This window comes from Clostridium sp. (assembly GCF_051650885.1).
GTDB lineage: Bacteria > Bacillota > Clostridia > Clostridiales > Clostridiaceae > Clostridium.
On record NZ_JBOFRG010000159.1, the window covers coordinates 1 to 41,413 of the forward strand.

Genomic DNA, 41,413 nt, shown 5'->3' on the forward strand with positions numbered 1-41,413 from the left:
ACATCTCCTGTTTGAAGTTCACCCTTGTTAAATATTAGTGCTATAAAAAATCCTGCAACTAATGGAACTACAACTCCTAAAATTGCAACTACAACAGATACTTTTCCTGTTTTTTTAAGTTCTGTTATATCTGTTTCAAGTCCCGCCGTAAACATTAAAACTATTACTCCAAGTTCTGACATTTGTCCTATAAAGTCAGTTTCGTGTAATAAATTTAAACAAGCTGGCCCAAGAACTATACCTGCAAGTAATGCTCCAACTACCTGTGGCATTTGGAATTTTTTAGTTACTAATCCTAAAAGCTTTGTACTTAATAATATCATTGCAATATCAAATAAAAATTCATATGATAACATCCATAATCTCCCCTTCCTCTAAACCCTATGGATAATTATAGTTTTTTTAATATTTTTATTCAAATGAATTTTCTTTAATATTCACTCTTATTTCTTTATTTATATGATAATTTATCCTTTTCTCGAATATAAATACTGTTACTTTCTTTTTTCTTTAAAATACTCTTATATTTTCCTATTTACTTTTTTGCTTTTTTATTTGTTCATTTTTTATTAAATTAAAATACATAATTTCATTTTAGTAAACGTTTGTTTCTGAAAGTAAATTTTCTACTCCATAATCGCTAATGTCAAAATTAATCTTATCTTCTAATAATAATCCTATCAATTCCTCCTTTTCCTCATCTAAAAGTTCTGACCTTTGTACATTTTCTACAAGACTTTGTATACTATATACCTTTCCTTCTCCTTCTTCCGCACCAATTATGTACGATAAATCTTCCCTTGATTTTTCTTCAAACATATCATATACACTATAAATTTCTTCATCTTTTTTTATATTTATTCTTCCTTCATGGTACATATTAAGTGCTGCCTTTGCTCCTTCAAGTTCTAAAAAACCTATTGCTCTTCCATTTGGTAATACTAATAAATAATCCATAAAAAAACACCTCCATAATATAATAAGGATTGTCTTATTATAAAAAGACAATCCTTACTACTATTATTTATTTAATTTTATAAATTTATTCTTTAAGTCTATTAATACTTACATTTCTTTTTTAAATCCATTGCCAAACAGAAATATCTTACAGATTCTTTTATATTCCCAATTTTATGATATAAGTTTCCTAAATCAACATATCTTTCATAGAAATCTTTTTTAGTTCCAAATTTAGTTAAAGCATCTAATGCTAAATTAAAATTCATTTCTGCTTCTATATATCTACCATCTTCTTCAAGCATAGTTCCTTTTAGGTAGTAAGCATATTCAATTAAACTTATCTTGTTTGTTATTATTGCAACATTTAGTGCATTTTCTAAAACTTTTTCTATATACTCTCTTTGATTAAATTGCTTTAATATTTTAAGTATTTTTAAAAACTCTTCTGCACATTCATCTGTTTGCTCTATTGGCATAACTTCTATAATTTCATCAATAGTTTGTTGTGCTTCTTTTATATTAAATGATTTAAAATAACATTTAACATAATTCACCTTCATATCTACAATCTTATAGATTCTATCTTTTGCATGATCTAATGCTTTTTTTCTATTATCTTTTGAATATTGCTTCATTAATATATTTTTTACAGTTACGATATGGTAAAATTCACAGCTTAATTCATCACTATTAAATGCTCCTATTCCATCTTCTATACTGCTTAAAATTTCTTCAGCCTCTTTAAAATTTCCAACCTTTAAGTTACATTTTGCAAGTTCTATACACGCTTTTGAATAAAAAATATCCTCAGTTAAAGAATTTTTAGCCATACACTCTTTTATTCTATTAAAATAAACTCCTGCTTCATTAAATTCTCCATTTAAAAATAAATATTCCCCTAAGTTAAATAAATATATTAATTGATTAAAAATATTTGAACTTTTGCTATATAAATCATAATAGCTTGGAATTATTTCAGAAATTTTATCCCAATTTCTCTTTTTCTTATATACATTAAATAATTTATCTAATAAATTCATAGCTTGGTCAATGTGCTTATATTCAACTGCATATTCTAAATTAAATTTAAGCTCATCTTCATAGTTGTATAAATTTATATTTTCCTCTACTAATTTAATGTTATCTTCTATTTGACTATATACATCTTTAGCTAGATATTCATAATCTACCTTTAACTTTTTTGCTATATACTTTAAAATATCTTCATCTGCTTCTATCTTTCCATTTTCTATACAACTCATTTTAGATATAGAAATTTCTTTTCCGCAAAGTTCTTTTAAAGTTATTCCATTGTAGACTCTTATACGTTTTATTTTTTCTCCAGTTGAAAGTATTTCCATTTCTATCCCCTATTCCCCTAATTTTTTAATATTCCAATCTCTCTAAATATGCTAACCCCTTCATCTAAATATTTCTTAGCCATATCTTCTTTTTTATAATCAATATAGAATTTCCCTAATATTATTGAAATCTCTGCAAGCTTGTCCTGAACTTTATTAACTGATGCATAGTTGTATGCCTTTAAAAGTGTTCTTTCTGACTCTTCTATATTTTCTTCTATTTGATTTACTCTATATTCAATAATCAAACACTCTATTTTTTCTTCAACATCTTTCTCTAAAAGTTTTGCATATATATCATTTAAACTTTCCTTACATTTCTTAAGCTCTTTTATCTTTAAATAATTTTTACAAATATTAATTAATATACTTATTGTTTCTTCATTTTCTATATTATCTTTTATATCCTTAGAAATTTTAAAATGCTTTGCGGCTTCATTAATATTTTCAAAATTATAAAATAACTCTCCAATATTATTCTCCATATTTCCTATGCTTACATATTCATTTATTGCATTATATACATCTAATGCTTTTGTAGAATATTTTATTGCATTTTTTAAATCTTTATTTTCTCCATACTCTTCTGATATATTTAATAATGCTTTTGCATATTCTTTTTTATTGTTTATTCTCTCTAGCTTTTCCTTAGTTAAATCTAAGTATTTTATAGCTTGTTCTATGTTTTCTATTTCAAAATAAGTTGTTGCTAAGTTATAGTAAACTTCACCTATTAATATTTCATCTATTATGTCATTATCTACATATACCTTTTCAGCTTGCTTTAAATAACTGTTTGCTGAATGATACGCTTTTAATTTTAATGTTATTTTTGCTAAGTCTAAGAAAGTTCTCACTACTTCCTCATACTTTTTTATTTTTATAAAAATTCCATTTGCATAAAGAATTTTTTGTTGTGCTTCTTTAAACTTTTCTTTTTCTAAATATATTTTTCCTGATAAATATAGAATGTTTCCTTTTCTATAATCAAGCTCATACTTTTCTGCATACTCTAATGCTTTCTTTATATTTTCTTCTGCCTTTGCATATTCCTTTTGATTTATGTACGCTTCTACTAATTGTTCGTAGTATAAACTTATATTTTCTGCTTGGCTTTCTTCCGATTCCATTAAGTATTCTACGTTTACATCTAATGTATCTGCTAAGTATTCTAATAAATCCATAGATGGATTAGATCTTCTTGATTCAACTAAACTAATTTGCCCTGGAGTTATCCTGTCCTTCGCTAAATCTTTTAATGTCATACCCAATTCTTTTCTTCTTCTTTTAATTTTTTCCCCTAAAGATAGAATTTCCATACACTCCCACCCCTTATTTTTATATTATTCACGTTTTTTTAAATTTATTTATAATTTATTCAAATTTATTTATAATTATAGCACGATTTTGGGAATATATATAGTTTTTTTATCTATTTTCTCTCTTTTTTTTATTTTTTATTTAATTTATATTTATTTTATTTTGGAAATTTAGTTTTCTTGTTCATTATTATCTTTTTATTCTACAAAAAAATGATAGAGATTTTAAAACCTCTATCATTTCTATAATTTCTCTTATTTAAGTGCTGATAATGAATCATATGCATCTTCCGCAGCATCTCTTAATCTTCTTCCCGCTCTTTTTACAGTTCTTTGTGTTCTTCTATCTAAGTTTGGAAGAATCACAGCACATGCCGCCATTCCAATGACTGCACCTGCTACTCCTGTTATTATTTTACCCATAATTATCACCTTCTTTATCTTTATGATAATTATAGCTTTTGTAAATTTAAAAATTTTATTCTACTCTATTTTATATATCTCTTAATATAATTATTTACACGGACTATATCCTCTTCTGATAATTTTTCAATTCTCTCTAATAATTCTTTTTTTATAGCAGAACTTTCTATTATAATATCTTTTTCTATATTAATAGTAGTTTCTTTCTTTTCTTCTTCTCCTACTACAACAATATTTCCACTAGCATTTCTTGCAAGCTTTAATATTCTTTCTTTAAGTTCCTTTGTTTCAACAAGTAGCTTATTAGTTTTAAGCCATCTTTCAACTATCTTTTCTGAGGTAATATTCAGTTCTTCTTTACAAATTTCATCTGCTAATTCATTAAATAAATCACCTGTATGACTATCTACCTTTACAAAAGTTACTTCTATTCCTTTTTCAAATAAACTATTCATCTTGTTATAGTAATTAGTTGAAGATTCATCTTTTCTATCCCAACTTCCTGTTGCATGGTGGAAAATGCCTTCATAATCATGGAATAAAACAACTTTCTTCATTCCTTTGCTTAAGGCATATTCTATCCCCTTTATAGCACCATCAAGCTCTCCTGCAATCTGTCTTATGCTAGAAACACTATCCTCTGCTCCACTTTCCATATACTTAACAATATCATCTTCAACAACTACTACACCATAAGCATATCTCTTTGTACTTATATTATAGCTTCCATCTACATATATATGTGCACAATCTATTGGATACTCATCTCTGCCCTTCTTTAATAAGGTATTTGTATCACTTAAATATGCATTTGCTTCCTCAAGGCTTTGAAAGCTTTTATACTTTGCTCCCTTAACACCTTTTACATAAGAAAGACATTCTGCCCATGTACAGACAATTTTATTTTTTATTAAAACACCATTTTTACTATCAAAGCCTTCTTTGATTGCATAAACCTTTTTAGCCATCTCTTCTCTCCTTAGACTAATATTTTATAACGTCTTTAATTCTTCTACTACATCTACTATTTTTTCTAAGTTTTTAGCTCCAGTAAAGTTGCTTACATACTCTAATCCATTTCTTAATACAAATATAAGTTCATTTTTCCCAGACCAATTTTCAACAAGAACATCTAATGGTACATCTTTTGCTATCCTATTTAATGCAAAGAATAATACTGCTAAATCATCTATCTTTCCTATGAAAGGTATCTTGCTTGGAATTAAATCACTTGGGAATAAAAGATATGCAACGCTTCCTGATATAGTTAACTTTGTCTTATTTGGAACTCTATCATCTTTTAATAATCTACCTACTAAAGCTACTAAATCTGGTAATATAAATATATAATCTGAAAATCCTTTAGCTTTTTCAGGTAATTTATTATCTATTTTTTCCTTTGCTACTATTCTTCCCTTTTTGTAATAATCATCTGTTTTTTCTTCAATGTCTAAAGCTTCGATTTCTTCTTCTGTCATATGACCTTCTAAGAATCCTTTTTCTTCAACCTCTTCAACATTTTCCGCTTCAACTTCCTCTACTTCTTCATTATTGCCAATTAAACCTAAATTTAAATCTATATTTCCTACATTTGCACATACAGTTTCACCATGTATATATAAATCTAAAACATTAAGCTTCACTATTTTTATTTTTGATAATATTTTATCTACATCTATTATTAGCCTATCCTTAGTTCCATCAATCCCTAAGTCTCCAATAAACTTTAATGCTATCTTTACTCCAAGACTTCTAAAGATTCTAAATAACCCTAGCTTGTACACTTTGAATGAAGAGAATCTACAATGAACCTTTCCATCTTCAACAGATAAATCAGAAATCGTTCCTTTAAAGTTAATTTTTATTCCTTTCTTGAAACTTCCTTCTATGTTTATTCCATTGTCTATTACTACACTTTTTAAATCTAGACCTTCTACTTTTACAAAATCATTTATTATACTTAATATATCGCTACCTGTTAAATTAACAGAAACATTTGATATTTTCATTCTTACCCCTCCATTTTACTAGTTTCCTTTCTATTTTACCTTTTTCCATATAAGTTGTAAAATAAAAAGCCACAAAACATTTCTGCTTTGTGACATTTTACGATTATATATTAGGTCCAGCTGTACCTTTTTTATTATAACCAAATTTTAGATTTTTATTTAAAATACTGGAATTACATTTCCTTCATATTTTTTATTTATAAATTCTTTTACTTTATCTGAAGTTAATGCTTCAGTTAAATCTTTTATTTTTTGGCTATCTTTATTTTCTTTTTTAACTGCAATTACATTCCCATAAGGTTTTGACGCTTCTGAATCTTTATTTTCCTTTATTAATGCATCTTTATTTACTTTGAATCCTGCATCAATTGCATAGTTACCATTTATTATAGCTAAATCAACATCTTCTAATGCTTTTGGAATAGCTGCTGCTTCAAGCTCACTAAACTTTAAGTTTTTCTTATTTTCAGTTATATCCTTTGGAGTAATAAGCTCTCCTTCTTTAACCTTTATTATTCCATTTTCAGCTAAAAGATTTAACGCTCTTGCTTCATTTGATGGATCATTTGGAATTGCAATTGTTGCTCCATCTTTTAATTCTTTAATATCTTTTATTTTCTTTGAATATGCTCCAAGTGGCTCTAAATGTACTTGTGCTGTATAATCTAAATTTAATCCTCTAGTAGCGTTTTGATCGTTTAAATATGGTATGTGTTGGAAGAAGTTAGCATCTAAGCTTCCTTCTGATAAAGCTGTATTTGGAGTTACATAGTCAGTAAATTCTTTTATCTCTACCTTATACCCTTTAGCTTCTAAATCTGGCTTTATTTCTTCTACTATTTCTTTATGAGGTACTGGTGACACCCCAATTGTTATTGTTTTATCATCGCTAGCCGTATCTGCTGCCCCACCGCATCCTACTAAAGCAAATGTTAAAACCCCTACTAATACTGTTCCTAATAAATTCTTCTTTTTCATTATTAAAATCCCCCTTTTTATTTCTATATTTTTTTATATATATAATTCCCCAAGCTTTGAATAACTTGTACCATTATTATTAAAATTATTATTGTGATTATTAGTGTTTCTGTATCATTTCTATGGTATCCATATCTTATAGCTACATCTCCAAGACCACCTGCTCCTATAGCTCCAGCCATAGCTGAATATCCAATTACACTTATAATTGTTAAAGTAAGTCCTGATACTATTGATGGAATTGCTTCTTTTAATAAAACTTTAAATATTATTTGAGTATCTGTTGCTCCAAAAGACCTTGCAGCTTCAATTACCCCTTTATCAACTTCTCTTAAAGCATTTTCTATAATCCGTGCAACAAATGGTGCTGTTCCTATTGTAAGAGGTATTATTGCAGCCTCCACACCAATAGATGTTCCTATTATTAATCTTGATAATGGGAATAATGCCACCATTAATATAATGAAAGGAAAACTTCTAAATATATTAATTATAAAATCTAATGTTCCATAAACTGCTTTGTTTGGTCTTAATCCATCCTTTGCTGTTACTGTTAATATTATTGCAGGAATAAACCCCAAGATTCCTGCAAATGTTGTTGATAATAATACCATTATCAAAGTGTCCTTTATTGCATTTACTATCTCTGCATTCATCTTATATTACCTCCAACTTTACATTTTTCTCTTCTAAATATCTAACTATCTTTTCTTTATCTTTTTCATAAACATTTATCACTAAGCTTCCTAAAACATCATCTCTAAACTTTTCAAGCTTTCCAAATACTATTGAAAAATCTACATCAAGTTCTCTTGCAAGCTTTGTTATTATTGCATTTTCTGAGAAATCACTTGGGAAGAATATTCTTATATTTATTCCCTCAGTTGGAAGAACTCCTTCTTCCTCCTCTTCTCCTAAAAACTTTTTAAGATGACTTTCTGGTTTTAAGAATAAGTCTTTGGCTTGTCCTTGAGCTTTTACATATCCACCATCTAAAAGTGTAACTCTTTCACAAACTTCTTTAACAACCTCCATTTGATGTGTAACTATTACAATTGTTATTTTTAATCTTTTATTTATTTCTAATAAAAGTTCTAATATATCCTTCGTAGTTTTAGGATCTAAGGCTGATGTTGCTTCATCACAAAGAAGTATTTTAGGTTCTAATGCAAGTGCTCTTGCAATAGCAACTCTTTGTTTTTGCCCTCCTGATAACTCTTTTGGCTTTGCATCTTTCTTTTCTTCAAGTCCTACAAGCTTTAAAAGTTCCATTACTCTTTCGTTCCTTTTGGCTTTATCATATTTCCATACTTCTAAAGGTAAATCTATATTTTCATAAACTGATTTTCTTTCTAAAAGATTAAAGTTTTGAAATATCATTCCTAAATCTTTTCTAAGCTCTCTTATCCCTCTATTATCTAAACTCTTTATTTCTTTTCCCATTACCTGAACTGAACCACCATTATAACCTTCTAAACCATTTATACATCTTAAAAGTGTACTTTTTCCAGCTCCACTATGTCCTATAATCCCATATATCTCTCCCTCATTTATTTCTAAGGAAACATCTTTTAATACATCATTATTACCAAATTTCTTTTCTACATTTGTTATCTTAATCATTATTTTTTCCCCTTTCCCTTACTTTAAAACTCTATAACTTATAGCCTCTTTTCATTTTCATACAATAAAAAAGCACTAGAGAAAAAATCTCCAGTGCATAAAAATACCCTATTAACTCTTTTCTCATCTCCCAACACATTTTGTTGCAGGATTTAGCACCACGTAAAATAGATAGAACAATTTTCTATAAATAATACAGGTTGCCGGGTTTCATAGGGCCAGTCCCTCCACCACTCTTGATAAGTTCTTATTAAGTTTTCCATTTCTTGTATTTAATATATTTTATTTTCATTTCTTTGTCAATACTTTTTTAACAGTTTAGACATTTTTATTTTATAATTTTTTCTCTATTTCTTTAAACTCTTCCCTTAATTCTATAAATATATCTACTAATTCTGGATCAAAAGCCTTCCCTCGTTCAGCTTGAATAAATTCTATTGCTACAGCAGTACTTAACGAATCTTTATATACTCTCTTACTTACTATTGCATCAAATACATCTACTATACTCATAATTCTTGCTACAATAGGTATTTCATTTCCTTTCAATCCACAAGGATATCCTTTTCCATCCCATCTTTCGTGATGATAGTAGGCTATCTCTTCTGCGCAATGAAGCATTTTATTTTTTTTATTTACTAATTTCTCCTCAGCCATTTTAAGTATTTTATATCCAAAATCTGAATGTGTTTTCATAATATCAAATTCTTCAATTGTAAGTCTATCTGGCTTTAAGAGTATTTTATCTGGAATACCTATTTTCCCAATATCATGAAGTGGAACAGCTTTTATGATTATCTCTCTATCTTCTTTTTTTATTTCATCTGCAAATTTATTATATTTGAAAATATAATCAAGCATAACTGTTGCATACGCTTTACATCTATCTATGTGCTTTCCTAAATCTGCATCCCTTGTCTCCGCAATATATGCTAATGTTTCTATAAATGAATTATTAAATTGTTCTACTTCCTCTACCTTTTCTCTGACTCTCTCTTCTAATTCTGTACTATAAGTCTTAAGTTTTATATGATTTTCAATTCTTGCTCTAACAAGTTTTGGATTAACTGGCTTTCTTATGTAATCTATAGCTCCAAGACTTATCCCCTTATATTCCTCTTTTTCATCACCTAATGCAGTTAAAAATATTATAGGAATATCCTTAGCCTCATCATCATTTTTCAAAATCCTACAGACTTCATATCCATCTATTTCAGGCATCATAATATCTAATAAAATTAAGTCTGGTTTCCAAACTTTAGCCAGTTCAATTCCTTTTTTACCACTTAATGCTACGTTTATTTTGTAATCATCTTTTAATATTTCTATTAAAACTTTTATATTTTCTGCTAAATCATCAATTATTAATATCTTATTTTCTTTTCTTTTTTTCATTATATCATCCTATTTTAAAAATATTGTCTTTAAATCCTCTACTTCTTTTAATGCTTTATCTATTTCAAATTCTTCTAAATATTTATGTATATTAGATAAATTTGTCTTTGCCTTTGTATTTTTTATTTTTTCTTCAATTATTTCTAATTTATCAAAGGCCTCTCCTATATCATTTTCTAAGTATTCTATAAACTCTTCTATATCTTCTACTACATCTTCTACTACAGCTTCTTCTACTAATTCAAATTCAATATTTTTATCTTTTCCTTCTATTTTCACACCCTTTTCTGATTCACACAGTCTCTCTCCACCATAAATATACTCAGTAATACCTATTTCAACGTAGAACTTGCTTCCTTCGCCCTTTATGCTTTCTACAGTAATCTCGCCCCCTAACCCTGTTACTATATATTTACATATAGCTAAACCAAGACCTGTTCCTCCATACATTCTATTTATGGATTCATCCTCTTGAGCAAATGCTTCAAATATTTCTCCTATTTTCTCTTCTGATATTCCAATCCCTGTATCTTCTATAGCCACAATTAAATTCCATCTAAAGTCTTTTATATGTTTTGAGCTAACATTTATCTTTATATATCCTCTTTCAGTAAATTTTATTGCATTTCCAATTAGATTTATAATTACTTGCTGTAACCTAAATTCATCACTTATTATGTAGCTTGGAATATTTTTCTCTATTTCAACCTTTAGTTCTAACCCCTTTTTTTCTATTTCATCTTCCTTTACTAAAACTATGTTATCAATAAAATCTCTTAAGTTTATTATATCTTCTTTAAAAATCATTTTTGTATTTTCACTTCTAGATACATCTAAAATATCTTCTATCATCTTAATTAACATATTAGAAGCTTTTTCTATTTTCTTTGTATAACGCTTTTGCTTTTTATCTAGATTTGTTTCTTTTAAAAGATAATTTATTCCAACAATAGTATTCATAGGAGTCTTAAGTTCATGACTTACTCTAGCTAATAAGGATGTTTTTGCTTTATTTGCTTCTTCTGCATTTTCTTTTGCTACTTTTAGCTTTTCTTGTACTAGCTTCATTTTTGTAATATCTAATCCAACTCCAGATATAAAATGTTTTTTTTCAAATTCAGAAATAAAAACCTCAAACATGATTATTCTTTCATTAACTATAACTTCCTTTCTTAACTTCCCACTTCCCAATTCTTGCATAAAATCTTTAAAATACACTATATCCCACATATTCTTTTTTTTTGTTATTTTATCAAAAGCTTTATTAGTGTAAATTATTTTTCCACCTTCATCCGCTATAAAAGATATATTTTCCATTGAATCTATAAGCAAATTCACTTTTCTAAACATTTGCTTATTTTCATCTATTTCTCTTTCTAACCTCTGATTTTTTTGACTTATTTCATCAACTAATTTTTTATTTTGTGCTTTTGAAATAATTATAAAAAATGCTATAGTCATTACAATGGTATAAAATAATTGCATATCCAGTATTATGTACTCTTTTATTGCATTTCCAACACTCTCTATAAATGTTCTTATCATAGAATATGTAATTATAAAATCCTCAACTATTAAAATAATAAATTCCTCTGCTGACAGTAAAATGCATGCTAAAAATAAAATAAAAATCGAAATATATTCCAGATGAGATTTTTCCATATTTAAAATATTAAGTAGTCCAACCTTTTCTGTATCAAATAAAAATATTGCTATAAAGAAAATAAAAAATATTGAACTCATTTCTAGTTCATGTAATTTTTTAGTCTTAACTATATAAACAATTGTAAATACAAAAATATATCCTAAAAAATCAGGTAAAATAAAATTATATCCCCTGTATACGCTATTTAGACCTAAAACTACTTTTAATAGAAACTCCTCTCCCTCTCCAAATATAATTACTACAGATAAAATCTTTAAAAATATTATCTTTATATTCTCTTTTAAATCTAATTCCTCTAAACATTTTTGCCCTAGAATCTTATATATAATATAACAACTTACTCCATTCCAAATATTTATGGCTAAAATGGCTGCTACTCTATAAAAAGTTAGATTATGTCCCATAAAGAAACAATTATGTATAATCAATATAGCCACACTTAGGGTAAGTGCTATGTTTCTATATTTCCTTTCTTTTGTAATTAATAAATATAATGTTAATATCGCATTATTAAATAATATTATGTAAATTGATAAACCATCTACAATTACATATACCGGTAGCATATTCACTATAATAAATGCTATAAGAAATAGTACTAATTTTTTTGCTTCATTCATTTTTATGTACTCACTTTATTTTTTCTATTTTTAGTATATATCAATCATTTTTACTTTCTTTTTATTTTTCTTATTTTTAATTTAAAATTTACAATTATAAGAGTAACTTTTAAGCTACTGCCTATAATTGTATTTTTTTATCTTACTTTATATTTTTCATATGGCGATTTCTTTAAAGCTTTCACAAATAATTGTGGATAATTTCCCCTTAAAAATTTCATATATATTATCCAATTTATAGCTAACCTTTTATATAATCTATTTATATCTAACTCTAGGTGACTTAGTTCATCTTCTTTAATATTATTTATGTCTTCTAAATCATTTATTTCATCCCTTAAATGAATAACATCAAATAATATTTCAGATAATTCTCCACCATTTTGAATAACTTGAGTAAATAAAATATCTAAAATAAATGATTCACTGTCTTTAATTATTTTAGCTATTTTTTTTATATCAATCCGTTCCCCTTCAACACTATACTCATATTGTTCAAAAGTTTCTCTTAGCACTTCATAATTTTTTTCTGTCCAATCATTGTTAATTTTAGCTTTTCTCACTAAGCAAACTACACATAAATCTGCTGCTATAAACTCATATAAAAGTTCATTTCCAAAATCCCCATAAAATACTCCAAGTAAAGTATTCATTCTATTTTCTGCTCTTCTCTTTTCTCTTCTTCTTAAAATATAATCTAAAAATACTCCAGTAAAAAGCATTGTTACTATTGTCCCTATTAAATTCTCTAAAATCGAATTTACAAGTCCATCAAAATTTTTATCTATAATGTAGTATATAGTAAGCAGTACTATACAACTAAAAACTAAAAATGTCCATTGTTTTAAACTTATTTTCTCCTCCATTCAAATCACCTTCTTTATAGTAATAATATATTACCTTCTACTAAATTTTGCCCCTCTCAATTTATAAACTATTTGTTAATTTTGTTAAAAAAATGTATAATATTTTATAAATAAATATATGAGGTGATTCTATGCACTTAGATAAAATCAAACTTGCTTATGAAAATATAAAAGATACTGTTATTAAAACACCTCTTTTATATAGTAATGTCTTTTCTAAAGCATCTAATAATAATATCTACATGAAATGTGAAAATCTACAATTAACTGGAGCCTACAAACTTCGTGGTGCACTAAATAAAATAAAATCCCTATCTGATGAAGAAAAAAATAAGGGTGTTGTTTGTTCGTCTGCTGGAAATCATGCACAAGGAGTTGCATATGCTTCAAGTCTTATAAACATCAAATCAACAATAGTTATGCCAAAGACTACTCCTTATTTAAAAGTACAATCAACTAGAGAACTTGGTGGAAATGTAATCTTAAGTGGTCAATGCTATGATGATGCATATAAAACTGCAAAGAAAATTGAATTAGAAGAAGAAATGACTTTTATTCATCCCTTTAATGACTTAGATGTTCTATATGGTCAAGGAACTATAATGCTTGAGTTAATTCAAGATTTAAAAGATATTGATATAATTCTTTGTCCAATTGGTGGTGGTGGACTTATTAGTGGAATAGCTCTTGCAGCTAAAGAAATAAATCCAGATATCAAAGTAATAGGTGTCCAAGCTTCTGGGGCAAATGCCATGAAACAAAGCTTTTATAAAAAGAAAATTGTTAACCTAGAAGGAGTAAATACCATTGCAGATGGTATTGCAGTTAAATCTCCTGGTGATTTAACATATTCATTTATAAAAGATTATGTAGATGATATAGTTGAAGTATCAGACTCTGAAATTGTTGATGCATTCTTAGTTCTTAGCGAAAAACATAAACTTATTGCTGAAGCATCAGGTGCTGCATCACTTGCTGCAATAAGTAAGCTTGATGTTATAGGAAAAAATATTGTTTCAATCATTAGTGGTGGAAATATAGATATGCTAACTATTACATCTTTAATAAATAGTGGACTTGTTAAGAGAAACAGACTATTCTGCTTTACCCTTGAACTTCCAAACACACCAGGTCAACTAACTAAAATTTCAAAAATTTTAAGTGACCTTCATGCAAATGTAGTAAAACTTGAGCATAATCAGTTCAAAGCTGCAAACAAACTCAAAAATGTTCAACTTGAAGTTACAATAGAAACAAATGGATTTGAACATATAGATAGAATAAAAACATGCCTTATGGACAATGGCTACATGATAACACAAATGTATTAGTTTAATTTAGAATTTATAATTAAAAATGTAGAATTATAGTTTTAAAAAACTGGATTGGCAAAGCCAACCCAGTTTTTCTCATTTTCAAAATTCGCCAAGCGAATTTTTCCTTAATTTTTAATTCTTAATTCTTCATTCTTAACTCGTATCTTATATACCTCAAATTTATCTTCAAAGCTTCTTCTATCAAATGGATTCTTAAGCATGGCACGAACAAAAAGTTCTGGATACTCCACCTTTAAGTGTTGCATATATAGCACCCATCCATATACCATATAATTATATGATATATTTATTTGCTTTGCTATATGCTCCTTATCACATACTCCACATTCACATTCCATTTTAAAGTATCTATCTTGTAATTCATCTCTTAAATAAAATAATGAGTTTGCAAGTTCTGAAAATTCTTCATGCTCCATAAGTGTGGGATTTGTTATTAAAGAAATAATAAAATCTTTATTATCATCTAATATCTTTGATATTTTCTCTATGTTTATTTTGCTTGGATTAACCTTAAAATCATATCCTTCTAATACTTCTTTAAGGTGAGTAAATTCAACCTTCCCCCAATTCTTATCAATTTGTGCTACACCTTCTATTTTTTGTATATCATCATCACATTTTATAAACTCTTCTAAAAGTTCTGTTCCAAACTCTGAAAAAAATACTCCTTTTATAATAATAAGCTTTTCAAATTTATGTGCTCTTTCTCTTTTATCAAGAAGTTTTTCTATTACAAATGCTGTAAAAAATACATCCATTGGTATAAATGCTATATCTGCTACAAGGAAGATTAATGTGTGATGCAAATCGTTAAATATCTTATAGTGTAGAAAATGTAAAAATAATGATAATCCTATTAATAGTATTCCTATTATAATCGTTTCTCTTGTATGTTTCTTAAATTGCTTCATCTTGTCCTCTTTTCTTATGTATTAAATATTTCTTCCATTTACTTAATTATACTATTTAATAATAATACATTATTATTTTTTTGCATTATTCATCATTTATTCATTTTTTTGTGCATATTTATCTAATTTAACAACCTTTATGATATTATAAATATATATAATAATCTAAAGGGGTGCTTTTATGAACAAAATATTTTTTAACGGAAAAATTTTAACTATGGAAAATGAAACTATCTATGAAGCAATACTTATAAAAGATGGTCTTATAGATTCTATTGGAACAAATTCTGAAATTTTAAATTTAAAAACAGATGAAACTTCACTAATTGACCTTGAGGGAAAAACATTAATGCCAGCTTTTATTGATCCCCATAGTCATTTAACTGCTGTTGCTAACACACTTGTTTTAGCAGATCTTTCTAAAGCATCAAGCTTTGATGAGATAATTTCTGTTCTTTCTGATTTTAAAGAAAAAAATAACATTCCTAAAGATAAATGGATTATGGGATTTGGTTATGATCATAACTCTTTAGCAGAAAAAGAACATCCAACTAAGGATATCTTAGATAAAATTTCTTTAGACAACCCCATACTTATAGCTCACGCATCTGGACATATGGGTGTTGTTAACACTAAGGCTTTAGAGATTTTCAAAATTGATGAAACTTCTAAAAATCCTACTGGTGGATTAATTGGTAGAGTTAAAGACTCTAATATTCCAAATGGATACCTTGAAGAAAATGCTTTTATGACTTTAACAAAGCTTGTTGAAAAGCCTTCTTTAGAAGACATGCAAAACTTTATAAATAAAGCTGAAGATTTATATGCAAGCTTTGGAATTACAACTGTTCAAGATGGAATGACTTCAAATAGTGAATTTTATCTATTAAATAGTATGAGTAATTTAAATAGACTTAAGCTTGATGTTATTTCTTATATTGATATAAAAAATTCTAAAGATATTTTAATTAATAATAAAAATCTTGTTAAAGACTATATTAATAATTATAAAATTGGTGGCTTTAAAATGTTCCAAGATGGTTCACCACAAGGAAGAACAGCTTGGCTTACTAAACCTTATGAAGGAGAAGATAAAGATTATGTTGGTTACCCAATATACTCTAATAAAGAAATTGAAGACTTTATAAAGACTTCTTTAGACTGTAATGTACAGCTTCTTTCTCACTGTAATGGTGATGCTGCGGCTGATCAATTTATAAGTTCTTATGAGAAAGTTTTAAAAGAAAATAATTATAATAATGACATAAGACCTGTTATGGTTCATGCTCAAACTGTACGTCATGACCAATTAGATAAAATGAAAAATCTAAATATGATTCCTTCATTCTTTATAGCTCATATAAATAAATGGGGAGATGTTCACATAAAAAACCTAGGAATGGACAGAGCATCTAAAATAAGTCCTGCAGGATATGCTTTAAAATTAGGCATTCCTTATAACTTCCACCAAGACACACCTGTTATTCCTCCTAATATGCTTCACACAGTATGGACAGCAGTAAATAGAATTACAGAAAGTGGAGTGACTTTAGGTGAAGATGAAAAAATCTCTGTATTTGATGCATTAAAAGGAATTACAATAAATGCAGCTTATGAATACTTTGAGGAAGATAAAAAAGGAACTTTAACTAAAGGCAAGCTAGCAGACTTAGTTATCCTAGACAAAAACCCATTAGAAGTTCCAAGTATGGAAATTAAAGATATTAAAGTATTAGAAACTATTAAAAACGGAAACACTGTTTTTAATTTATAATTAAAAATGAAAAATTAAGAATGTTTTAAATAGTTTAAAACAAATAAAAAAAAGCACTGTATTCTGAATAAGAATAGCTGTGCTTTTTTATAAGAAAAATAAACCTTATTCTTTAGTTCTTCTTTTTATATCTTCTGCAATTAACAAATAAATTTTAGTAAAACTTTGTAAGTCTAGTGTACCCTTAGTAATTTCATCAATTTTATATTTATTGGCATAGTATGTTGATTTTGCTTTGCTTGTATTTTCTCTAAGCATTTTTAACTCCTTTTACTAAAGCTATACTCACAATCTATGTTGTTTCTTGTCAATTTGTGAAGTTTATTGTACTTTAATTGCTCCTGTTGGACATTTCTTTGTACATAGTTTACATCCAACACATTTATCATACACAACTCTAGCTAATGAGTCTTTTATTTCTATTGCATCTTTTGGGCATGCTTTTTGACATAACGTACATCCTATACATCCAACTTTGCAATTTTCTCTTACATCTTTTCCTTTATCTTTTGAGTTACAAGAAACTCTTACTTTTTTCTCTAATTCTACATCTTCTATTAATCCTTTAGGACATATTTTTTGGCATGCTCCGCAGTTAGTGCATTTTTCTTCATTTACTTTTGCTATTCCGTCTATTATCTCTAATGCATCAAATTCACAAACTCTTACACAGCTTCCAAGTCCTAAACATCCATAGGTGCAACTCTTGCTTCCTTTTGTACTTAAATTGTGTGCTTCATTGCAATCTTTTATTCCATCATAAATAAAGTTTTCTTTTGCATTTTCACAATTCCCATTACATTTTACAAATGCAACTTTCTTTTCACTCATTTCTTCTTTTGTTCCTAGTATATTGGAAATCTCTTTTAAGACTTTTTCTCCACCTACTGTACAAAGATTGCCTTTTGCATTTTCTAAAACTAATGCATTTGCATAGGCATTACACCCTGGATATCCACATCCACCACAGTTTGCACCTGGCAGTGCTTCTCTAAGCTTTGGTACTTTAGGATCTACTTTAACAGTAAATTTCTTTGATGCAAAGCCTAGTAATATTCCAAAGATTAATCCTAAAGCTCCTAGGCTAAGTCCTGCATATAAAATATTCATAAAGTCTTCCCCCTAATGTATTAATCCTTGAAATCCTAAGAATGCAATTGACATTAATCCTGCTGTGAATAATGTTATTGGAAGTCCTCTTAAAACCTCTGGTATATTTTCATTGTTATCTATTCTTTCTCTAATAAATGATAGTAAAACTATTGATAACATAAACCCTGCTGCTGCTCCAAGTCCATTTACTAAAGACTCTATAAGTGTATAACCTTCTTGTATATTTAAAACTGTCATTCCAAGTACTGCACAGTTTGTTGTTATTAGTGGAAGATATATTCCAAGTGCTTTGTGAAGTCCTGGACTTATCTTTTTCATTGCCATTTCAACAAATTGAACAAGTGCTGCTATAACTAAAACATTTGCAATTGTTTTTAAATATTGTAAATTTAATGGTTCAAGTATTCCATCATATACTAAAAACGACATTACTGATGCAAGTACCATTACAAAGGTTACAGCGAGTCCCATCCCTATTGCAGCATCTTTCTTTTTAGATACTCCTAGAAATGAACATATTCCTAAAAATTTTGATAATACAAAGTTATTTACAAGCATTGCACTTACAAATATAAGTAGTAATTCCATATCCTCTTCCCCCTATTTCTTCGTGCTACATGCAGAACCACAATTACTGCAACCACCACCACATTTATCTTCTAGTGGCTTTTTATTTTTCTTTAAATTTATCCAATTTAAAAGAGTCATTAAAAGTCCAACTGTGAAAAATGCTCCTGGTGCTAATATCATTATTGATGCTGGATTATAACTTTCTGGCATTACATTTATCCCTAAAATACTTCCACTTCCTAATAATTCTCTAAAAGAACCTATTAAGAATAATGCTACTGTAAATCCAAGCCCCATTCCTATTGCATCAAAAATAGATGGTAACACTTTATTTTTTGACGCATAGCTTTCTGCTCTTCCTAAGATTACACAGTTAACTACTATTAATGGGATAAATATACCAAGTGATTTATAAAGGGCTGGTACATATCCTTGCATTAACATTTCAAGCATTGTAACAAATGAAGCTATTATAACGATATATGAAGGTATTCTTATTTTATCTGGTACAAATTTTCTAAGTGCTGAAATTATCATATTAGAAAATATTAATACTACTGTTGAAGCTATTCCCATTCCAATTGCATTTTCTGCACTTGTTGTAACAGCTAGTGTTGGACACATTGCTAATACTTGAACAAATATTGGGTTCTCTGTAATAATTCCATTTTTTAATCTTTCTATTAAAGTACTCATCTTACCAATCCCCCTCACTTGCTCCAGTTGTAACATCTATAGATTCCTCTACTTCCTCACCTTTTACATTTTCTTTATAAAAATTAATCGTTTCATTAACAGCTGTTCCTACCGCTTTAGATGAAACTGTTGCACCTGAAATTCCATCAATTTCATTTTCTTTTATTGGTGTAGCTTTAACTATCTCTAATGAATTTTCCATAGAGTTATCTTTAAACTTTTCCCTAAAGCTGTCTTCTTCAATTCTTGCTCCAAGACCTGGTGTTTCATTATGAGATGAAACCTTTATTCCTGAAACTTTATCATCTTTTATTCCTACAAACAAATCTACTGGTCCATGGAAACCTTTTGTAGTTACTTTAAATACATAACCTATTTCCTCATCACCTGTCTTTGCTTTATATACTTCTTTTACAGAATCCTCTTCCTTTAATTCAAAGTCAGTATCCTCTATTCCATCAGCTTCTACCATAATAACTTTTAAGTCATCTTTATTTATTTTAGAGTTTTCTAAAATAGCGTCCTTAGTTAAACTATTTACCATTCCTAAAAGAAGTCCTGCAATAGTTGTTATTACTAAAAGTATTCCACCAAGCTTTAAGTTTTCTTTCATTATTTAACACACTCCTTTTTATAAGTTTTAGTTGTTAAATATTCAATACATGGACTAGCTAAATTCATTATAATTATTGCATAGTATGGACCTTCTGGATTATACCCTTGTACTGCTATAACTCCTGCTAAAAGTCCTGCTAATCCTCCAAATATAACTTGTCCCCATTTGGTCATAGGCGTAGTTGCATAATCTGTTGCTAAAAATACTGCTGCAAAGTAAAATGCTCCTGGAAGTAGCATTGGCTTTCCAAAGTACATACAGAATCCTGTTGCCATAACTATAAATGCAAGTGGTGCTCTTAAATTTATTCTTCCTCTTAATAAAAGATAAATTCCACCAATAGCTATTGCAAGTATTGAAACTTCCCCTATATTTCCTGAAGGTTGCCCTATAAACTTGTCCATAAGAGTTATAGTTTCTACTACTTCAGATGCTCCTGCATTTGCATCTACTACAGGCTTTGCCATAACTGCTGCCCATGAAGCTATTAAAAACGCCTTTGTAGCTGAGGCTGGTTCCATAAAGTTTTGACCATATCCTCCAAAGAATTGTTTTACAACTATACTTCCAAAAGCACTACCTATTACAATTATCCATACTGGTAAATATGTCGGCAAAATTAGTGCTAATATAAGACCATTTAAAATTGGACTAAAATTATCCAAAAACTTTTTCTTTTTTACTAATACATTCCATAAACCTTCTACTAGAATACTAGAGCCTACTGCTACTAATATTACTTTAATTGCATCTTCACCATAAAAATATATCCCTGCAAGTGCAGCTGGTATTAATGCAATTATAAAATCTAATATTATAGTGTTTATCCCAGTTCCCTTTCTTATATAAGGTGCTGGTGATACTTTAAATAACCCTTTTTCCAAAGAATACTCACTCCTTAAATTCTCTATTTAAAAATATTTTTCCCTGTCTTTATTTTATGACTAAGCTCTATATTAGAAGGGCATACATATGTGCATAATCCACATTCAGTGCATTTATTCCCACCAAATTTTACGAACTCATCTTTTTCAGCCTTTTTGTAAATGTCTACAAGTTTAATTGGATTAAGCCCTTCTTTACATACTCTTAGGCATTTTGCACATCTAATACAAGCTTCTTCTCTTCCTCTATTTTCTTCTTTTTCTGTAAGGAAGATTAATTCTTTTTCAGTTCCTATAATTTTTTCATCTAAAGAACTTCTTTGAACTCCATCTAAAACTCCATCTTGAATTATTTTGCTTAGGCTTTCTTTATCACCTTCAACCTTCTCAAAAATTTCTAATATAGTTGTTCCCTTTGAAACCTTTATTATCCCTTTTGTTTTGATAGCTTTTCCACTAACTTTTAAAGAGATTTTTTCTTCATTAGAATCTCCCAATTCTCCTAGCTTTTCTTTAAACTCTAAGGTTTCCTTTAAAATATTATTTTTAAATATTCTAAACATTGTATTCCCCCTATTTAATTTACATTTTATTCACATAGTTTAAGTATAATTCATTTATATGCTTTTCTTCAACACTTTTCTGTCTAATACAGTCTATTTTTGGATTTAATTAAATAAAAGCGTCTAAATTTGTGATTTAAATCACACTTTAAACGCTTTTACTCTACAATTTTCTATTCTTTAAAATATTATTCTCTAGTTCATCTATATTTTTATAATCACTTTTTACATCTTTAATTAAAAGATTATCTTCTTTGAAATTTATAATTTCTATATCATATATTTTAGGAGTGAATCCATTGATTTTTAACTCCTTATCTATCTTATCCACTTTTTTAGTTATACTTCTCATATTCATTTTTTCATCATACATAAACACTTTTATATTCATATCAAGCTTCTTATCTATATTACGTGTGTACTGCATATTTACTTCTAAATCTTTATCATCTATAACTGTTACTTCTATATCCTTTACCTCACCGTATTTATATAAAACAGTTTTCATGTCATTTGCGTAAGCTTCACTTATTCTATCTTTTGTTATGACCTTTTCTTCCATAGTATTTTTATAATTATTATTTATCCTTAAAAATGTACCTTCTGTATAAATATTAAACTTTATATCTGGATTTTCTTTTTCATTCTTTGCATATACATCTGCTATATAAAATCCATTGTTTAACCCAAACCCACTACTTTCTGGGTCATCATATCTAAAGTTTGTAACTTCTAAATCATATTCTGCAAAGTTTTCATTTATATATTTATTAAATCTATACTTTGTAAATTTTGATGTTAAATTTGTTCCAAGTAATAATGTTATAACTACACCTACAACTATTCCTATTACCACTTTTCTTTTATTTTTTCTTTTAACTTTTAAAAACACCTTTTCTTCATCTATGTCCTCAGGCTTTTTAATATCAAATTCTTCATCACTTAAAATATAGTAAGCACTTTTACATTCCTCACAAACTTTTAAATGTTCATCAATGTAATTCATTACCTCTTTATCACAAACCCCATCAACATATAATGGCATTAACTCTCTTATTAACTTACACTCTTTTCTCATTTTTCTCTAACCTCTCTTTTAACTTTACCCTTGTTCTATGATATACCACCCTACCAAAGCTTTCACTTTTCCCATAAAGATTTGAAATATTTTTAAGAGATATTCCATCTATTAAATGCAACTTTAAAACACTACGTCCTGGCTCTTCTAATTCATCTATAGCTTTATATAACTCATAACTTTCTTCATCCTCACTGACTATAGATTCTGGTGTATTAAACTCCCTTATCTCTTCTAAAATATCATTATTTAAATCTATATTTTTTCTTTCTTTTAAGTAATCATAATATATATTTCTGCCTATACCACAAAGCCATGAATACATACTGCTATTCCCCTTAAATTTTTCTATATTTTTTATCCCCCTATAAAAAACTTCTTGAGTAAATTCTTCTGCAAGTGCTTTTTCTTTAGTTAATACTAAAAGATATCTAAACACATCCTTTGCATAATTCTCATAAATCTCCTCAAATTCTCTCACCCTATTCCCCCCTACCTCTATAAGTAATAGATTTACCCTAAACGTTACACTATTTTAAAAATTTTCGCAAAAATTTTTTTCTTTTTTACTGAAATAGAAAGGTAGGAAGAAAATATCTTTCCTCCTACCTTAACTTCTTATACTTCTAAAAAGCTTTTATCTTTTCTTTTAGTTAAATATGCTGCAAGCATTATTAATGCTATACTTAATAAAAGTACCATAATAATATATCTCCATTGCCCTACAAAACTTTGTCCATTTTGAATATTTGTTATCATATCCATTATCCATCTTGTTGGTAAGAATTTTGATATTGTATCCATTACTTTGGGGAATATGCTAACTGGTATAAAGCATCCTCCAACCATAACTAAAGCTAAGATTATAATATTACTTAATATCCCAGCCTCTTGTGCATCCTTTGTAAGTGACACACATACTGTTCCTACTGAAACTGCTATAAGCCCTGCAAGTATTAAAATTATACTTATAACAGGAATACTCATTCCAAAGTTTAAGTTTACCATATATTTTACTACTAAAACTGCCACTACTACTTGTATACTTACTCCAATTAAACTTGCAATGATATTTGCTCCGTAATATTGCCAAGGTTTTATATTTGATATAAATACTCTTGTAAATACTTTTTCTTCTTTATCTTCATTTATTCTTTCAGCTCCTGACATAGCTCTAAAGAAAATAAACATTATTAAGAATCCTATAAATATTGATGCTTTTCCATAATCTAATCCTAAATTTGCTACATCTTTTCTATTTACAGTTACATTTCCTTTTTCATAGGTATTAAGTAAACTATTAAACTTTTGGATATCTCCCTTTGAAATACTTCCAAGCTTTATCATATTATCTAAGTTTGAATTTACTATTCCCTCTACTATTTTATAGGTACTGTCACCATCTTTTCCTATAAGTTTTATATCATTAATTTTTCCATTAGCTAAGCTTTGCTCAAAACCTTTATTTATGATAAGGGCTGCTTGAATAGTATTATCACTAAATCCTTCATTTAAACTTTCCTGTGATTTTTCATTTATTACTGACACACCTTCATTATTTTCAAGTAAGCTTACAATATAGTTTCCAGCTTTACTATTATCAGAATTTATAACTCCAACCTTTAAGCCTGATGGACTTCCAAGAAGAATTTTTGATGCTAATATAACTGCTATTATTGGTATTATTATTGTAAAGATAAAGCCAACTTTCTTTTTTACTATCATAAATTTTAAGTTATGCTTTATCATCATTACTAAGCCCTTCATATTCTCACCTCATCCTTCTTTGTAAATAATAATACTAATCCCATTAGAACTATTATTGCTATTACAAAACCTATCATCGTTCCAAAAAGCAATTCATTTTTCCCATTATATATGCTTAAGAATATTCCCTTATTTATCCATCTTAAGGGTGAAATATATGTTAAATATCCAAAGAAATCTGTATTTCCTGTGTAAGGTAATTGTATATATGCACCGCCTAGGAAGGATAAGATAGGCAAGATTGCTCCCTGTATTATTGTCATTATTTTTTCTTTATCTTCTATTAAAGTTATAATAAGTGTTCCAACTAATATGCTTACAAAGGCTAGAAGCTGAATCCCTATATAATAAATAAGCTTATGACTTCCCCAGTTACTTTTTAAAACTATATTAGTAAATAAAAATCCTGGTGCTGTTATGAAAAATGAAAGAATAAAATATCCTAGTGTGCTTCCTATAATATATTTTCTATTATTTATTCCTGAAAGGGCTATTCTTTCTTTTATTCTTTTCTTTTTATCATAGAAATAACCTGCTATTGGGAAGGTTATTACATAAAGGCACATCATTGTCATTTCAACTACTGAATAATAATCAAAACCTGTTGGTGCTTCTGTCTTCTTCATTAAGCTTACTGGTATTTCACCTTTTTCTTTCATTATATTTTCTGCATTCATATAATCATTTTTATAAACTTCATTTCCTACAATTATTCCTTTATCTATACCTTCAAGCATTGATTTTAAATAGATATAACTATTATTATCACTTGCTATCGTATATATTTCTACATTATTTTTATCAATCTTTAAATATACATCTCCATTTAGCTTTACATCCTTTAAAGCTGTATTTTCATCATTACTATTAATAAAGTCGAACTTTACATCTCCATTATTTATATTCTTCTTCATAATATCAAAAACTTCTTTTGAATTTTTTGAAGCATTTGCAATATTGTAATACACTGTAGTAGTCTTAATTCCATTACTTCCAGTTGTACTATAATTTCCAAGAAGCCCTCCTATTATTAAAATTAAAAAGATAGGAAATACTGCACTAAATATTAAATACTTAGGACTTCTAAAGTTTCTTAAAATTACATTTTTAATAACGCTAATCATTATTTCCCTCCTCCTTAATCTCTAAGTTTTCTTCCTGTTAAAGCTAAAAATACTGTTTCAAGTGTTACTTCCTTTTGCTCTATATTTATTATCTCTGTATTTTTATGCCCTATATATTCTATAATCTTATTTAAATTATTTACTTCTTTTGAGGAACTTATTTCTAACTTATTATCCTCTATACTAGCTTTAACTACTCCATTTATGCTTTCTAATTGGTCTATTTTAATTTCACTTACATCACTTAATGTTAATGATAGATTTTTTGTGTCGCTAATGGTATTTTTAAGCTCCTCTTTTGTTCCTTCTGCAATTACTCTTCCCTTATCTATTATTGCTATTTTGTTACAGATAGCTTCAATTTCTTCCATATAATGAGTTGTATAAACTATCGTCACACCTTTCTCATTTAGCTTTCTTACAGAATCTAAAATATGATTTCTTGATTGTGGATCTATTCCAACTGTAGGCTCATCCATTATTACTATTTTAGGAGAATGTACAAGAGCACAACCAATATTTAATCTTCTTTTCATTCCTCCTGAAAATTCATTAGCCTTTTTATTTTTAACATCAGTAAGCCCTATAAACTCTAGTACTTCATTTATTTTTTCTATTAACTTTTTCCCTCTTAATCCATAAAGTTCACCAAAAAACTTTAAATTTTCATACGCTGTTAAGTCACCATATAAAGCAATTTCTTGTGGAACTAATCCTATTTCTTTATTCATGTTTTTCATATTCTTAGTTACATCAGTATCTAATATTGATATTTTACCTTTGCTTGGTTTTAAAAGACCACATATTATCCCTATTGTTGTACTTTTCCCTGCACCATTTGGTCCTAAAAGTCCATAAATTTCTCCTTCTTTAATATCAATAGTTATACTGTCCACAGCCACAAAATCTCCAAAACTTTTTCCTAAACCCTCTATTTTTATAGCATCCATAAATTTTTCCTCCTACTCTAATCTTTAATATAAGTATACCCACTTTTTCTTTTCCTGCCTTCTGAATAAAGTAATAAAGCTTACATGACTAAAGTCATATAAGCTAAATTTTATTTAAATATTTAATTGCTATTTGAGTTCTGTGTTCTAAATTTGTCTTTTGCAAAATTGATGTTATATAATTTTTTACAGTTCCCTCTGATATAAAAAGACTTTTGCTTATTTCTTTATTACTAAGTCCTTCTGTTATTTTTTCTATTATTTGAATTTCTCTTCCGGTAAACTCAGACATATCTTCCTTTTCTTCTTTATTAAATCCAAGCTTTATTTTTTCTAAAACCTCAGCTTGAATAACTGAATTTCCACCATTCACAACTCTTATAGTTTCTATGATTTTGCTTGGCTCCGTATTTTTTAATAAATATCCCTTAGCTCCATTTTTTATAGCTTTTTCAATATACTCATCTTCATCAAAGGTGGTTAGGATTATAGCTTTTGTATCATTTTCAATCTTTTCTATGACCTCTACTCCATTTAACATTGGCATTCTTACATCTAATAATGCTATATCCACTTTATTATTATTGATATAATTTACTGCATCTAATCCATTTGAAAAAGTTTCTAAAACCTCTATATCTTCATTTATCCCTATAATTATCTTTAAGCTTTCCCTTATTAAACTGTCATCATCTGCAATTACTAGCTTTATCAAAAAATCACCTCTCTTCTTTCAATATAATTATAACTTCAAACCCACCTACTGTGTTTATAGTTATTGTTCCATTATTTTTAATTACCATTTCTTCAATCTTGTTTAATCCAAAGCCTTTATTTAATTTATATGCACCTACACCATCATCCTTAAAGCTAAGCCTTGTTATCTTATTTAAGGCTTGGATTTCTACATAAATATTTTTACACTTAGCATATTTTAAAGTATTAGTTGAAAGTTCCATTACTATTTTCTCAAACATAATCCATTCACTAAACTTTATTTTATCAATATTTCCTAAAGCATTAAAATTAATTTTAATATTACTATTTAAAAGCTTTTCCTCAAGCTCTCTTTTTATTTTATTTATCCCCATCTCATCAGCTTGTGGAGTTATTTTGTGGATAATATGCCTTATATCATCCATACCTGTTCTTAAATTAGAGATAGCTTCATCCATCATCTCTAATCCCTTTTCCTTATCCTTATCTAAAACTATTTTTGATGCTTCAAGCCTCATAATTGAGCCTGCTAGAACATGACCTATTTTATCATGCATTTCACTACCAATTCTATTTCTCTCCTCAAGCTTTGCAAGAACTAGATTTTGCTCACTTAAACTTTTATACTCCTTTTGCCCCTCTATATTCTTATAAAACTTTTCCTTTAAATATTCTAACTCTTCTTTTTCCTTCTTTATTAAAATATTCTTCTTTCTAAATACACTTGTAAAATATATATCAATTCCAGTAATAATCAAATATATAACATTATCTTCAAACTCCAATCTTCCCATAACAAATACGAATATTACACTAAAAAAAATTGCACTTCCACACTTTATTCTAATTACTATCTCCGTAATTAAACATATGACTCCAACAAAGCCAATCTGAAAATTCACATTCATAAAAAGAACACTAACTACTAATGCAATAGTGTATAAGATAAGCTTTCCCTTTTTGTTCTCTAGAAGTTCTTGCCCTAAAGTTAAAATAAAAATACTAAGTAAATATACTACAACAAGAAAAATATTCGCCTTCTCATTTATATTTAACACCAAAACTAATCCTAATAAAAGAAATCTAATACAAACATTCTCTACTCCAATATTAAATAATTCTAACCTCAAACCCTCACCTCATCTTTAACTTTTTAATCTTTTCACTTTTATTTCTTTTACATTTAATTTTCCATCTATTTTCATTTTATCATAACCATTCTTTCTCTCTCTTGCAAGTCCCCTACTTCTCGACTTTAATTTTAAATTCTAAATTAAAAAAGAACCCATTATAAAAATGAGTTCTCTTATACTAATCTTAATTAGTTTGTTTTTGCATCTCTAGGTGCTTTTATAAATACCATTATTAAGAATGCTATTATTCCAAGCGCTAATACTAAATAGAATGTTGGCTGTAGACCACCCATTATATTAGCAACTACTCCACCTAATAATCCACCAATTCCAAATCCTTGATAGATTATTCCATAGTTTTTACTACTATTAGCTAATCCAAAATATTCTCCAATTACTGATGGGAATATAGTAAGGTTTCCTCCAAATGAGAAAGCTATTCCACCAACTGATAATAAGAATAATCCGTAGTTTAATGGCACGAATAATATTATTATTGATGAAATTATTATTATTGCAAAAGCAATTGCTGCAACCTTTGTTCTTTGAATTTTGTCTGAAAGACTTCCAAGAACAAATCTACCTACAGTATTGAATATTGCAATTATTGCAACTGCATTTCCTGCATCTGCTGGTGTTAAGTGAGCTAAACTTGTTCCTACGTTTTTAGCTGCTCCTATAACATATAGTCCTCCTAAACATGAAGCAAGGAATGCTATAAATAAAAGATATGCTTGAGGCGATTTAAATAATTCTCCTCTAGTGTATTCTCTTCCTCCATACATAGCTGCATTGTTTGCTGAATGTTTTACAACAGCATCTTTTAATAACATTGCTCCTATGAAGATTAATATGAATGCACATATTCCCCAGTATGTAAATGCTTTTACAACACCAAAGTCTTTTAAGAACCATGAGTTAACATATTTAAATACTAAACTTCCAAGTCCATAGCATCCAATTGATAATCCTGATATAAGTCCTTTTTTCTCTGGGAACCATTTGATACAGTTAGTAAGTGTCATCATATATGCAATACCATCTGCTGCTCCAACTACTACTCCTGCAAAAATGTATAATAACGTTAATGAATCCATTCTTGGTGCAATTATAAGTCCTAATCCAAGTATAATAGCACATGCTGCTACTACCTTTTTACTTCCAAATACTTCTTGTAATTTTCCTGAGAATAATGTTCCTACTGCTAATGAAAAACTTGTTATTGAAAAGCTTAATACAACTTGCTCTACTGACCAACCGTGAAGTTCTCCAAGTGGTCTGTTAAAAAGACTCCAAGTATAAAGAGTTCCAAGCCCAAGTTGAGCTATCATTGTTCCAATAAGTATTATTATTCTTTTTTCTTTTGAACTACTCATTCTTTTTCTCCTTTGTTTTTTTATTTTATTATGTACTTAGTATATCCACCTTTTATCTATTTATTTATAGAAAGAATACTCATTTAGAGGAAGTTTAAAATTCTTCTAAATTTTTAATCTAATTTACTTGATAGATATAATATCCTAATTTTGATACCTATTCATTTTACTGTAAAGGGTATCTCTCTGTCAGTACTCTTCACTATTTATTAATACATTATTAAATTAAAACAAAATTTATCTACAAAAAAAAGACCACCTATTGTTATAGATAGCCTTTATTTTCCTCTTAAGTCTAGAATATTTCATAAATTTTACCAACTCAAATTTACTTGTATTCTTCTCTAATATTTTTAATAAACTATTTCTTTAATATAATTTTATTTATATCTGGTACACAAGCCCCACAACAAGATCCTGCTCCTGTCATTTCTTCAACAGCTTCAACTGAATCTGCTCCATTATTTACTGCATCTCTTATTGCATCCTCATCTACACCTAAACATGTACAAATCATTTTACTCATCTTAATTAATCCTCCATTTGCTATAATATAGTTTTAATTCTTACTATATTAGTATGATTTTTTCTATATCATATCATAATACTATGAATTAATCAATAATTTTTATTAAATGATTATTATTCTTTTTCTTTTGTTAGCCAATTATACATCTTAAATAATTTAGGGTGCTTAATTTCTTCATCTCTTTTTATTTTTAATTCCTCTAAAAGCATTATTGGTTTTAAAAGCTCCATTGTATCTTTATATCCTTCATCAATTCTTATTTTTTTTGATTCCATATCAAGATTTAATGTGCCTTTTATAGTGCTTTCATTTAATTTTCTTGGTGCAAGTTCAATTATATTTGTATTAGGGTAAAGCTCTCTGTCAACAAATGAATCCTTTGAAAGCATTACTACAATTATAATATCGCACCCTTCACCATAAACGGGTTGAATTGGTGTATTATCTGCAACTCCTCCATCTATATATTTATTTCCTAAAACCTCAGTACAATCATATATTCTAGGAAGTGTTGCTGATGCTACTACAATTTCTTTTGCTGTTTCATCATCATAATCATTTAATCTAAAATACTTTGGTGTGAAATCAGGAAGCTGTGTACATGCTGCATAACAGATTCTATCATTTTTTCTTACTTTATCTATATGTAGATACTTATCTATAATTTCCTTAGCTCCATCCTTTGGTGCTATTCCAACTTCCATCATTTTTGCCATTCTTTTTTTTATAAGTTCAATATGTCTTCCTCCAAGTACTAACTCAAAGCCTTTTTTCAAAAGCTGTGCCTTACTAATAGGAGCTAATTTTTCCATTGTAACCTCATCCCAAAGGGCCTCTGCTTCTTCTAAATCATTTTGAGCAAATAAAACTGCATTAAATGCTCCTATTGATGTTCCTGAAAAGACTTTTATATATTTTTCTAAATCTAACTCAATTAAAGCTTTCCAAACACCAAGCTCATATGCACCTTTTCCTCCACCGCCTGACAAGACTAATCCGATTTTCATAACATCCCCCTTTTTATTGACCTCTAAGTTATTTTTTATTAATTTAATAAATTTATTTTAAATTATATCCTACAACTTAGTTTTCTATTCCATTTAATTCTTCCTCTAATGCCTTAACCACCTCTATTTCAACACCTAATAATTCTGATATTAAATTTAAAGGTAATCCCTTCTTTAACATATTCCTAACTGGTATTCTTGCTCCTTCCATTTTAAATTCCATTTCATCTTCACTATCTTTTTTCATTCTATCTATAAATCCCATTTTTCTTTCCTCCTTAATTTTTCTATAAGTATAATTTATATATTTTTTAATTATTAAACAAGTCCAAATTTAGTATTTTATATTAATATTTTCTTTCTTTGTTTAAAATTTATTTTTCTTTATGCTATAATATTTATAAAATATAGTAACTAACTCGGAAATATAAAGGGGGTTTTATATGACAAACTTTTTATTAGGTAGAAAAATTTTATCTGACAAATTATTGAATTTTTCTAATAAAAAAATTTCCCTTCAACGTGGTGAAATCTTATTTTTAGATCACTTTTCAGATCAAAAAATTGCTATTGTTATTGATGGAATTGTTAATTACAATAACTCTCTTCAACCTTCAAAAGAGCTTTCGCTTGGTTGTTACAGTTCAGGCGCTATTTTGTTTTTAGGAAATGTCTTCAAAGAATGCATAAGCAGTGCACGAGAAATTTCTTCTTTTAACATTAGTGCCTCACACAACGCTACAATAGCTTTTATTTCATTAGATACTTTTGATAATGTTATTTCAAAGGATCCTTCATTAATGTATGAAGTTACAAAATATTATTCCCTATTTCATGAAAAGAATTTTTATCAATTGAGAGACATACAACTTTTTAATACTGAAGATGCATTACTTTCAATGCTTGTTCGTGCATACAACACTTATGGAAAAAAGATTGATCAACATTATATTATAGATAAGAAAATTTTTAATACAAACCTAGCTAAATGCTTAGATGTTACTGAAGAAACTGTTTCTAGAACTATCACCGTTTTAAAAAAACAAAAAATTCTAGATAAAAAAAATGGATTATTTATATTACATGACTTACCTGCTATAAAAAATAGACTAGGTTGTACTTATTGTAACGAAGGCTTATGCTACCTATAATTTCATAATTATTTTTATGTAAAACAAAAAAATAGGACTATACAGTCCTATTTTTTGTTCGTAAAGGTTTTTTAAATTAGTTTCTTCTAAAAACTTATGCTTAATTATTATTAAATAATATATTATGCTTTTTATGTCACTATATAAATCATTAAAGATTTATATTCAGGATTTGTTAGAGCGTACTAACTTTAACTAACAAATCTATGTCTTAGTACAATAATATAATAACATTTTAATAAAAGAAAAACCTTGATTTAAATCAAGATTTTTAGACTTTTTTAAACTTCTTTATACAAATTTCTTAAAAGTTCGATTTCTTTTTTATATCCATCAAGTTCATTTGGTGTTTCTAAGAAGAAAGGAATCCCTTTTAATCTCTCATTATTAATGATTTTTTCTATTGCTTCTAGTCCAATCTCGCCTTCACCAATCTTTTCATGTCTATCTTTATGACTATTTACAATATTTTTACTATCATTTAAGTGAATAGCTTTTAATCTATCTAAACCGATTATTTTGTCGAATTGGTCTAAAACACCATCTAAATCATTTACTATATCATATCCACCATCATGTATGTGACACGTATCAAGACAAACACCCATTTTTTCTTTTAATTCTACTCTACTAATTATTTCAGCAATCTCTTCAAAGTTTCTTCCTATTTCTGTTCCTTTACCTGCCATAGTTTCAAGTAAAACTGTTGTATTTTGGTCTTCCTTTATTACTTCATTTAACATATTTACAATATAGTTAATTCCAACTTCCACCCCTTGCTTAACATGGCTTCCTGGATGGAAATTATAAAGATTCCCTGGTAAGTACTCCATTCTCTCTAAATCATCTCTCATAGTTTGAATTGCAAACTCTCTTGTACTTTCAGTTCCTGAACATGCATTTAAAGTATATGGCGCATGAGCTAGAATTTTACTAAAATTATTTTCTTTCATTATTTTTAAAAGTCCATCTACATCCTTTTGGTCAATAGCCTTAGCTTTTCCTCCTCTTGGATTACGTGTAAAGAATTGAAAAGTATTTGCTCCAATGCTTACTGCTTCTTTTCCCATATGCTCAAATCCATTTGTTGTAGATAAATGACATCCTATATTTAACATAAAAACTCTCCTAACTAATATCTATTATTTTTTAATAATATTATAACATAAACTCTTATTCTTTCTCTACTTAAAATACCTCCTAAGTAGATTTTGTTTATTTACCATGTCTACTTAGGAGGTATCATATCATTTTTAATCGATTCTTTTAATTCTATATTTATCTTATGTTCTTCTATTTAAGCCCTGTTGGCATAACTATTATTCCTTTTGCTTTATTTAATATTTCCTTCGCTAAGTTAGGTTTTGTAGTTTCTACACAAACTAAAGTATCTTCTATGTTTGCATTTATATTTGCATAGTACGTTAAATCAAAAATATTTTCATAAGGTATCTCATTATCTTCTAGTGATTTTGTTACTTTCTCAATTGAAAATTCTTTTCCTTTTACTATAGCTACTATTGTACTTCTAAGCATATCAATTCCACCTTTTTTTATTTATACCATTTATATACATTATAAAACATTTTTTAGCATTTTTATATATTTTTATGCAAAAAAAATATCCTAGAAGTTATTTGTCTTCTAGGATAGAATTTTATTTAAATTACGTCGCTTATAAGCCATTTACCATCAGCTTTTTTAAGTTCAACTTCGCCTTCTTCTTCATCGAATTCAGTTCCGCTTTTAAGTTGATTTAAATAAATGTCCATGGCTTTAACCATAACATCTTTTAAGCCTGCATCTAATTCTACTTTTCCATCAATTATATCTTTTTGAATTTTGTCAGCAATTTTCTTCATTTCTTCTTCTGCCTTATCTTCATCAATCTTTGGCATTGAAACTTTATATTTTACAACTGCTGTCTCCCCTTCGTCTTTAACATCAAGCCTTTCTATTTTTATAGCTTTTCTCATAGCATCTACAAGGTCATTCATTTTCCCGTCTATTCCCATTTCTTTCATTTCTTCTATTTCACTACGTGTGAATAAGTTATTTGCAAGTCCTGTTATACTATACTCATCTAATATATCGTTCTTATCTTCATCAGTGTAGCTTGAGTGCATTAAGTCCTTTATTTCTTTACGACTTTCCTCAGTTGATAAATTTTCCTTGAACATTCCATTCATAAATTTGTCTGCAACGTCACCTGGATTTGCACTACTTCCTCCACATGCTGCGAAGATTAATGTTCCCATAATAACTGTCATTATTAACCCTAATTTTTTAATTTTTCTCATTTTAAATCCCCCTTATTTTTTATACCATTATTATAATACCATATTTTTCCTTATTTGTAATGGCAAAAGCTAAGAATACTGACATTCTTAGCTTTTTTCTTTATATTTTATGCTTTATCTTCAGAGCCACATACTCTTATTTTTTCTTTTACAAAATTTTTTACCTTGTCCATCCCTAACTTATTATATTTTTTAGGGTCAATTACTCCCTCATTTCCCTTTAAACATTCATTTACCCCTTCTGTAAATGCTATTCTAACCTCTGTTGCATAATTCACCTTACAAATACCTCTACATATAGCTTCTTTAACACTTTCGTCTGGTACACCTGAGCCTCCATGTAAAACCAATGGTATATCTATGATTCTTCTTATTTCTGTTAACCTTTCTAAATCAAGCCTCGGCTCTCCTTTATAAAGTCCATGGGCTGTCCCTATTGCTATAGCTAGTGAATCTACCCCTGTCTTTTCTACAAATTCTTTAGCTTCTAAAGGTTCTGTATAAGGATTTCCTTCTCCTCCATCTAAATCATCTTCCTTTCCTCCAACTTTCCCAAGCTCTGCTTCTACTGAAACTTCAGAGGCTTTACACATTCTAACTACTGATTTAGTTAATTTTATATTCTCTTCAAATTCTAAATGTGATCCATCTATCATTATTGATGTATACCCTGCTCTAAATGCCTTTGCTGCTAATTCAAAGCTTGAACCATGGTCTAAATGCATAACTACAGGTATCTTTGCTTTACTTGCTGCAACCCTTGCATTTGCTAAAAAATATTCTACATCTGCATATTTTACTGTTGATGGCGTTGTTTGAAGAATAACTGGTGCATTCATTTCTTCTGCTGCACTTATAACTGCCATTACCATTTCCATATTTTCAACATTAAATGCCCCTATTGCATAATTACCTTCTTGTGCTTTTTTTAAAAGTTCCTTGCTTTTTACTAATTCCATCCTTTCTTCCCCCTTATAACATTTTCTTTCCTAAACAATATGTTTGCTCTACTGAATAATCCTCATTTAATATTACTAAGTCACTATCGTATCCTACACCAATTCGGCCTTTAAATTTATCTATCCCAAGACATCTTGCTGGATTTATAGTGCATGAATTTATTGCATAATTAAAAGGTACCATTGCCTCTTCCACTAAAAGCTTTAATCCTTCATTCATTTTTAAAGTTGAACCTGCAAGACCTTTTGTATCTGTTAAATGAGCACTTCCATCTTCATATATTTCTATCTCATTTCCACCAAATATAAATTTATCTCCCTTTTTAAATCCTTTTGCCATTAATGCATCTGTTATCATAATTCCATAATCTGCACCCTTAGCTTTAAAGAAATTATATAATGCAACTGGTGTTGAATGATTTCCATCACATATAATTTCACCATACATTCCTCTTACCCTATAAGAAATTCCAACTAATCCATTTTCCCTATGATTAAAAGGAGTCATTCCATTATACACATGAGTTTCTGACCTTGCTCCATTTGCAAATGCTAAAATTGCCTCTTCATAAGTTGCAGCTGAATGACCTATACTAACTACTATTCCATTTTCATTTAAATATTTAGTAAGCTCAAAATCTCTATCTAACTCTGTAGCTAATGTAACATATTTTATTAATCCCTTTGCAGCTTTTTGATAAGCTATAAACTCTCTTACACTTGGAATAGCTATATATTCCTTTGGTTGTGCTCCTTTATACTTCATATCAAGATATGGCCCTTCAAAGTGAATCCCTAGAATTTCTGCTCCTACATAGCCATCTTCTACAACCTTTGCTACATTTCCTAATGCCTTCATTAAAACTTCCTTACTTTGGGTTATAGTTGTTGGAAGCAGAGCTGTTACACCTTCGCTGGCTATTTTTTTCACCCACTGTCTTAATCCCTCTTCATCTGCATCATTAGTATCAAATCCATATGCTCCATGACAGTGGATATCTATAAACCCTGGAACTATTCTCTTATTCCCATAATCAATAACATCTTCTTTTTCATTATATTTATAAATATTTACAATCTTATTATCATCCACTTCTATTTGAGCTTTTATAAACTGATCTCCAATCCATACCCTTTTACTTTGTATTATCATCATTATTTCCTCCTTTTTCAGAATTTCTAACTTAATTATAGCTAAGAATATTTTTATAATATTTACACTTTTTAACACTCATCTTATATCTTTTAGCAATTCCATTGTATTTAAAAATCTCTTTACTATAATTTAAAGTAATAAGACTTTTAGAAATTTTTGGAGGGGTATTAATATGACTATTTTTAATTATTCAAAGGAAGAAATGATAAACTCTTCTTCTATTTTTACTTTAAATGAAATTTATCAACAACCAAAAACTTGGCTTAAAACTTTAGAACAAATTAAGAATATAAAGGATGCTTTAAGCTCTTTTATAGCTAATGTTACTTCTGAAGATGATTTTGATATTATCCTAACTGGAGCTGGAACAAGTGAGTTTATAGGAAATTCTTTATACTCACATTTAAATACTAAGTTTAATCATAAGGTAAAATCTTATGGAACTACTGATATAGTAAGCACTCCTGAAAATTATCTTTCAAGAGAAAAAAAGACCTTGTTAATAAGCTTTGGACGTTCTGGTAATTCCCCAGAATCAATTGGATGTGTTAATGTGGCATCTTCAGTATGTAAGAATCTTTATAACCTTTTTATTACCTGTAATAAAGATGGTGCACTTTCTAAAATGGCGAATGATTTAGATAACTCATATGCAATAAATCTTACTGATGAAACTCATGATAAATCTTTTGCTATGACATCAAGTTTTTCAAATATGTACTTAGCTGCATATCTTACATTTAACCTTAATTCCCTTGAGGAAAAAGAAATTCTTATAAAAGAGGTTTCTAAAAAAACTGAAAACTTCTTAAACAATGATTTTAATCTTCCTAAAACTATTCTTGAAGATTTTGACTTTAATAGAATTGTTTATTTAGGTAGCAACACACTTAAAGGAATTTCTCAAGAATCAGCCTTAAAAATGCTTGAACTTACAGCAGGTGATGTTAACACTATGTTTGACACTCCTCTTGGATTTAGACATGGTCCTAAATCTATAATTAACGATAAAACTTTAACTGTAATATATACAAGCTCTGACTCTTATACCTATAAATATGATTTAGACTTAATTAAGGAGCTTAGCTTAGAAAGAAAGAAAAATAAGCTTCTTGTTATTTCTAATACTCCTTCAAGAGAACTAGAGTCTTTAGCAGACTACACTTATTTTTATAAAATAAATAACTCACCTAATAACGTGGAGCTTGGACTTGCTTATATAACCTTTGCACAGCTTCTAGCTTCCTTTAAATCATTATCAATGGGAATTACTCCTGATAATCCTTGTCCTTCTGGTGAAGTTAATCGTGTTGTTAAAGGAGTTACATTATACGAATATCTTTAGATTTTTGTAATATAAATTTTTATATGTAATATATTTCTTGTATGACTATTTTTAAAAGAAAGGATTTGATATTTATGATAGGATTATTAATTAGTGGTCATGGTCATTTTGCAACTGGATTGGAATCTTCATTAAAATTAATCTCTGGAGAAACTACAAATACTAAATTTATTGATTTTGAAGAAACTGATTCAACAGAAGCTTTAAGAGAAAAATATATCTCTGCATTAGAGGATTTAGAGTCATGTACAGCTATATTAGCTTTAACTGACTTAGCTGGTGGCTCACCTTTTAAAACTTTAGTAGAGCTTTCAGCTGAAATAGAAAAACCTCTTGAGGTTATAGGTGGAAGTAACCTTCCTATGGCTCTTGAGCTTTCTATGAGTAAAGATATTTTTGACGATTTAGATGTACTTTCTAATAATGCTTTAAATACAGGAAAAACTAGCGTTATAAAATTTGAGCTAGTAGAACATGTTGACATTGAAGATAAGGACGGTATTTAATTATGAACTGGGAAGTTATTAGTTGGACCTGTATTACAGTTGCTGTATTATTTTTGATTGGTGGATTAATCTTAATGTTTATTTCTGCTAAAAATCTTAAAAAAAGTGCTTCTTCTATAAAAACCCTTCAAACTGATTTGAAAATAGGAACTGAAGTTATATTTTGTGGTGGAATTTATGGAAAAATTGTAAAGGTATCTGAAGAAACTGTCCTTGTAGAAGTTAGTAAAAATGTAATTGTAAAAGTATCAAGGTTTGCTCTTCAAACTGTTTAAAAATATATAGTTTTTTGATTTTAAGCTTGTATTTAACAAACTTTTAAAAAGACTTTAATTTTAAATAATACCTCTAGTAGAATTTTCTACTAGGGGTATTTAAAAGTTCTTTTTTATTTATATATTTTTTGTGCATAGTCACTAGGACTTATTTCAAAATGCTGTGTAAAAGCTCTAGAAAAATAATGTATTGAGCTAAATCCAACCATAAAGGCTATTTCACTTATAGTAAATTTATTTTCCTTTATAAGCCTTTTGCTTTTTTCTAATTTCAAGTTATTTATATATTTTTTAGGTGTTATTCCTAAATTGTTTTTAAATAATGTTTGAAGGGAAGACCTTGATAAAGCAAACTTATCACAAAGCTCTTCTACTGTTATTGGCTCACATATCATATCATCTACATATACAATAATCCTACCTAAAAGCTCATCTTGAAAATGTTCGTGAGATTCTAATATTGGCTTTACCTCGTCTCTTTCTACATAATCATATTGAAAAAGTCTTATTATTATTTCATGAAAATTACTTAATATTAAATTTTCTGAATATGGAATATGAAGTGAAATATTTTTTGCAAAAGTTCTTATTGCCTTATACAATTCCTTTTCTGTATGAAATACTCTATTACAAATTAAGCTATCATCATCACATTCCATCTTAAACATAACAGTTAAATATGAGCAAGATGTATCACTTTTAACCTCCTGTGTATGAAATTTATTTTTCCCATATATAAGCACATCATATGAATTTAAAATAAACTCTTCCCCTTCTACACAGGTGTTTAAAGTTCCATTATCAACAAAGGTTAACTCATATATGTTGTGTTCTTCACCTTTAAACTTATATTTAGGGCTTTTTATTGTATAATAATATGCCATTATTTCTGGAACATTTATTGTTTGTAAGATTCTATTGTAAACATAAGGTGGATTTAAAAATTCTAACTTTAAATTATAATTAGATGGAATTATTAGATTATAGGTAGTTTCCTCTGTCATTGATATTATATTAAAAAACATATTTTTCTTTATTTCTAAATTTCGATGTATTGCAAAAAGTTTTAAATCTGTATTTCTAAATTCTCCTATAAGGATATATGCCATCCCTTCCTTTACTTCTACATAAACAGTTTCTGAAAAATTATAAAGACTTGAAATAGTTTTATCTCTTGTTATTATCTCTCTTTTTATAAATTCTTCCTTATTTATTTCATTATTTTCATCATATACCTGTCCATATTTTAAAAATAAAGAGCTTGTTGTCTTATCATACATTCTTATCCCCCCATCTTTCCTAATTTCCACTTATATTTTCATGAAAATTTTTAAATAGTTTATACCTATCCTTATGTAACTTTTCATCCCTTTATGAATTTGCAATTTTTATCCTTATTAAAAATTGTAAATTCATTGTTGAAAAAGCTAAATATAATTTCAGTTTTTAAAAATATAATATGAGTATAAGGTTAATAACTTATTAAAAATTTTTATGGGAGGTGAGTTTCATGCCAAATATAATTTTAACAAGAATAGACAACAGGTTAATACATGGACAAGTTGCTACTCAATGGTGTGGATCAATAGGTGCTAACTTAATTTTAGTTGCAAACGATGCAGTCTCAAAGGATAGTCTTAGACAAGGTTTAATGGATATGGCTGCCCCTGCATACGCTTCAACAAGATACTGGACACTTGAAAAAACTATTTCTACTATTCATAAGGCTAATGCTAGACAATTGATTTTTCTAGTTTGTGAAACACCAAGTGATGTATTAAAACTTGTAGAAGGTGGTGTTCCAATTAAGAAGGTTAACATTGGAAATATGCATATGGCAGAAGGTAAAAAACAAGTAGCAGGTTCTGTTGCTGTAGATGATAATGATGTGGCTGCATTCAAAAAGCTACGTGATTTAGGAGTAGAACTTGAAATAAGAAGAGTTCCTACTGAAGGTACAGAGAATATCGAGAAATTATTTAAATAATAAAATTTAATAAGTTTAGGAGGTATAAAAGGATGGATTTTAATGTAGTACAAATTCTATTAGTTGCAGCCTTTGCTTTCATTGCAGCTATAGATCAATATAGTTTCTTAGAATCTTTATATCAACCAATTGTATCTGGTGCTATTATTGGAGCAATTTTAGGTGATTTACAAACAGGACTTATAGTTGGAGGAACTTATCAATTAATGACAATTGGTAATATGCCAGTAGGTGGAGCTCAACCTCCAAATGCAGTTATAGGTGGAATTATGGCAGTTATTTTTGCTATTTCCACTAAGCTTGATGCAACTGCTGCTGTTGGACTTGCTATTCCATTTGCTTTAATTGGACAATACTGTGTAACTTTAT

At 28.2% G+C, this 41,413-nt stretch carries 46 protein-coding genes and 1 riboswitch; of the genes, 8 read left to right on the forward strand and 38 right to left on the reverse strand.

Features of this window, described 5'->3' with window-relative positions; all coding sequences use genetic code 11:
* The 13 genes from ACRC28_RS07745 to ACRC28_RS07805 all read right to left on the reverse strand — a co-directional run.
* A partial coding sequence (locus tag ACRC28_RS07745) for a cation:proton antiporter (protein WP_438542880.1) occupies nt 1–356 on the reverse strand: 356 nt, incomplete at its 3' end.
* Between the two features lie 238 nt (nt 357–594).
* On the reverse strand, nt 595–957 hold the full coding sequence (locus ACRC28_RS07750) for a hypothetical protein (protein ID WP_438542881.1): 363 nt from the start codon (nt 955–957) through the stop codon (nt 595–597).
* Nucleotides 958–1,058: 101 nt separating this feature from the next.
* Entirely contained in the window at nt 1,059–2,321 is a 1,263-nt protein-coding gene (locus ACRC28_RS07755; protein ID WP_438542882.1) for a transcriptional regulator, read from the reverse strand.
* A 17-nt stretch (nt 2,322–2,338) separates the two neighbouring features.
* A complete protein-coding gene (locus ACRC28_RS07760; RefSeq protein ID WP_438542883.1) occupies nt 2,339–3,640 on the reverse strand; it encodes a helix-turn-helix domain-containing protein in 1,302 nt (433 codons plus the stop codon).
* Between the two features lie 255 nt (nt 3,641–3,895).
* Complete coding sequence (locus ACRC28_RS07765; protein WP_438542884.1) at nt 3,896–4,063, reverse strand: YtxH domain-containing protein; 168 nt, start codon at nt 4,061–4,063, stop codon at nt 3,896–3,898.
* 65 nt (nt 4,064–4,128) lie between these two features.
* A complete protein-coding gene (locus ACRC28_RS07770) occupies nt 4,129–5,031 on the reverse strand; it encodes a ribonuclease H1 domain-containing protein (RefSeq protein ID WP_438542885.1) in 903 nt (300 codons plus the stop codon).
* 24 nt (nt 5,032–5,055) lie between these two features.
* Nucleotides 5,056–6,072, reverse strand: a complete 1,017-nt coding sequence (locus ACRC28_RS07775) for a YkvA family protein (protein ID WP_438542886.1) — start codon at nt 6,070–6,072, stop codon at nt 5,056–5,058.
* 159 nt (nt 6,073–6,231) lie between these two features.
* Nucleotides 6,232–7,050, reverse strand: a complete 819-nt coding sequence (locus ACRC28_RS07780; RefSeq protein ID WP_438542887.1) for a MetQ/NlpA family ABC transporter substrate-binding protein — start codon at nt 7,048–7,050, stop codon at nt 6,232–6,234.
* Nucleotides 7,051–7,073: 23 nt separating this feature from the next.
* Nucleotides 7,074–7,706 (reverse strand): methionine ABC transporter permease, encoded by a 633-nt coding sequence (locus ACRC28_RS07785; protein WP_438542888.1) that lies wholly within the window; start codon nt 7,704–7,706, stop codon nt 7,074–7,076.
* A gap of 1 nt (nt 7,707) precedes the next feature.
* Nucleotides 7,708–8,673 carry a methionine ABC transporter ATP-binding protein gene (locus ACRC28_RS07790; RefSeq protein WP_438542889.1) on the reverse strand — a complete coding sequence of 322 codons (966 nt, stop codon included), beginning with the start codon at nt 8,671–8,673 and terminating at the stop codon, nt 7,708–7,710.
* Between the two features lie 120 nt (nt 8,674–8,793).
* Nucleotides 8,794–8,919, reverse strand: a riboswitch (SAM riboswitch).
* A gap of 87 nt (nt 8,920–9,006) precedes the next feature.
* A complete protein-coding gene (locus ACRC28_RS07795; RefSeq protein ID WP_438542890.1) occupies nt 9,007–10,068 on the reverse strand; it encodes an HD-GYP domain-containing protein in 1,062 nt (353 codons plus the stop codon).
* 9 nt (nt 10,069–10,077) lie between these two features.
* Nucleotides 10,078–12,354 carry an ATP-binding protein gene (locus ACRC28_RS07800; RefSeq protein ID WP_438542891.1) on the reverse strand — a complete coding sequence of 759 codons (2,277 nt, stop codon included), beginning with the start codon at nt 12,352–12,354 and terminating at the stop codon, nt 10,078–10,080.
* 137 nt (nt 12,355–12,491) lie between these two features.
* A complete protein-coding gene (locus tag ACRC28_RS07805) occupies nt 12,492–13,220 on the reverse strand; it encodes a hypothetical protein (RefSeq protein ID WP_438542892.1) in 729 nt (242 codons plus the stop codon).
* A gap of 131 nt (nt 13,221–13,351) precedes the next feature.
* Here ACRC28_RS07805 and ilvA point away from each other — a divergent pair, with 131 nt between their 5' ends.
* On the forward strand, nt 13,352–14,551 hold the full coding sequence (gene ilvA / locus ACRC28_RS07810) for a threonine ammonia-lyase (RefSeq protein WP_438542893.1): 1,200 nt from the start codon (nt 13,352–13,354) through the stop codon (nt 14,549–14,551).
* A gap of 110 nt (nt 14,552–14,661) precedes the next feature.
* On the opposite strand, the gene ACRC28_RS07815 is transcribed toward ilvA, so the two are convergent.
* Complete coding sequence (locus ACRC28_RS07815; RefSeq protein WP_438542894.1) at nt 14,662–15,468, reverse strand: hypothetical protein; 807 nt, start codon at nt 15,466–15,468, stop codon at nt 14,662–14,664.
* A gap of 181 nt (nt 15,469–15,649) precedes the next feature.
* On the opposite strand from ACRC28_RS07815, the gene ACRC28_RS07820 reads away from it, so the two are divergent.
* Nucleotides 15,650–17,242 carry an amidohydrolase gene (locus tag ACRC28_RS07820; protein ID WP_438542895.1) on the forward strand — a complete coding sequence of 531 codons (1,593 nt, stop codon included), beginning with the start codon at nt 15,650–15,652 and terminating at the stop codon, nt 17,240–17,242.
* Between the two features lie 105 nt (nt 17,243–17,347).
* Here ACRC28_RS07820 and ACRC28_RS07825 read toward each other — a convergent pair whose 3' ends face one another.
* The 18 genes from ACRC28_RS07825 to ACRC28_RS07910 form a co-directional block, all read right to left on the reverse strand.
* Complete coding sequence (locus tag ACRC28_RS07825; protein ID WP_438542896.1) at nt 17,348–17,500, reverse strand: hypothetical protein; 153 nt, start codon at nt 17,498–17,500, stop codon at nt 17,348–17,350.
* Nucleotides 17,501–17,563: 63 nt separating this feature from the next.
* Nucleotides 17,564–18,352: an RnfABCDGE type electron transport complex subunit B gene (locus ACRC28_RS07830; protein WP_438542897.1), complete on the reverse strand. Its 789-nt coding sequence runs from the start codon at nt 18,350–18,352 to the stop codon at nt 17,564–17,566.
* Between the two features lie 12 nt (nt 18,353–18,364).
* The gene (gene rsxA, locus ACRC28_RS07835; protein ID WP_438542898.1) at nt 18,365–18,943 is read right to left on the reverse strand and encodes an electron transport complex subunit RsxA; all 579 of its coding nucleotides are present in this window, start codon (nt 18,941–18,943) and stop codon (nt 18,365–18,367) included.
* A gap of 12 nt (nt 18,944–18,955) precedes the next feature.
* Nucleotides 18,956–19,621, reverse strand: coding sequence for an RnfABCDGE type electron transport complex subunit E (locus ACRC28_RS07840; protein ID WP_438542899.1), 666 nt, complete (start codon nt 19,619–19,621; stop codon nt 18,956–18,958).
* Between the two features lies 1 nt (nt 19,622).
* The gene (locus ACRC28_RS07845) at nt 19,623–20,234 is read right to left on the reverse strand and encodes an RnfABCDGE type electron transport complex subunit G (protein ID WP_438542900.1); all 612 of its coding nucleotides are present in this window, start codon (nt 20,232–20,234) and stop codon (nt 19,623–19,625) included.
* Nucleotides 20,234–21,121, reverse strand: coding sequence for an RnfABCDGE type electron transport complex subunit D (locus tag ACRC28_RS07850; protein WP_438542901.1), 888 nt, complete (start codon nt 21,119–21,121; stop codon nt 20,234–20,236). Before ACRC28_RS07850 ends, ACRC28_RS07845 begins: the two co-directional genes overlap by 1 nt.
* 23 nt (nt 21,122–21,144) lie before the next feature.
* Complete coding sequence (locus tag ACRC28_RS07855; RefSeq protein WP_438542902.1) at nt 21,145–21,684, reverse strand: 4Fe-4S dicluster domain-containing protein; 540 nt, start codon at nt 21,682–21,684, stop codon at nt 21,145–21,147.
* A gap of 163 nt (nt 21,685–21,847) precedes the next feature.
* Nucleotides 21,848–22,762 (reverse strand): zf-HC2 domain-containing protein, encoded by a 915-nt coding sequence (locus ACRC28_RS07860; protein WP_438542903.1) that lies wholly within the window; start codon nt 22,760–22,762, stop codon nt 21,848–21,850.
* Nucleotides 22,746–23,243, reverse strand: coding sequence for an RNA polymerase sigma factor (locus tag ACRC28_RS07865; RefSeq protein ID WP_438542904.1), 498 nt, complete (start codon nt 23,241–23,243; stop codon nt 22,746–22,748). Before ACRC28_RS07865 ends, ACRC28_RS07860 begins: the two co-directional genes overlap by 17 nt.
* A 137-nt stretch (nt 23,244–23,380) precedes the next feature.
* Entirely contained in the window at nt 23,381–24,529 is a 1,149-nt protein-coding gene (locus ACRC28_RS07870) for an ABC transporter permease (protein ID WP_438542905.1), read from the reverse strand.
* Nucleotides 24,526–25,653 (reverse strand): ABC transporter permease, encoded by a 1,128-nt coding sequence (locus tag ACRC28_RS07875; RefSeq protein WP_438542906.1) that lies wholly within the window; start codon nt 25,651–25,653, stop codon nt 24,526–24,528. The genes ACRC28_RS07870 and ACRC28_RS07875 overlap by 4 nt, the downstream gene beginning before the upstream one ends.
* Before the next feature lie 14 nt (nt 25,654–25,667).
* Nucleotides 25,668–26,603 (reverse strand): ABC transporter ATP-binding protein, encoded by a 936-nt coding sequence (locus ACRC28_RS07880; RefSeq protein ID WP_438542907.1) that lies wholly within the window; start codon nt 26,601–26,603, stop codon nt 25,668–25,670.
* Between the two features lie 103 nt (nt 26,604–26,706).
* Nucleotides 26,707–27,318, reverse strand: coding sequence for a response regulator transcription factor (locus ACRC28_RS07885; RefSeq protein WP_438542908.1), 612 nt, complete (start codon nt 27,316–27,318; stop codon nt 26,707–26,709).
* Between the two features lie 4 nt (nt 27,319–27,322).
* Nucleotides 27,323–28,450 carry a sensor histidine kinase gene (locus ACRC28_RS07890; RefSeq protein WP_438542909.1) on the reverse strand — a complete coding sequence of 376 codons (1,128 nt, stop codon included), beginning with the start codon at nt 28,448–28,450 and terminating at the stop codon, nt 27,323–27,325.
* Between the two features lie 191 nt (nt 28,451–28,641).
* Nucleotides 28,642–29,829: an L-lactate MFS transporter gene (locus ACRC28_RS07895; protein WP_438542910.1), complete on the reverse strand. Its 1,188-nt coding sequence runs from the start codon at nt 29,827–29,829 to the stop codon at nt 28,642–28,644.
* 361 nt (nt 29,830–30,190) lie between these two features.
* Nucleotides 30,191–30,355 carry a (2Fe-2S)-binding protein gene (locus ACRC28_RS07900; protein ID WP_438542911.1) on the reverse strand — a complete coding sequence of 55 codons (165 nt, stop codon included), beginning with the start codon at nt 30,353–30,355 and terminating at the stop codon, nt 30,191–30,193.
* 116 nt (nt 30,356–30,471) lie between these two features.
* Nucleotides 30,472–31,365: a patatin-like phospholipase family protein gene (locus ACRC28_RS07905; RefSeq protein WP_438542912.1), complete on the reverse strand. Its 894-nt coding sequence runs from the start codon at nt 31,363–31,365 to the stop codon at nt 30,472–30,474.
* 76 nt (nt 31,366–31,441) lie between these two features.
* Nucleotides 31,442–31,630 carry a hypothetical protein gene (locus tag ACRC28_RS07910; RefSeq protein ID WP_438542913.1) on the reverse strand — a complete coding sequence of 63 codons (189 nt, stop codon included), beginning with the start codon at nt 31,628–31,630 and terminating at the stop codon, nt 31,442–31,444.
* A gap of 178 nt (nt 31,631–31,808) precedes the next feature.
* On the opposite strand from ACRC28_RS07910, the gene ACRC28_RS07915 reads away from it, so the two are divergent.
* Nucleotides 31,809–32,516 carry a Crp/Fnr family transcriptional regulator gene (locus ACRC28_RS07915; RefSeq protein ID WP_438542914.1) on the forward strand — a complete coding sequence of 236 codons (708 nt, stop codon included), beginning with the start codon at nt 31,809–31,811 and terminating at the stop codon, nt 32,514–32,516.
* A 281-nt stretch (nt 32,517–32,797) separates the two neighbouring features.
* Here the strand turns inward: ACRC28_RS07915 and ACRC28_RS07920 are convergent, their stop codons facing one another.
* The 5 genes from ACRC28_RS07920 to nagA all read right to left on the reverse strand — a co-directional run bounded on the left by ACRC28_RS07920 (nt 32,798) and on the right by nagA (nt 36,928).
* Entirely contained in the window at nt 32,798–33,634 is an 837-nt protein-coding gene (locus tag ACRC28_RS07920; protein ID WP_438542915.1) for a deoxyribonuclease IV, read from the reverse strand.
* A 175-nt stretch (nt 33,635–33,809) separates the two neighbouring features.
* Nucleotides 33,810–34,052 (reverse strand): hypothetical protein, encoded by a 243-nt coding sequence (locus tag ACRC28_RS07925; protein WP_438542916.1) that lies wholly within the window; start codon nt 34,050–34,052, stop codon nt 33,810–33,812.
* Nucleotides 34,053–34,177: 125 nt separating this feature from the next.
* Nucleotides 34,178–34,816: a hypothetical protein gene (locus tag ACRC28_RS07930; RefSeq protein ID WP_438542917.1), complete on the reverse strand. Its 639-nt coding sequence runs from the start codon at nt 34,814–34,816 to the stop codon at nt 34,178–34,180.
* 107 nt (nt 34,817–34,923) lie between these two features.
* Complete coding sequence (gene fba / locus ACRC28_RS07935; RefSeq protein WP_438542918.1) at nt 34,924–35,775, reverse strand: class II fructose-1,6-bisphosphate aldolase; 852 nt, start codon at nt 35,773–35,775, stop codon at nt 34,924–34,926.
* A 13-nt stretch (nt 35,776–35,788) separates the two neighbouring features.
* A complete protein-coding gene (gene nagA, locus ACRC28_RS07940; RefSeq protein WP_438542925.1) occupies nt 35,789–36,928 on the reverse strand; it encodes an N-acetylglucosamine-6-phosphate deacetylase in 1,140 nt (379 codons plus the stop codon).
* 175 nt (nt 36,929–37,103) lie between these two features.
* Here nagA and ACRC28_RS07945 point away from each other — a divergent pair, with 175 nt between their 5' ends.
* From ACRC28_RS07945 to yajC, 3 genes are all read left to right on the forward strand, one after another.
* Complete coding sequence (locus tag ACRC28_RS07945) at nt 37,104–38,276, forward strand: SIS domain-containing protein (protein ID WP_438542919.1); 1,173 nt, start codon at nt 37,104–37,106, stop codon at nt 38,274–38,276.
* 74 nt (nt 38,277–38,350) lie between these two features.
* A complete protein-coding gene (locus tag ACRC28_RS07950; protein ID WP_438542920.1) occupies nt 38,351–38,782 on the forward strand; it encodes a PTS fructose transporter subunit IIA in 432 nt (143 codons plus the stop codon).
* 2 nt (nt 38,783–38,784) lie between these two features.
* Nucleotides 38,785–39,057 carry a preprotein translocase subunit YajC gene (yajC, locus tag ACRC28_RS07955; protein ID WP_438542921.1) on the forward strand — a complete coding sequence of 91 codons (273 nt, stop codon included), beginning with the start codon at nt 38,785–38,787 and terminating at the stop codon, nt 39,055–39,057.
* A gap of 113 nt (nt 39,058–39,170) precedes the next feature.
* Here yajC and ACRC28_RS07960 read toward each other — a convergent pair whose 3' ends face one another.
* Entirely contained in the window at nt 39,171–40,337 is a 1,167-nt protein-coding gene (locus ACRC28_RS07960; RefSeq protein ID WP_438542922.1) for a helix-turn-helix domain-containing protein, read from the reverse strand.
* A 230-nt stretch (nt 40,338–40,567) separates the two neighbouring features.
* On the opposite strand from ACRC28_RS07960, the gene agaV reads away from it, so the two are divergent.
* Together agaV and ACRC28_RS07970 are read left to right on the forward strand one after the other, a co-directional pair.
* Entirely contained in the window at nt 40,568–41,044 is a 477-nt protein-coding gene (gene agaV, locus ACRC28_RS07965; protein ID WP_438542923.1) for a PTS N-acetylgalactosamine transporter subunit IIB, read from the forward strand.
* A gap of 32 nt (nt 41,045–41,076) precedes the next feature.
* On the forward strand, nt 41,077–41,413 hold a 337-nt coding region (locus tag ACRC28_RS07970; protein WP_438542924.1), incomplete at its 3' end, for a PTS sugar transporter subunit IIC.

Bases quoted from the DNA above. Each gene is read 5' to 3' on its own strand.
- ACRC28_RS07750 (WP_438542881.1), bottom strand. From the start codon at position 957: ATGGATTATTTATTAGTATTACCAAATGGAAGAGCAATAGGTTTTTTA.
- ACRC28_RS07755 (WP_438542882.1), bottom strand. From the start codon at position 2,321: ATGGAAATACTTTCAACTGGAGAAAAAATAAAACGTATAAGAGTCTAC.
- ACRC28_RS07760 (WP_438542883.1), bottom strand. From the start codon at position 3,640: ATGGAAATTCTATCTTTAGGGGAAAAAATTAAAAGAAGAAGAAAAGAA.
- ACRC28_RS07765 (WP_438542884.1), bottom strand. From the start codon at position 4,063: ATGGGTAAAATAATAACAGGAGTAGCAGGTGCAGTCATTGGAATGGCG.
- ACRC28_RS07770 (WP_438542885.1), bottom strand. From the start codon at position 5,031: ATGGCTAAAAAGGTTTATGCAATCAAAGAAGGCTTTGATAGTAAAAAT.
- ACRC28_RS07775 (WP_438542886.1), bottom strand. From the start codon at position 6,072: ATGAAAATATCAAATGTTTCTGTTAATTTAACAGGTAGCGATATATTA.
- ACRC28_RS07780 (WP_438542887.1), bottom strand. From the start codon at position 7,050: ATGAAAAAGAAGAATTTATTAGGAACAGTATTAGTAGGGGTTTTAACA.
- ACRC28_RS07785 (WP_438542888.1), bottom strand. From the start codon at position 7,706: ATGAATGCAGAGATAGTAAATGCAATAAAGGACACTTTGATAATGGTA.
- ACRC28_RS07790 (WP_438542889.1), bottom strand. From the start codon at position 8,673: ATGATTAAGATAACAAATGTAGAAAAGAAATTTGGTAATAATGATGTA.
- ACRC28_RS07795 (WP_438542890.1), bottom strand. From the start codon at position 10,068: ATGAAAAAAAGAAAAGAAAATAAGATATTAATAATTGATGATTTAGCA.
- ACRC28_RS07800 (WP_438542891.1), bottom strand. From the start codon at position 12,354: ATGAATGAAGCAAAAAAATTAGTACTATTTCTTATAGCATTTATTATA.
- ACRC28_RS07805 (WP_438542892.1), bottom strand. From the start codon at position 13,220: ATGGAGGAGAAAATAAGTTTAAAACAATGGACATTTTTAGTTTTTAGT.
- ilvA (WP_438542893.1), top strand. From the start codon at position 13,352: ATGCACTTAGATAAAATCAAACTTGCTTATGAAAATATAAAAGATACT.
- ACRC28_RS07815 (WP_438542894.1), bottom strand. From the start codon at position 15,468: ATGAAGCAATTTAAGAAACATACAAGAGAAACGATTATAATAGGAATA.
- ACRC28_RS07820 (WP_438542895.1), top strand. From the start codon at position 15,650: ATGAACAAAATATTTTTTAACGGAAAAATTTTAACTATGGAAAATGAA.
- ACRC28_RS07825 (WP_438542896.1), bottom strand. From the start codon at position 17,500: ATGCTTAGAGAAAATACAAGCAAAGCAAAATCAACATACTATGCCAAT.
- ACRC28_RS07830 (WP_438542897.1), bottom strand. From the start codon at position 18,352: ATGAATATTTTATATGCAGGACTTAGCCTAGGAGCTTTAGGATTAATC.
- rsxA (WP_438542898.1), bottom strand. From the start codon at position 18,943: ATGGAATTACTACTTATATTTGTAAGTGCAATGCTTGTAAATAACTTT.
- ACRC28_RS07840 (WP_438542899.1), bottom strand. From the start codon at position 19,621: ATGAGTACTTTAATAGAAAGATTAAAAAATGGAATTATTACAGAGAAC.
- ACRC28_RS07845 (WP_438542900.1), bottom strand. From the start codon at position 20,234: ATGAAAGAAAACTTAAAGCTTGGTGGAATACTTTTAGTAATAACAACT.
- ACRC28_RS07855 (WP_438542902.1), bottom strand. From the start codon at position 21,684: ATGTTTAGAATATTTAAAAATAATATTTTAAAGGAAACCTTAGAGTTT.
- ACRC28_RS07860 (WP_438542903.1), bottom strand. From the start codon at position 22,762: ATGAGAAAAGAGTGTAAGTTAATAAGAGAGTTAATGCCATTATATGTT.
- ACRC28_RS07870 (WP_438542905.1), bottom strand. From the start codon at position 24,529: ATGAAGGGCTTAGTAATGATGATAAAGCATAACTTAAAATTTATGATA.
- ACRC28_RS07875 (WP_438542906.1), bottom strand. From the start codon at position 25,653: ATGATTAGCGTTATTAAAAATGTAATTTTAAGAAACTTTAGAAGTCCT.
- ACRC28_RS07880 (WP_438542907.1), bottom strand. From the start codon at position 26,603: ATGGATGCTATAAAAATAGAGGGTTTAGGAAAAAGTTTTGGAGATTTT.
- ACRC28_RS07895 (WP_438542910.1), bottom strand. From the start codon at position 29,829: ATGAGTAGTTCAAAAGAAAAAAGAATAATAATACTTATTGGAACAATG.
- ACRC28_RS07900 (WP_438542911.1), bottom strand. From the start codon at position 30,355: ATGAGTAAAATGATTTGTACATGTTTAGGTGTAGATGAGGATGCAATA.
- ACRC28_RS07905 (WP_438542912.1), bottom strand. From the start codon at position 31,365: ATGAAAATCGGATTAGTCTTGTCAGGCGGTGGAGGAAAAGGTGCATAT.
- ACRC28_RS07910 (WP_438542913.1), bottom strand. From the start codon at position 31,630: ATGGGATTTATAGATAGAATGAAAAAAGATAGTGAAGATGAAATGGAA.
- ACRC28_RS07915 (WP_438542914.1), top strand. From the start codon at position 31,809: ATGACAAACTTTTTATTAGGTAGAAAAATTTTATCTGACAAATTATTG.
- ACRC28_RS07920 (WP_438542915.1), bottom strand. From the start codon at position 33,634: ATGTTAAATATAGGATGTCATTTATCTACAACAAATGGATTTGAGCAT.
- ACRC28_RS07925 (WP_438542916.1), bottom strand. From the start codon at position 34,052: ATGCTTAGAAGTACAATAGTAGCTATAGTAAAAGGAAAAGAATTTTCA.
- ACRC28_RS07930 (WP_438542917.1), bottom strand. From the start codon at position 34,816: ATGAGAAAAATTAAAAAATTAGGGTTAATAATGACAGTTATTATGGGA.
- fba (WP_438542918.1), bottom strand. From the start codon at position 35,775: ATGGAATTAGTAAAAAGCAAGGAACTTTTAAAAAAAGCACAAGAAGGT.
- nagA (WP_438542925.1), bottom strand. From the start codon at position 36,928: ATGATAATACAAAGTAAAAGGGTATGGATTGGAGATCAGTTTATAAAA.
- ACRC28_RS07945 (WP_438542919.1), top strand. From the start codon at position 37,104: ATGACTATTTTTAATTATTCAAAGGAAGAAATGATAAACTCTTCTTCT.
- ACRC28_RS07950 (WP_438542920.1), top strand. From the start codon at position 38,351: ATGATAGGATTATTAATTAGTGGTCATGGTCATTTTGCAACTGGATTG.
- yajC (WP_438542921.1), top strand. From the start codon at position 38,785: ATGAACTGGGAAGTTATTAGTTGGACCTGTATTACAGTTGCTGTATTA.
- ACRC28_RS07960 (WP_438542922.1), bottom strand. From the start codon at position 40,337: ATGTATGATAAGACAACAAGCTCTTTATTTTTAAAATATGGACAGGTA.
- agaV (WP_438542923.1), top strand. From the start codon at position 40,568: ATGCCAAATATAATTTTAACAAGAATAGACAACAGGTTAATACATGGA.